This window comes from Streptomyces sp. UNOC14_S4 (genome assembly GCF_020740835.1).
Lineage (GTDB): Bacteria > Actinomycetota > Actinomycetes > Streptomycetales > Streptomycetaceae > Streptomyces.
The window spans coordinates 1-57,507 of record NZ_JAINFC010000002.1 but is presented as its reverse complement, the minus strand read 5'-3'; the positions used below and the strand labels follow the sequence as shown (position 1 = coordinate 57,507).

The 57,507-nt window shown below is 67.2% G+C and carries 44 protein-coding genes and 1 pseudogene; 28 read left to right on the top strand and 17 right to left on the bottom strand.

Annotation, left to right across the window (positions count from 1 at the left end):
• Positions 1-517 (bottom strand): annotated as a pseudogene (locus K6I34_RS00620) (hypothetical protein); the annotation flags it as partial.
• Between the two features lie 511 nt (positions 518-1,028).
• Here K6I34_RS00620 and K6I34_RS00615 point away from each other — a divergent pair.
• A complete protein-coding gene (locus K6I34_RS00615) occupies positions 1,029-1,484 on the top strand; it encodes a helix-turn-helix domain-containing protein (RefSeq protein WP_229321985.1) in 456 nt (151 codons plus the stop codon).
• A 29-nt stretch (positions 1,485-1,513) separates the two neighbouring features.
• Here K6I34_RS00615 and K6I34_RS00610 read toward each other — a convergent pair whose 3' ends face one another.
• Positions 1,514-2,347 (bottom strand): helix-turn-helix transcriptional regulator, encoded by an 834-nt coding sequence (locus tag K6I34_RS00610; protein WP_229321984.1) that lies wholly within the window; start codon positions 2,345-2,347, stop codon positions 1,514-1,516.
• A 271-nt stretch (positions 2,348-2,618) separates the two neighbouring features.
• On the opposite strand from K6I34_RS00610, the gene fabG reads away from it, so the two are divergent.
• From fabG to K6I34_RS00585, 5 genes are all read left to right on the top strand, one after another.
• Entirely contained in the window at positions 2,619-3,323 is a 705-nt protein-coding gene (gene fabG / locus K6I34_RS00605; RefSeq protein ID WP_229321983.1) for a 3-oxoacyl-ACP reductase FabG, read from the top strand.
• A gap of 159 nt (positions 3,324-3,482) precedes the next feature.
• Positions 3,483-4,007 carry a hypothetical protein gene (locus K6I34_RS00600; protein WP_058043951.1) on the top strand — a complete coding sequence of 175 codons (525 nt, stop codon included), beginning with the start codon at positions 3,483-3,485 and terminating at the stop codon, positions 4,005-4,007.
• The gene (locus K6I34_RS00595) at positions 4,004-5,230 is read left to right on the top strand and encodes an MAB_1171c family putative transporter (RefSeq protein ID WP_229321982.1); all 1,227 of its coding nucleotides are present in this window, start codon (positions 4,004-4,006) and stop codon (positions 5,228-5,230) included. Before K6I34_RS00600 ends, K6I34_RS00595 begins: the two co-directional genes overlap by 4 nt.
• The gene (locus tag K6I34_RS00590; RefSeq protein ID WP_229321981.1) at positions 5,227-6,408 is read left to right on the top strand and encodes a cytochrome P450; all 1,182 of its coding nucleotides are present in this window, start codon (positions 5,227-5,229) and stop codon (positions 6,406-6,408) included. Before K6I34_RS00595 ends, K6I34_RS00590 begins: the two co-directional genes overlap by 4 nt.
• A gap of 599 nt (positions 6,409-7,007) precedes the next feature.
• The gene (locus tag K6I34_RS00585) at positions 7,008-8,351 is read left to right on the top strand and encodes a hypothetical protein (RefSeq protein ID WP_229321980.1); all 1,344 of its coding nucleotides are present in this window, start codon (positions 7,008-7,010) and stop codon (positions 8,349-8,351) included.
• A gap of 53 nt (positions 8,352-8,404) precedes the next feature.
• Here K6I34_RS00585 and K6I34_RS00580 read toward each other — a convergent pair whose 3' ends face one another.
• Positions 8,405-10,159 carry a hypothetical protein gene (locus tag K6I34_RS00580; RefSeq protein ID WP_229321979.1) on the bottom strand — a complete coding sequence of 585 codons (1,755 nt, stop codon included), beginning with the start codon at positions 10,157-10,159 and terminating at the stop codon, positions 8,405-8,407.
• A 327-nt stretch (positions 10,160-10,486) separates the two neighbouring features.
• On the opposite strand from K6I34_RS00580, the gene K6I34_RS00575 reads away from it, so the two are divergent.
• Together K6I34_RS00575 and K6I34_RS00570 are read left to right on the top strand one after the other, a co-directional pair.
• The gene (locus tag K6I34_RS00575; protein WP_229321978.1) at positions 10,487-10,975 is read left to right on the top strand and encodes a hypothetical protein; all 489 of its coding nucleotides are present in this window, start codon (positions 10,487-10,489) and stop codon (positions 10,973-10,975) included.
• 50 nt (positions 10,976-11,025) lie between these two features.
• Positions 11,026-11,562 (top strand): NUDIX domain-containing protein, encoded by a 537-nt coding sequence (locus K6I34_RS00570; protein WP_229321977.1) that lies wholly within the window; start codon positions 11,026-11,028, stop codon positions 11,560-11,562.
• 17 nt (positions 11,563-11,579) lie between these two features.
• On the opposite strand, the gene K6I34_RS00565 is transcribed toward K6I34_RS00570, so the two are convergent.
• The 8 genes from K6I34_RS00565 to K6I34_RS00530 form a co-directional block, all read right to left on the bottom strand.
• The gene (locus K6I34_RS00565; protein WP_229321976.1) at positions 11,580-12,758 is read right to left on the bottom strand and encodes a hypothetical protein; all 1,179 of its coding nucleotides are present in this window, start codon (positions 12,756-12,758) and stop codon (positions 11,580-11,582) included.
• A gap of 181 nt (positions 12,759-12,939) precedes the next feature.
• Positions 12,940-13,584 (bottom strand): 2'-5' RNA ligase family protein, encoded by a 645-nt coding sequence (locus tag K6I34_RS00560; RefSeq protein WP_229321975.1) that lies wholly within the window; start codon positions 13,582-13,584, stop codon positions 12,940-12,942.
• A 2-nt stretch (positions 13,585-13,586) separates the two neighbouring features.
• Positions 13,587-14,237, bottom strand: coding sequence for a 2'-5' RNA ligase family protein (locus K6I34_RS00555; RefSeq protein ID WP_229321974.1), 651 nt, complete (start codon positions 14,235-14,237; stop codon positions 13,587-13,589).
• Positions 14,234-15,148, bottom strand: coding sequence for an endonuclease/exonuclease/phosphatase family protein (locus K6I34_RS00550; RefSeq protein ID WP_229321973.1), 915 nt, complete (start codon positions 15,146-15,148; stop codon positions 14,234-14,236). Before K6I34_RS00550 ends, K6I34_RS00555 begins: the two co-directional genes overlap by 4 nt.
• Positions 15,149-15,246: 98 nt before the next feature.
• Positions 15,247-16,656 (bottom strand): glutamine synthetase family protein, encoded by a 1,410-nt coding sequence (locus tag K6I34_RS00545; protein ID WP_229321972.1) that lies wholly within the window; start codon positions 16,654-16,656, stop codon positions 15,247-15,249.
• Positions 16,656-18,161 carry an amino acid permease gene (locus K6I34_RS00540; RefSeq protein WP_238487818.1) on the bottom strand — a complete coding sequence of 502 codons (1,506 nt, stop codon included), beginning with the start codon at positions 18,159-18,161 and terminating at the stop codon, positions 16,656-16,658. The genes K6I34_RS00545 and K6I34_RS00540 overlap by 1 nt, the downstream gene beginning before the upstream one ends.
• Positions 18,162-18,256: 95 nt before the next feature.
• Positions 18,257-19,288 (bottom strand): hypothetical protein, encoded by a 1,032-nt coding sequence (locus tag K6I34_RS00535; protein WP_229321971.1) that lies wholly within the window; start codon positions 19,286-19,288, stop codon positions 18,257-18,259.
• Positions 19,289-19,384: 96 nt separating this feature from the next.
• Positions 19,385-19,849 carry a hypothetical protein gene (locus K6I34_RS00530; RefSeq protein WP_229321970.1) on the bottom strand — a complete coding sequence of 155 codons (465 nt, stop codon included), beginning with the start codon at positions 19,847-19,849 and terminating at the stop codon, positions 19,385-19,387.
• A 387-nt stretch (positions 19,850-20,236) separates the two neighbouring features.
• On the opposite strand from K6I34_RS00530, the gene K6I34_RS00525 reads away from it, so the two are divergent.
• From K6I34_RS00525 to tyrS, 8 genes are all read left to right on the top strand, one after another.
• On the top strand, positions 20,237-21,613 hold the full coding sequence (locus tag K6I34_RS00525; RefSeq protein ID WP_308293945.1) for a helix-turn-helix transcriptional regulator: 1,377 nt from the start codon (positions 20,237-20,239) through the stop codon (positions 21,611-21,613).
• A gap of 16 nt (positions 21,614-21,629) precedes the next feature.
• Positions 21,630-22,352, top strand: a complete 723-nt coding sequence (locus K6I34_RS00520; protein WP_229321969.1) for a 2'-5' RNA ligase family protein — start codon at positions 21,630-21,632, stop codon at positions 22,350-22,352.
• Between the two features lie 511 nt (positions 22,353-22,863).
• The gene (locus tag K6I34_RS00515) at positions 22,864-23,463 is read left to right on the top strand and encodes a DUF4254 domain-containing protein (RefSeq protein WP_229321968.1); all 600 of its coding nucleotides are present in this window, start codon (positions 22,864-22,866) and stop codon (positions 23,461-23,463) included.
• Positions 23,464-23,503: 40 nt separating this feature from the next.
• Positions 23,504-25,180: a pyridoxal-dependent decarboxylase gene (locus K6I34_RS00510; protein ID WP_229321967.1), complete on the top strand. Its 1,677-nt coding sequence runs from the start codon at positions 23,504-23,506 to the stop codon at positions 25,178-25,180.
• Positions 25,177-26,238 (top strand): glycosyltransferase family 9 protein, encoded by a 1,062-nt coding sequence (locus K6I34_RS00505; RefSeq protein WP_229321966.1) that lies wholly within the window; start codon positions 25,177-25,179, stop codon positions 26,236-26,238. Before K6I34_RS00510 ends, K6I34_RS00505 begins: the two co-directional genes overlap by 4 nt.
• Positions 26,235-27,185 carry a phosphotransferase family protein gene (locus K6I34_RS00500; protein ID WP_229321965.1) on the top strand — a complete coding sequence of 317 codons (951 nt, stop codon included), beginning with the start codon at positions 26,235-26,237 and terminating at the stop codon, positions 27,183-27,185. Before K6I34_RS00505 ends, K6I34_RS00500 begins: the two co-directional genes overlap by 4 nt.
• A 4-nt stretch (positions 27,186-27,189) precedes the next feature.
• The gene (locus K6I34_RS00495) at positions 27,190-28,332 is read left to right on the top strand and encodes a glycosyltransferase family 4 protein (RefSeq protein ID WP_229321964.1); all 1,143 of its coding nucleotides are present in this window, start codon (positions 27,190-27,192) and stop codon (positions 28,330-28,332) included.
• Between the two features lie 141 nt (positions 28,333-28,473).
• On the top strand, positions 28,474-29,742 hold the full coding sequence (gene tyrS / locus K6I34_RS00490) for a tyrosine--tRNA ligase (RefSeq protein ID WP_229321963.1): 1,269 nt from the start codon (positions 28,474-28,476) through the stop codon (positions 29,740-29,742).
• A gap of 212 nt (positions 29,743-29,954) precedes the next feature.
• Here the strand turns inward: tyrS and K6I34_RS00485 are convergent, their stop codons facing one another.
• Both K6I34_RS00485 and K6I34_RS38150 read right to left on the bottom strand, forming a co-directional pair.
• Positions 29,955-30,614 carry an HAD family phosphatase gene (locus K6I34_RS00485; protein ID WP_229321962.1) on the bottom strand — a complete coding sequence of 220 codons (660 nt, stop codon included), beginning with the start codon at positions 30,612-30,614 and terminating at the stop codon, positions 29,955-29,957.
• Positions 30,615-30,694: 80 nt separating this feature from the next.
• Entirely contained in the window at positions 30,695-31,222 is a 528-nt protein-coding gene (locus K6I34_RS38150; RefSeq protein WP_275126938.1) for a helix-turn-helix domain-containing protein, read from the bottom strand.
• Positions 31,223-31,688: 466 nt separating this feature from the next.
• Between K6I34_RS38150 and K6I34_RS00475 the strand changes: the two genes are divergently transcribed.
• Positions 31,689-32,963, top strand: coding sequence for a transcriptional regulator (locus K6I34_RS00475; protein WP_229321960.1), 1,275 nt, complete (start codon positions 31,689-31,691; stop codon positions 32,961-32,963).
• Here the strand turns inward: K6I34_RS00475 and K6I34_RS00470 are convergent.
• Positions 32,944-33,603: an HAD family hydrolase gene (locus tag K6I34_RS00470; RefSeq protein WP_229321959.1), complete on the bottom strand. Its 660-nt coding sequence runs from the start codon at positions 33,601-33,603 to the stop codon at positions 32,944-32,946. The two genes, K6I34_RS00475 and K6I34_RS00470, sit on opposite strands and share 20 nt — an antisense overlap.
• Before the next feature lie 241 nt (positions 33,604-33,844).
• Here K6I34_RS00470 and K6I34_RS00465 point away from each other — a divergent pair, with 241 nt between their 5' ends.
• Positions 33,845-34,879 carry an asparaginase gene (locus K6I34_RS00465; protein ID WP_308293944.1) on the top strand — a complete coding sequence of 345 codons (1,035 nt, stop codon included), beginning with the start codon at positions 33,845-33,847 and terminating at the stop codon, positions 34,877-34,879.
• 214 nt (positions 34,880-35,093) lie between these two features.
• Here the strand turns inward: K6I34_RS00465 and K6I34_RS00460 are convergent, their stop codons facing one another.
• On the bottom strand, positions 35,094-35,651 hold the full coding sequence (locus tag K6I34_RS00460; RefSeq protein WP_229321958.1) for a flavoprotein: 558 nt from the start codon (positions 35,649-35,651) through the stop codon (positions 35,094-35,096).
• Between the two features lie 575 nt (positions 35,652-36,226).
• Between K6I34_RS00460 and drmD the strand changes: the two genes are divergently transcribed.
• The 8 genes from drmD to K6I34_RS00420 all read left to right on the top strand — a co-directional run bounded on the left by drmD (position 36,227) and on the right by K6I34_RS00420 (position 52,625).
• Positions 36,227-39,454 (top strand): DISARM system SNF2-like helicase DrmD, encoded by a 3,228-nt coding sequence (gene drmD, locus K6I34_RS00455; RefSeq protein WP_229321957.1) that lies wholly within the window; start codon positions 36,227-36,229, stop codon positions 39,452-39,454.
• Positions 39,451-43,479: an Eco57I restriction-modification methylase domain-containing protein gene (locus K6I34_RS00450; RefSeq protein WP_229321956.1), complete on the top strand. Its 4,029-nt coding sequence runs from the start codon at positions 39,451-39,453 to the stop codon at positions 43,477-43,479. The genes drmD and K6I34_RS00450 overlap by 4 nt, the downstream gene beginning before the upstream one ends.
• Positions 43,476-47,204, top strand: a complete 3,729-nt coding sequence (gene drmA / locus K6I34_RS00445) for a DISARM system helicase DrmA (RefSeq protein WP_229321955.1) — start codon at positions 43,476-43,478, stop codon at positions 47,202-47,204. Before K6I34_RS00450 ends, drmA begins: the two co-directional genes overlap by 4 nt.
• Complete coding sequence (gene drmB / locus K6I34_RS00440) at positions 47,201-49,228, top strand: DUF1998 domain-containing protein (protein ID WP_229321954.1); 2,028 nt, start codon at positions 47,201-47,203, stop codon at positions 49,226-49,228. The genes drmA and drmB overlap by 4 nt, the downstream gene beginning before the upstream one ends.
• The gene (gene drmC / locus K6I34_RS00435; protein WP_229321953.1) at positions 49,221-49,961 is read left to right on the top strand and encodes a DISARM system phospholipase D-like protein DrmC; all 741 of its coding nucleotides are present in this window, start codon (positions 49,221-49,223) and stop codon (positions 49,959-49,961) included. Before drmB ends, drmC begins: the two co-directional genes overlap by 8 nt.
• A gap of 113 nt (positions 49,962-50,074) precedes the next feature.
• A complete protein-coding gene (locus K6I34_RS00430; protein ID WP_308293943.1) occupies positions 50,075-51,181 on the top strand; it encodes an XRE family transcriptional regulator in 1,107 nt (368 codons plus the stop codon).
• Positions 51,178-51,783 (top strand): hypothetical protein, encoded by a 606-nt coding sequence (locus K6I34_RS00425; RefSeq protein ID WP_198535391.1) that lies wholly within the window; start codon positions 51,178-51,180, stop codon positions 51,781-51,783. The genes K6I34_RS00430 and K6I34_RS00425 overlap by 4 nt, the downstream gene beginning before the upstream one ends.
• 146 nt (positions 51,784-51,929) lie before the next feature.
• Positions 51,930-52,625 (top strand): hypothetical protein, encoded by a 696-nt coding sequence (locus tag K6I34_RS00420; RefSeq protein WP_229321952.1) that lies wholly within the window; start codon positions 51,930-51,932, stop codon positions 52,623-52,625.
• Between the two features lie 808 nt (positions 52,626-53,433).
• Here the strand turns inward: K6I34_RS00420 and K6I34_RS00415 are convergent.
• Positions 53,434-53,793 (bottom strand): hypothetical protein, encoded by a 360-nt coding sequence (locus K6I34_RS00415; RefSeq protein ID WP_229321951.1) that lies wholly within the window; start codon positions 53,791-53,793, stop codon positions 53,434-53,436.
• Positions 53,786-54,142: a hypothetical protein gene (locus K6I34_RS00410; RefSeq protein ID WP_229321950.1), complete on the bottom strand. Its 357-nt coding sequence runs from the start codon at positions 54,140-54,142 to the stop codon at positions 53,786-53,788. The genes K6I34_RS00415 and K6I34_RS00410 overlap by 8 nt, the downstream gene beginning before the upstream one ends.
• Before the next feature lie 797 nt (positions 54,143-54,939).
• On the opposite strand from K6I34_RS00410, the gene K6I34_RS00405 reads away from it, so the two are divergent.
• Complete coding sequence (locus K6I34_RS00405; protein WP_229321949.1) at positions 54,940-56,145, top strand: site-specific integrase; 1,206 nt, start codon at positions 54,940-54,942, stop codon at positions 56,143-56,145.
• Between the two features lie 92 nt (positions 56,146-56,237).
• On the top strand, positions 56,238-57,507 hold a 1,270-nt coding region (locus K6I34_RS00400), incomplete at its 3' end, for an alpha/beta fold hydrolase (protein ID WP_229321948.1).

Here is a 57,507-nt window from a genome sequence, read left to right as displayed (position 1 = left end):
GCGAGGGCTGTGCGGGGCTCGCGAAGACTCGTCGAATGTTCGTCGAGGGTTCGACGAGTCCTCGGGGAGGGGGCACCGAGTCCTCGACGACGCGGACCGAGGGCGCCGGCGCGTGGTCAGCTCGCGGCGCCTGGCCGCACTCGCCCTTGCAGGCGCCACATCGCTTGTCCTGATCGTGGGCGGAGCACAGGGGCAGGCGCGAAGCGCTGGGCCGGTCGATCTTCTGGTGCTTCGCCCAGGCCACGATGTGCAGGTACCCGCGCCCGTCGCATCCGGTGTACCGGCAGATCAGCCCGGCACTGGCGAGCTGCTGGAGATCGTCTTCGACGTCCAGCGGGGTGTGCTCGGGACGCAGCGGCCACAACGTGCCCGCGATGATCGCGGGATGGTCGCGGTGACGCCCGTGGTCGTCGGACTGGGTGAGCAGCCCGAAGAACGTCCGCTCGGCGGTGACCGTGCAGGCGGCAAGGGACTCGGAGACGAACGCCTCCGGCTTGATCGTGCGGATGCGCGCCATGATCAGCAGCCCCCGTCAGCCGCGCGGCGCCCGGCGTGCAGGCCAAGGCCGACGGCTTGGTCCGCCGAGGTTTCCTGCTGGTGAGCAGGCATGTAACAATCGCCCCTTCGAGTGGGGCCGTCCGGGATGCCTCGTCCAAAGGGTCCGGATCGGCTCTGGTTGTGACCTCCTCGCCTTTGCAGAGGCGGGAGTGTCGTTGTGGTTGGCGCCTGAGAGTTACCGCTCTCGGGCGCCAACTCGTATCTGCGTCTGTCGTGGCGCCGCGCGAATCACCCTTTCTCCCCGGACCTCCCTGGCCGCGGGGACCAGCACCATACGGTCAGCCCTCCACCACAGTCCAGCGGTTGCTACCCGTCTGACCAGCAACGGAACACTTGGGTGTCGCGAGCCGTGAAAAACTTACACCCCAGTTACACCGCTCGGTCAACTGGAGTGTCCGACCTCGGGCTGGCGCTACACTGGAGTGGTGATCGCTAAGTTGACCGGTGACCCGGGTGAGGGGAGGGCGGAGATGGCAGACGGTTCGGAGAAGACGTTCGCTGAGCTTCTGGAGCACCTGTTCCAGGAGATCCACCCACCCGGGCGCGGCTCGTACACCAATGCGGAGGTCGCGGAGGCGATCACCAAGGCTGCCGCGAACGGTGGCAAGGGCATCTCCGCCAGCGCGATCGCGCAGCTGCGCGCCGGGCAGAAGAAGAACCCGATGATGTCGACGATCAAGGCCCTCGCCGACTTCTTCGGCGTCGAGCCCGGGTACTTCTTCGACCAGGCAGCGAAGGAGCGGACGGAAGCCGAGATCGCGCTGGTCGCCGCGATGCGGGACCAGGAGGTGCGGCGCGTCGCACTGCGTGCGAAGGGGCTGTCCGGGAACAGCCTGAGCATGGTCACGGCGCTCATCGAGCAGGCCCGGAGCCTCGAAGGGCTGTCCGACGGTGAGTCGGCGCACGGTCTGGATCTCAGCCAGTAGCCTGCCCGGGGTAAGACGGCTGCGCTGGCTTATGGCCGGCTCGGTGTCCAATCGCGCATGAGCACGATGAAGCGCAGCTGCGTATTGCGCAACGGGGCCAGGGCCATGATTTTCACTGGCACCTCTTCCCTCTGATGGTAAGGAAGGCGCAGGCGCCGGATATCCCCATCAGGATGTACCTGGGTCCGGTTCTCCTTCCAGAGCTCGGCCGCCTCTGCGTTTCCAGCGAGGATGTCGTCTCGGAGCTTCGCCAGCTCCTTACTCTTCGGGTTATGCGCGATGGCCACCCGGATTTGCGCGAGAAAGGGATCCGCCCAGTCGTCCCGCCAGTTGACCAGCTGCTCGCGGGCCTCCGGGTAGAGGAAGGCCCACCGCATACTGTTCCGCTCGTACGGAATCCAGGGGAACCAGTCCGCCTGCTGATCGTTGTGCGCGACGATGTCCCACGAGAGGTTGGTGACGTAGGCCGGATTCGGGAGCTGGGTATCCAGGAGGGCTTGCATGCTCTCGTCGACCGCCGTGTCCACGGCCAGGCGGGTCGGCTCGGGCGTCCGGCCTACGGCCAGCTGGAACAGCACCCCGCGCTCGGTCTCGTCCAAACGCAGCGTCATGGTCAGCCGTTGCAGGAAGGCGTCCGAAAAATCCGCCTGCTCGCCCTTCTCCAGCTTGCGGTACCAGGTGACACTCACCCCCGTCAGGGTGGCCACCTCCTGCTGAGTGAGTCCGGATCTCAGGCGGCGTCGTTGTGTATCAATGCCGGGGATCCTCCGCGGGTCGAGCCTTTCGCGCCAGGAGACGAGCAGCTGCCCAAGCTCGTTCTCTGACGGCCTGACACCTTTGAGATGTCTGTCACCGTTTTCCATGGTGGTCCCGGTCCTCCCTCTGTACGCAAGGGCAGCGGTCATTTCTGATCGTCCCCCCAGAATGGTCGATGCGCGAGCTAACTGGCGAGGTCATGGCGAGGGTAGGGGTTAACAGATCTTGTACGCGAGGAGTCCTCGAATGGTCTAACGCAGGCAGCATCACACCGACTGTCGCCACTCCGAGTGGCGATTGTGGAGGTGCAGAATGCAGGGGCTGGTCATTGAGCGATCGGCTGCCACCGAAGTTCAATTCGAGAAAGTTTAATTTGCAATGTCGCGCTCTGTTCTTGTCACGGGGGGAAACCGGGGGATCGGACTGGCCATTGCCCGCGCGCTCTCGGCCGCGGGGGACCGGGTCGCGGTCACCTATCGCAGCGGCGAGCCGCCGGAGGGACTGTTCGGCGTGCGCTGCGACGTCACAGACTCGGACCAGGTCGCCCAAGCTTTCGCGGCGATCGAACAGGAGCAGGGGCCCGTCGAGGTCCTCGTCGCCAACGCGGGCATCACCAAGGACAACCTGCTCCTGCGCATGGACGAGGCCGACTTCCTCGCCGTCCTGGACGCCAACCTCGTCGGAGCCTTCCGCGTCGCCAAACAAGCGGCCCGAGGCATGCTCCGCGCCCGCAAGGGCCGCATCGTCCTGATCGCTTCCGCAGTCGCCCTCGCCGGCGAGGCAGGGCAGTCGAACTACGCCGCCTCCAAGGCCGGCCTTGTCGGATTCGGCCGCTCCCTGGCCAAGGAACTCGGCTCCCGCGGCATCACCGTCAACATCGTCGCCCCCGGACTGACCGACACCGACATGACCGCCGCCCTGCCGGACGAGCGCAAGCAGCACATCCTCGAGCAGATCCCCCTGCGCCGCGCAGCCGCACCCGAAGAGATCGCCCACGCCGTCCAGTTCATCGCCAGCCCCGAGGCCGCCTACATCACCGGAGCGGTGATCCCGGTCGACGGCGGCGTCGCCATGGGCCACTGACCTACCAGCGGCACCAGCGGTAGCGCCACACGGCCGCATTACGCGCCGGTGAGCGCTGGCGACCGCCGCCTTCGAGGCGTGCAATACCCACGCGTCGTGCCCGGACCGGGAAGCCCGGAACGACGCCGATGGGCCCTGCAGAGGGGCTTGGAGGAGAACATGGACGACCGGCTCCGCATGGACTGCTCGGAGCGGCTCGAACGCTTGAACCTTCCCCACCGCTTCGGCACCCAGCAGCTATGCGACGCCGTCGCCGAACTCAGGGGCAAGCCGATCGTGCTCCGTCCGATGGAGACTACGGTCACCGGCGACCTGCCGTGCGGCCTCCGCGTGGAGACTGCCACCGCCGACGTCTTGTACTTCGAACGGGGAACTTCTGCTCTCCACCAGATGCACATCCTCGCCCACGAAATCGGCCACGTCCTGTGTGACCACCCGGGCACCCTGTCGCTGGGTGACGGCGCGGACCAGGTCCTCGGCCTCAACCCCACGCTCGTACAGCGGATGTCCGGCCGCACCAGCTATCGCAACGACGACGAGCGCGAAGCGGAAATGATGGCCACCGTCATTCGTCAGCGGATCTACCGCGGCAGGGAACTACCACCCAGCCGACCCCACGACCGAACTGAACGCTGGGAAGCCCTGTTCGCCAGCTCCTCCCAGAAGAAGCGCAAAAGCCTGTGACTCCTCGCCTCATCTTCACCACTGCAGACATCCTCATGCTGGCGGCCATCTTCTGGTTCGTCCGGGGCCGCCGCTCGAACCGGCGGCCTGTGGGCGCGAACGCCATGGTCGCCATCTTCGCCTCGCTCTGGGTGGCCTTCGCTGCGTACGCTCCGGCCGGCCGGTTCGTCATCGAGTCGATCGTGCCGCATGCCTCCCGGCTTGTCAGCAACTGCGCCAGCCTGGCCGCCGCCACCGCGGTGCTGGCGTTCATGTTCCAGCTCAGCGACCCTGATACGGCACGCCGACGCATCCGCCTGCGGTTGATCTACCTCACATCCGCGGTCTGTGTGATGAGCGGGCTGTTCATCGCCGGGCAAACGGACCGGTTCTCGCCCCAGCTCTACGCACTCTACGTCTTCGTCTATATCACCTACCTGGGCATCACGGTCGGCGAGTTCCTCGTCCAGACCTGGAAGCAGTCCTGCCGCTCCCGCAGGCCCAGCCAGCGCATCGGACTTCGCATGGCGTCCGCCGGCTGCGCCTCCGCCCTGGTGTATTGCGGCTACAAGATCTTCACCCTGCTGTCCTTCGGGTTCGACCTGGGCCTGATCACGCACAACTACCAGTGCTCCAGCATCGTCACCCCCGTGCGCTGCACGTTCAGTGTCGCCGCGCCGGCCATCGGCGTGCTGCTGGTCGTCTTCGGACTGACTCTGCCGGCACTGGCCTGGCCCATCAGTCAACTGGCCCGCAAGCGCTGGGAGGCACGCTCCTTCAAGGCTCTCGCACCCTTGTGGAGCGAGCTCGTCGAAGTCAGCCCCGACATCGTGCTCACCCCCACCAGCTCCGGCGAAGTAGCCGAAGAGGACGCGGACTTCTTCCTCCACCGCCGTGTCATCGAGATCAACGACGGCATCCTGACCCTGCGGGCCTACCGCTCCGGACGCGTCCAGCAGGCCACCCGACACGCCCTGGCCCAGCTCGGTGAAGCCGACACCCTCCGCGGGTATGCCACGGTGGAAGCGGCTGTGCTCAAGGACGCCGTCAGAGCCAAGCACCGCGGCCTGAAGCCGAACGGCGACATCGCCCGGCCCGCACCCGGCACCGATGAACGCGATGGCAACCTCAAGGCCGAGACCGAGTGGCTGCTGCTCGTCGCCCAGGCATACGCCAACAGCGACGTCGTCCGCGCGACCACCCATGAGACCGCACACGCAAAGGAAGCCGTCCCCACACCATGAGCGACCCGCTGTCCTGCCCCGAGTTCCTCCAGAACCCCTACCCCTTCTACGACGAACTCCGGGCGACAGCCCCCGTGACCCCGGTGACCACCGGCTCCGCAGACAGGCCCAGCTACCTCGTGACCGGCTACGCCGAGGCGAAGGCAGCATTCACCGACCCGCGACTGTCCAAGGACACCGCACGGTTCTTCGCCAGCCGCCGCTCCAACCGCAACCTGCACCCCGCGGTCGCGCACAACATGCTCGCCACCGACCCACCCCAGCACACACGGCTGCGTCGCCTGGTGACCAAGGCATTCACCACCGGCGCCGTCACCCGCCTGCGCCCGTACATCGAGCACACCGTCGACCGTCTCCTCGGCGACCTCCCGACGGACGGCGAAGCCGACCTCGTGGCTGCCCTGGCCATCCCGCTGCCGATCACGGTGATCTGCCAGATGCTCGGCGTGCCCGAGGCCGACCGCGCGCAGGTCCGCACCTGGTCGAACGACCTCTTCGCTGCCGGACAGCCCCAACGGATCGACGCCGCCTCCCACGCCGTGGCCGACTACATGGCCGACCTCATCGAGGCTAAACGTCGCGCCCCGGACGACAGCCTCCTGTGCAACCTCATCACCGTCCGCGACGGAGGAGAACAGCTCAGCGAAGACGAACTCGTCTCCCTCGCTGTCCTCCTGCTCATCGCCGGCCACGAAACCACCACCAACTTCATCGGCAACGCTATCCTCGCGCTCCTCCAGCACCCCGAGCTCCTCGACCGCGTCCGCGCCAACCCCGGTCGGATCAGCAGCATGCTGGGCGAGCTGCTGCGCTACGACTCGCCCGTCGGCATCGCCACCTTCCGGTACAGCACCCAGGCACTCACCCTCGGCGAGACCGAGATCCCCGCCGGAGTCCCGGTGCTCATCTCGCCCGGAGCCGCCAACCGAGACCCCGCCCAATACTCGACCCCCGACCGCCTCGACATCGACCGTGATGCCAGGGGACACCTGGCCTTCGGACACGGCATCCACCGATGCCTCGGCGCGCCGCTCGCCCTGGCCGAGGCGGAGATCGCCTTCCACGCACTCCTGACCCGATTCCCCGGACTACGCCTCGCCGTAGCCGCCGAAGAGCTCCGGTGGCGCCACACACGACTCATGCGGGGACTGGAATCCTTGCCGGTATTCACGCAGTAGAAGGCCCTGTGGCCCGGATACGCCCGAAGGGTGCTGTTCGGTGTGCTCGGCATGCCAAGATCGGCGCATGTTGAATGGGCTGGGGGCTGGATCGCTGCGGGAGCTGCGCTTCAGGGCTGAGCATTTGAGAGCTGAGGCCGAGGCCAGGCGTTGGAGACCGAACGTCTGCGATCTTCATCTGCTCCGGGCGCTTGATCAGAGCGAACCGTTTCGCTTGCCTCTGAGCGCGGACCCGGGGAAGGACACCGCACTCGCGCCGCTCGCTGTTTCGCGTGAGTCCATCGCTGTCATCTCAGGTGGTGCGATCACGGCGGCGTTCGTCGCCTCGGGAGTCCGGCACGTCAACCGGATGGACAGCCGTCTTGTGATGGTGCTGCGCGACGCGGCGGGACTGCAGGAGTTCCCTTCCGCTGCGTACACGCCGGCAGGTAAAGAGGCCCTGACTGCCGTGACGAAACTGGTCCGCTCTGCTGCTGCGTACCAGCCCTGGTGGTCACGGCTCCGACCCACCCGACGTCGGCCCGCGACAGCAGGCAGCCCTACGATCTGCCGATAGCCGACCGGCTGCCCAGAATCCAGCCGGCAGGAGGGGAGGACATGTGATGGAGGAATGGGAGCGGGCGTGCGAGCGCGCTTCGGAGGTGGCCGCCAGTTACCTGGGGGAGCCGGATGATCCTCGTGGCACGTGGGAATGGACGGCGGTCACCGGCATCCTGTCCATGACCTTCGCGGCCTTGGGGAAGAGTATCCAGGGCGGGGCCGGTGCGGTCGGTCTCGGAACGCTGCTGTGGCACCTGCAGCAGGGCCCCGGGCACCTGCGTGCTCTCGTCGTCCCGCTGGTCGGCGACCGCCTCGCCGCGGGCACGGACAGCGCCCCGGACGCAGCCGGGGCCGCGGATGATCCTGTGGTGGCGCGATGGCTGTGGCTGACACGGACCTGGCCCGAGGCGGCGCACGCTCATGAGCATCCTGCGCCGGGCAGTGCGCCGCTCTGGGACGGCCTGCAGCGCGTGTACCGCCGCGAGCATCCGGATCCCGCGGTGGACATCGGGACCGACTGGGCGCTCATGGCGGCCAACACGGCGCTGGCCCTCCAGCGCGGCGGCCTCGCTCCTCAGACCCGGGTGCGGATCGTCGGCGGTGAGGAGGACGGCGGCTCCGCCACGGTGATCCTTCCCGCGTGGGAGCTCGATGACGAAGCCCGCGATGTCAACTCCGGCCCGCCACCCTCGTACTTGGTGCGACTGGGGGCCACGGGTGACCAGGGCGTTCAGTTCGAGCCGCTGCTGGTGTCCGGTGACCGGGTGCGCGTTCTGGAGCTGAAGGATGAGCAGGCGCCGTTCGGCGCGGACCGGACGTTCACCACGGTATGGGGGGCGTGCTCGACGTGGGCCGGCGCCCTGGTGAACTGGCACCGCGTCCGCACGCCCGCCGCATGGAGCGGGGTCGATACCGGGGAAGCCGGGCGGCTGCCGTTGGTGAACGGCCTGGTCACCCTGGCTCTGTTCGTCACGGCGCGCGCCGAGGGCCTGGACGACCCCGCCGACGGGTCCGCTGTCCCCCGTACCCCGCTGATGCCGGCCGCGGACCTCCTGCCCGGCCGGTTCGGCGGCCTCTACCAGGTCGACGAACTCCTCAACCAGGTGATCTCCGACGTCGGGCAGCGGCCGGAGCGCGGGCCCCTGGAAGAGGTCCGCCATCTGTGGAAGTCGTTCGAGCGCACCGGGCGGGAGGTGCGGGAATGGGCGGCGTGGACGGCGCACGAGGTGCTGGTCGCGCACGCCGGCCAGCTGCGGGTCCCGGTGGGCCTGAGCGCCTGGGACGTTCTCGCCCGCATGAGCAGCGGCCAGCTTCAGGTGACCTTGGCCGACCGTGCCGAGGACCTTGTCGCCGATGCCCAGCAACGGTCCCACGACGCGCTCGGGCCATTGTTCGAGAACTGAGCCGCCGCCCGGCTGGCCGGGCGGCCCGTGGTCGGAGGAGCCGGTGCTGGCGCCTACTTGCGCTTGCGCTTGGACGTCCTCTTCGGCTGGGTACGGACCACACCGGTGCGGTCCGGGGGCGGTGGCGTGCGCCGAGGAGTGCCCTCCGCCGCACGCAGGATGGCACTCACACGTTCATGCAGGGCGGTCTTCTGCTCGGGCGTGGTGGCGTCGGCGGGGGTTTCCAGCAGGTGCTGCTTGACGACGGCGATGATGTCCGCTTCCCACACGGCCCGTTCGCCGGCATCGCGGGGCAGGGGGTAGTCCCCGTCGTAGAGCTGGTTGAGGAAGGCGAGGGCGTCCTGGTCGCTGATCTCGGTGATCATTTCGCGGTCGGGCGTCTTGAGGGCTTTGGCCTCGCTCTCGCGGATCTCCTGGATTAGGGCCAGGCGGGCGGATTCCCGGGAGCGGTGGACCTTGGGGTGGACGCACAGCCAGGCGGCGGTCGCGGCGAACGCCAGCAGCCCGGGAGCCTCGTCCCCGGCCGTCGGGCTGAACTCGGCGTCGTGGCCATCTTCGTTCATGGCGGTCAGCAGATGCTGCGCGGCCGCCCGGTGTTCCGCCGGTGCGTGTCGTGCGAGCAGATCACTGGCGCCCCCGGCGGCGGCCCGGTTGGAGATGTGGGCGCCGTGCGTCTCCGCCAGGTAGAAGAGGTCGTTGGCCAGCGCGAGGGCCTGCCGGGCGGCGAACTGGAAGCGCGGCTGCGGATACGGCAGCCGGCCGGGATCGTCGTCCCACGAGGCGATCCGCTGCACGACCGCGGCCAGGGTCTGGGCGTCCTCGTCGATGAACGCCAGGACCGCGCGACGCGACAGAGCGTGCATCCGGCCCGTCCGCTCGACGATTCCATCCGGCAGCTCGTCCATGAGGGACCCGACGACGCTGCGCATCGCCTCCTGCTCCGTGCTCAATGGAGCATGGCCGACCACGCGCTCGGCCTGGCGCGCCGCCTTCCGGGCGGGCTGCGCACGGACGGCGGCGATCATCATGGCCAGTTCGAAGGCCAGCATGACCTGATCGTCCTGGGACTGGGCGGCGAACTCCGCCTGAGCGCGCTTGATCATCCTGGTCGTGCCGTGGACGGCCTCGACCGCGCGCTGGGGCAGTCCGACGGGATAGGTGGCCGAGTCCTGCGGGAACGGGGTCAGGCGTTTGAGGTACTCCGGCGACATGATCGAAGCAGCCACCTGTGCCCACGTCCGCCACAGGTCGGCGCCGTGTCCTTCGTCGGCGACGAGACGGGTGATGGCCCGGTCGGCTTCGGCATGGTGCATTTCGGTCAGGGCGCAGATCGTCCAGGCCGCGGCGCTCACCCACCCCGCGTTCGGTGCGGCGGCGAACTCCTCGTGCGCCTTGTCCTGTTCCAGCAGCTCTTCCAGCCCGCCGGTCAGGCGGAGCGTATCGGAGATGTGCTGGCCCAGGTGCTCGACCAGCAGCGCGCGCTCGTCCGGCGCCAGCTCGGCAGCGCACCGTCCCGCGGCGCTCGTGATGTCGGCCGGCTCGCCTTGGCAGGCGGCGTCGCACAGGTCGCGCCCGAGGTGCACCCAGCGGGCTTCCGGGTCGGTGACCCCGGCGAACAGTGGGCCGGAGGCGCCCGTGGCCGCTATGGCGATCTGTGACCACGTGGCCAGCAACGGCGAGAGGCGGTCGGCGTCGCGAGCCAGGCCGTCCTCGACGAGCAAGGCGGTGGCGGACCACAGGTTCGGATCGTTGACCAGCGTGCCGGTCAGTTTTCGAGCGTCGTTGAACTCGGCTTGTCGGATCAGCATGCGAGCGCCGTGCCCCCCCAGGGTGCGGATCGCGGAGCCCCTCTTCCCGGGGGCTGCCGCGGTGTGATGACGGATGCCGTGCGGGGCCAGCGTTTCAGCAGGCCGACGCCAGCAGCAAGGCGGGGCCGCTGATGACGCTGAGGGCACCGTCGGACAGGCGACTTTGCGCGCATTGTTCCGTGATGGGCTGCTCGCGGTACGTGTGGCTGGATCCGGTGGGCGCAATGCCCGGATCACCGTTCCGGTTCCGTGGTCTCATGGGACTTCACCGAACGCGCTGGCGGCCACGCCGGGCAGTACGCTCAACGTCGAGGGGGACACACCGTCATGCCGTTGATTCTGGACCAGCTGCGTGAGTGGCAGGGCGAAGGAGGCCCTGCAGCCTGGCAGGCTTCCTGGGAACGAACCATCGAGCTGGTGGGACCCCTGTGGGAGGGGCGAGGAACGAACATCGACGGCGTACTCCTCGCCGACGGCGCAGCGGCCCTGACGATCGCTCTGTACGTGATCGCGAAGACCGAGGGAATCAGCCCGGCGCAGGTGACGCGGGTCCAGGTCGAGGAACTGCGCGGAGACCCCGGCAGCCGGTTCAGCAAGGGGGGAGAGGAATGGGAGCGGCGGCTGCGAGCGGCGGGGCACGACCCCGACGACCCGGATGACCCGGTCGCCCTCCAGTGGCAGCGACTGCGCGTGGACCACCGGCCGCCGGACGGCGCGCCGGACGAGGTCTGGGAGGACACGTTCACGCGATGGGGCCCCGGCTTCATCCAGGGCCTCGACCGCGCGCTGGCACCCATGTGGTCCCTGTCCTTCTAACACGTCCCCGTCACCGCGCTGGTGAGCGACGAACGAGGGAGCCTGGCAGCATGGGATGGACACGCATGGGGACGCAGGTCCTGCACCGGGGAGCGTTCGTCACCCTGCACCGCGACGACGTGCTCCGGCCCGACGGCAGCCCGGGCGTGTACGACCACATTGCGGTCGCCGACGGCGTCCGGATCGTCGCGCTCGACGACAACAGTGACGTGGTGCTCGTGGAGGACGACTTCTATCTCCCACAGCGGCGCATGATCCACCTGCCCGGCGGTGGAACGGACGGCCAGGACCCCCGTACCGCGGCCCTGCGGGAACTGGAAGAAGAGACCGGGCTCATTGCGGACAACCTGCGCCCCCTGGGCATCGTCGACCCGCTACCCTCCACCACCAGGGCACGCACACACCTCTTCCTTGCCACCGGGCTGCGTCCCGGGCGGCAGGCCAGGGAGGACACGGAGATCGGGATGACCGTCCTCCGGTGGCCGCTGCACGAGGCCGTCGACGCGGTACGCGCCGGCCGGATCACCGATGCCCCCAGCGCCACCGCCCTCCTGCTCGCCCACCTCGTCGCAGCCCCTGGTCCCTGACCTGGGACCGTGTGCCGTCACGACGCTCGCAACAGGCGCTCGGCAAGCGCCTCCGCCTCCTTGCGGTCCAGCGCCAGCGAGCAAACGGGTTCCTCGTCGTGCAGATGCCGGGTGACCCTCACCTCCCACACCTCGGCACGGTCCTCCGCGCCACCGGGATAGTGCTCGGCCAGCTGGTACCAGTGCAGGACCGTCTGCACCGTCGCCCGGTGCGGCCGGGGGATGGCCTGCCGCCGGACGTCGAGATGGTGGTGCTGATGCGCGGCCCGGATCACCTGCCGCAGCTCCTCCGGAACGCTGTGCGGGTTGCTCGCCTGCTCGAGAAGGACGTCCAGGTCCTCGGCACACGTAGGGTGCGGGATCTGGGCCAGCCGGTCGTCCAGTCCGGTCGGCGGTCCGTTCTTCAGCGATCCCGGACTCCGCCGCGGCCACCGGTAATCGGTCGCCGGCGCCAGGTGCTCCGCGTCGACGCGTACGGTGCCCTGGACATCATCGAAGTCGACCACGTAGCCCGCGGGCCCGATCACCTGCTGCGCCGTGTCGTCGAACTCCCAGCCGACGTCGGACACATAGCCGGCCTGGCCCTCGAAGGGGCCGGCCGTTGCGCGGACGCGCTGGTGGATGTCGTATCCGCCGTTCGCGGCGCTGAGGGCGGCGGCGACGGCACTGGCGGCCCAGTGGGTGCAGATTTCGATGGCCGGGTCCGGAAGAGCAGTGGCGATGCCCCGGCTCATGCCCTCCCACCGCGCCTCCACCGCGGGCAGAAGCTCCTGGCCGAGGCCCCGCGATTGCTGGGGCATGCCGTCCGGCCGGGAGGTGCGACTACGGCGATGCAGGGGTGCGTCGGGATCCCAGGTCCTGTTCAACCAGCACCACCGCGCGACCACCGGATCCGCCGAGGCGCCCGGACCACCGGCAGAGCCCATGGCGGCGCCGGTGCCAGGAATGGTCTCCTCGACCAGCGTGATGACGCGCTCGTCGTCCCACAGCCACCACAGCACCGACGCCCACGGCACGTCGTCGACGTCGCGGCCGTCGCGCACATGGAGGGCGTAGAGGGTCACGGCGATGATGTCGCGGATCGCGACGTCGTCCCAGCAGTCCTCATCCACGCTGCCCAGGCGTGAGGCTGCCGTGTCCGTGGCCCGGCGAAGAGCCGCTTGCCACGGCCCGTCACCGGCCGTCGACTTCCTCATGCCCATCTCCTCTCGGCAGATGCACGACCCGGGAACGGAACTCCCGGATCACGGACGGGGACCCGAGCGGTACTGGCGCCCGGGCCTGGAACGCATCAGATCACGTGGGGTCGCCCGCAGTCTCGCGGATACGGCGAAGCACCTCCACCGCCGTTCCGCCCCTACGGCGGACGATGGCGGGTCATGCCGTCAGCGGGATCGCGGCGACCGGCGTCCAGGAGATCTCCCAGGCCGTGTTCCCGTCCTCGCGGGCGCGTTCACGGAACTGGACGTCCAGCAGGTGCACGCGGTTGACGTGGAAGACGGCGTGGCTGGGCGCGATACGCCGCAGGGCACTCTGGAGGGGATCGCTGTCGGCCGTACCCCAGCTATACCCGAGAGAGAGGTGATGTCGGCCTCCATCATGCTGGACCACCTCGGGGCCGCGGGCCTCGCGGAAGGCATCTCGGACCCGTCCTCGCAGGTCCTCCAAGGGGCCGTCGGGGGAGAGATCCAGCAGAGCGCCGGCCTTGTTGGCCACTGGGGAGCCGGCCGTCGCCCGGAACGGCGCCGCCCCGGTGAGATGCCGCTCCAGGACGTCGACCAGCACGGCGCGTTCGTCCGGGCCAATGTTGCCGGAGCTGGTGTCGGCGACCATCTCGACGGTGACGTGGAGCCGTGAATTGCCGAGCAGCGTGATCGGGAACGGCCGCATCGCCTCGCGGCAGGCCGATACGAGCTGCGCGAGATGCCGGTCGACCGTCAGGTCCGGGAGGAGGTAGGCGTGCAGGACGCGCATACCGTCGGCCCACGCGGCCCCCTGGAATTGCGGGATGAACTTCCTCATGGTCAGTGTCCTTCCCTTCGGGCGGCGGCCGGTACAGCGTCCGGCCGAGGGCCTTGGCCAAGTCGAGCTTCGGCGATCGGGGTCCAGGTGTACCGGTCGCGCCAGAGCTGCTGCTGGTCCACCAGGACCGCCCGGGTCACGGTCATCCGGGCCCGGGGCGGGCGGAGCTTGACCAGCGCCTCGGCGAGAGCGTCGGCATCCCAGTGGGCGCCGCTGTACGCCAGGCTCATGTGAGGCCAGAACCTCGAGTCCCGCGGAGACGGCAGCACACCGGTGCCCAGGACGCTTTCCGTGACCTGCCGCAGGGTCCGGTAGAGGGCGGAGATCTGCTCCTCAGGGTAGAGCGCGGCGATGACGCCGTTGTGGATGGCCTGGGCGGGGCCGACCTCGAGCTCGAACGGCGCAATGTCCCGCGCTGCCAACTGGGCGGCTGCAGCGACGGCGTCGGCCTGGCCGGGGGAGAGGGGGCCGATGGACTGGATCGTGGCATGCAGCCACTCGACGGGGACCGGGGCGAGCTCGCGATGGCGGCCGAGCAGCTCGGCATGGTCGCGGACGAAGGCGTGCACGGCCGGCTGGTCGTCGAAGAGCACGTGCCAGTGGGCGCGCCGTTCCCCTTCGGGCCAGTGGTGGGTCTCCCAGAAGTCCTTCACCCGGCCACCTCCGCGAGGGCTAGGTCCACGACGACGGGCAGGTGGTCGGATGCGGCGAGGGTGTCGGGCGTGCGGACGGTGCGGTGCGCCCGCAGGGCCGGGACGAGGTGGTCGGTGATGCGGATGGTGTCGATGCGCCGTGGCCCCCACCGGTCCGGGTCGCCCTGGCCGTCCGTCCAGTGCCCGGTGGTCGGCTCCCAGGGCACGTCGAGGACGGCGGCGGTATCGAGGAGGCCGCCCCGGCGCAGGACTTCGCTGGCCCGACGGTCGGCCTTCGGCGGCGCGGTGGGATCCTCCCGCCATTCGACTTGGTACTCGAGGTCGATGTGGTCCTGGGCGGTGTACGGATCGTCGTCGAAGAGGGTGCCGTCGGTGCGGTGGTCGGCACTGATCGCGTTCCAGTCGGCCCCGATGGCGCCCGGGACACCGGCGCGGAACGCGCTGGTGACGCGGCGGGCTTCGTTGTAGCGCCAGTCGGGGCGGAAGGGATCGGCGTGGAAGGACGCGAACTTCACCGGGGGGCCGCCGGCGTCGAGGACGAGCGTTGCCAGGCTGTGCCAGAAGTCGGGCGCCCCGTTATAGGCCCGCCACCCGCCGGGCACGGCGGTGAGGTCGGGGTGCCAGAGCAGGCCGGTGTGGAAGTGGTGCTGGCTGGAGGCCAGCGCGGGGCCGGCGGAGGTACCGGTGGTCGGGTCGGGCGCCGTGGTGCAGGTCAGACCGGTGTCGTCGGCCAGCTGCCACAGGACCTTGGCGCCGTCGTCGGGCTCGGCCCCGATGATCTCCTGGACGGCGAGAACGTGGACGCCCATGGTGCGGATGCTGCGCACCACCTGTTCGTAGCGGTTCCGCTCTTCCTGAGCCCTCGGTATGGCGAGCTTGTAAAGGTTGTAGGTACCGAAACGTACGTTCATGAAAGGCAGGTCCACCTTCGGTAGGTCAGAACTGCGGGATCTTAGGTGGGGCTGCCAGAATCTCGGTCCCGGCAGCCCGAACCACCGGGAAGTCGAGTTCAGGCTTTGTCGAACCACCTTCGAAGTTCGGCATCGGTGACGATGGTGCGGTGGGCATCGAGTTCGATCTGAGCAAGACGTGCGTAGTGCTCGACCACACCGGCGCCGAATGCTTTCTGCGCTACCGGGCTTTCGCGGAAGCCGTCGAGTGCTTCTTGGAGCGAGAGGGGGACGCTCCGTGCGTTGTCCGCCTGGTAGGCGTTGTCGGTGAACGGCGGCGGGGGCTGCATGTCGTGGTCGATGGCGTCCGTGATGGTAGCGATGGCGGCGGCGAGGGCAAGGTAGGGGTTGGCGTCCGCTCCCGGGAGGCGGATCTCGAGGTGTAGGCCGTCGCCCTGGCCGACGATCCGTACTGCGCAGGTGCGGTTGTCGAATCCCCATGTCAAGTGGGTCGGTGCGAACGACTCGTTGGTGAACCGTTTGTAGGAGTTGATGGTGGGCGCGTAGAGCGGAGCGAGGTCAGCCAGGGAGTCGACCAGCCCAGCAATGGCCTGGAGCGCGAGCGGGGAGAGAGTGTCGTCGACCGCGAGCGCTGAGCGGCTACCGCGCCACAAAGACAGGTGGAGGTGGAGGCCGTTGGCCAGGCCCGTCGCGGGAGCGGCCATGAAGGTCGGGGCCATTCTCGACCGTTGGGCGATGGAGCGTACAGCGTGCTTGAGGACCGTGTGTCCGTCGCAGGCGGCCAGAGCGTCCCCGTACGGGAAGGTGACTTCCACTTGACCGGGGGCGGACTCGGTCTTGATGGCTTCGACTGGCAGCCCGGCACCCTCTAACGCAGCTTGGAGTTGGCGCAGGAATCGGTCGAGGGCCGGGTTGTGGTCGAGGGCGTAGTCGAGGTTGTCGGTCGCCACGGGTTGGAGGTCCCGATAGCCGGTTTCGGCGGCTTGGGTGTAGCTGCCTTGGTAGAGGATGAACTCGGTCTCCAGACCGGCCTTGACGGTGAGCCCGCGGTCGGTCAGCCGTGCAAGCTGGTGGCGCAGCATCTGCCGTGGCGCCGCCTCGAGCGGCTGTCCTTGATGGTCCTGGGCATCGGCGTGCACCAGCACCGTGCGGGGCATCCACGGAAGCGCGCGGATGGTGGATAGGTCGGGCACGGCGCGCAGGTCCTGGTAGCCGCTGTCCCAGGAGGTCAGCGCGAAGCCGTCCGCCGGGGTCATGTCGACGTCAGTGGCCAGGATGTACGCGCACATGTCCGCATCCCCGGTGGCGATGCGCTCGACGAAGTGCCGTGCGCCGTAGCGTTTGCCCTTCAGACGGCCCTGAAGATCGGGGAGAGCGAGCAGCACGGTGTCCACCTGCCCAGACCGGACGTGCTTTCGGAGTCCGTCGATGGTGAGGCGCCCCGCGAGGCGGCTTGCCGCGGTCCGCTCGCGGGCGGCGGTGAAGCGGTTCGGCGTGGTGGTCTCCATCAGACGATCTCTTCCTCGAGTTCGGCGGTCTCGCGGGCGTTGCCGTAGGTGGGGGTCTCGTAGGAGCGGCGGCCGGCTACGTGCCACCAGATCGTGGCCAAGAGCAGGACGGCGGCTAGGGCGACGGGGGCGTAGTTGAAGGTGTCGGCTGTCACCGGGTAGCTCTGGGGGAGCAGGAAGAGCACGGTCACGAACGCTACCCAGAGCACGGCGATCCAGCCGACGAACGGGCCCCAGCTGCCCAGGGTCCAGGGGCCGGGGCGGAAGGTGCGGCGGTTGCGCAGGCGCAGGAAGATCGGGATGGCGTAGGCGGGGGTGATGCCGATAACGTTGATGGCCGTGACCGCGCCGTAGGCGGTGGAGCTGTACAGGGACGGGGCTGCGAGGACACCGGCGACGACGACGGACAGCCACACGGCGTGGACGGGTGTGCGGGTGCGGTCGGAGACCCGCCGCCACCACTGTGACCCCGGCAGGGCGCCGTCCCGGGAGAAGGCGAAGACCATCCGGGAACAGGCGGCGACCTCGGCGTTGCCGCAGAACAACTGCGCCACGATCACGATCAGCAGCAGCGCCTTCGCGCCGCCGGTGCCGAGTGCGTCCAGGAAGATCTGCGCCGGCGGCACGCCCGTGTCGGTGGACTGGGTGCCGCTGTAGTCCTGGATGGCGAAGGTGAGGCCCGCGAGGAGGACGCCGCCGGCGATCCAGGACCAGGTGATGGCACGGACGATGCCGCGGGCGGCGTTGATCTGGGCGCCGGTGGTCTCCTCCGACAGGTGGGCGGAGGCGTCGTAGCCGGAGAACGTGTACTGGGCGAGCAGTAGGCCGATGAGGACGACGTACCAGTGCGAGTTCCAGCCGGTGTCGTTGACGAACTTCCCGAACACGAACGATGCCGACTGGTGGTGGGAGGGCACGGCCCACAGCACGCCGACGATGACGGCGACGCCGGTGATGTGCCACCAGACGCTGATGGAGTTGAGGACGCTGACCAGGCGGACGCCGAAGAGGTTGAGCAGGCCGTGCAGGAGCAGGATGCACAGGTAGATGACCATGGTCTTGCCGGGCGTCGGCTCGAAGCCCCATTGCAGGTTGGCGAAGGCGCCGGTGAACAGCGCGGCTCCGTAGTCGATGCCGGCGATGGCCCCGAGCAGGCCGAGCAGGTTGAGCCAGCCGGTGTACCAGCCCCACCGCTTCGAGCCGAGCTGATCCGCCATGTAGTACAAGGCGCCCGAGGTCGGGTACGCGCTGGTGACCTCGGCCAGGCCCGCGCCGACGAACATGACCATGATGCCGACCGCGATCCAGCCCCACATCATCACCGCGGGACCGCCCGTGTTCAGCCCGAAGCCGTACAGCGTCATGCAGCCGGACAGGACGGAGATGACCGAGAAGCTGATGGCGAAGTTGCCGAACGGACCCATGCGCCGCGTGAGCACCGGCTTGTACCCCAGCGTGCGCAGCAATTCGTCGTCGTGCAGGCCCTGCGACTGCCGGTCGACCAAGCGGAGCCGGCGGTTGCGGATGGACACGAAAATCCTCCCCAAGATGAGCGAAACGGCGCAACACGCACAGGGCTGGCTGCGCCCATGACAACTGATCAGCTCGACGCTTCCGCCGCGTGCAAGCACTGACTCCGAGCACGCACGAACGCGGCCTCGGCCAACTCCGGACGACGGGGATCGTCGGCGACGTAGACCCACGGTTGCAAGGACCCGTAGGGTCCCAGAGCTTCGAATACCGGCGCCGCCTCGACGTACTGGTGGGCAGCCCACAATGCGAAAGCCAAGTGAGAAAGGTCGGCCACCGACCGCCTCAGCGGATCTGAGTGTGGGACTACGGCGAACCAGTGATGGAACGCCTTGAGAGCATCGCCGCGAGCAGGGTCTTCGGCCCACTGCCGGCGAAGGAGCGGATCCTCTCGTCCTTTGCGGCGCGCCTGGTCCAGCTGCTGGCGGTAGGACTCGGCATAGGCGTACAGAGGAAGCGCGAGCAGCGCCGACCCGAAGGGGGCCCAGGAGGCGACCCACCGTCCGTAGTCGACCGCCGAAGCCGAGGCCGCGGCGCCGGTGATGCAGCCGTTGAAGAATTCGAACATGCGGTGGAACGCTTCACGGGGCTGCTGGTCACGGTCCCAGACCCGTCGGAGGAGGCCCCAGGGGCCGGGTGGAAGCATGTACTCCCACGGCTGGACGCGGTGCTCGGCTCGCTGCTGGTGTTCATCAAGAGGGGCCAGGGCGAGCAGGCACACCCATGGCACCGGGTCGGCCGGCACAGCCTCGGCTGCGACTAAACATGCCTGGCGTGCCACGGTCTCAAGATCGTGGGCGCCGTAGTAGCGCTTTCGGTGCGCGCGGCGCGCTCGCTGGACCAGCACGCGCGCCCACATCACACGCGCATCGAGGTTGTTCCGCTCCTCCTCCGACCACGCTTCCACCGTCGTCGTCCCGGCCGCCACCACGCCCAGCACCTGCGTGCGCGTGGTCCGCAGTGCCCAGTCAGTGTCCGTCTGGGCGAGCAGGTTCCGCATCGCAACCCACCGCCCGGCTCGCACCTCCTCCACCGCCACGCGCAGGGCATCGTCAAACCCGGCCGGGTGGTAAACCGGGCGGAACTCGTACGAGCCGGTCATTGCGTGCTCACCTCTCATGGGACACCTCTGCGTCAGGGGTTCGGCGAAGTCCGTTGTCGCTGTCGGCCGCGCAGTGGTGAGCAACGGCAGGCTCCATCAATCCCGGTACGCCTCATCGTGGTTGCCCGATAGGTCCAGTTGGAGTAGATCCATGGCGGCGATCGCTGCGGCCGTTGCCTGAAGGAGGCCCTCAACGCCCCAGTGGAGCACTGCGGGAACGTTGCTGATCGGGCTGAGCAATCTCCGGTACCGAGGGCTCGTGCTCGCATCGGCGTCGAGCGGGTGAAAGGCGGTCACATGTGCCGCCATCCTGAGTTCGGCATACGGCGGTGTGCCGTTGCGCTCGTCAACCCTCTGGTAGCCCAGGTAGATCGGTTCAGTGATCGAGATCCGCCATTGTTCCCGGCAGCCACGCATGAGGGCCTTGTCTGCATCGCCCACAGCCGGGTCGGGCGCGCACCCAGGAAGTTCGCAGCGGTCCGTCATCTCTCGTAGCAGGACCCGGCCGGAATCATCGAAGCAAAAGCCGCTTACACGGCGAATCGGAATGCTATCGGGCATAAGGCCGGGTATCCATGTATATCTCGGTGGGACCACCTACTTCTCCTTCTTGACGCGCTGGTGGCCGCGGCTGTCGCCAGTTCGTGTTCGTCGAGACGTCAGGCATCACCTCACCGGGCGGGCGGTGTCGTCTCTCGTGCGGGAACCGGGGCCGCAGTCTGGCCGTGGCCGTGACCGAGCCCAAGACTCTTCGCAAGAGCGTTCATGCGCACATCTCTTCGGTGATATCACTGGTGTAATTCAGGTTCCATCAAGGGCCGTTGAGGCTGCGCATCCTCTGGGGAGGCCACCAAGGTGTCGGTGCATGCGAAACGCCGTTGCGACGACTGTGGTTGCCCGTTGAGCCAGTACAACCCTGAGCGTCTGTGCGCGGCGTGTACTCGGACTGTGTGCCCTCCACAGCACGTGCCTGCTGCCGTGCCCGATAGGGTTTGGCGCGACGAAGAGGTCCGTGAAGCGTTGACTGCTTGGGACTTTGGCCGAGTAAGCCGCCTTGTCAGACGGCGGGGATCCCTTCGACAGGAGGACCTCGCGCACCTCACCGGTCTTAGCCAGGCGTACCTCTCGATGCTGGAGTCCGGTACCCGCACGCTGACGCACATTGACAAGATCGTCCAGTTCCTCTCAGGGCTGGGCGCGCCGGCTGAGCTCGTTCCGCTGCCGCTCCCACGGCAGTCGGCGCAGTCGGCAGATCGAGGGCGGCACACCTCGTCCGACTACCAGCTCGCCCCGGGCCAGCGGACACCTGCATGGGAGAGTCCGCTCGATATCGCTAAAAGGCTGAATGCCACCACGTCCACCAACGTCGATCCGGCTACGGTCTCGGTGCTGGAACAGGGCGTGGTCGACCTGGTCGATCGGTATGAGGCTGAAGGTCCCCACCGGCTCGCCCCCGAAGCGGTCGATCTGCGCAACTTCGTTCAGGGGCGGCTGGACGGGCACCAGCCGCCGCGCCAGCGCGCTGCCCTGTTTCGAGTGGCAGCTCAAGCCTCCGCTCTCCTCGGCTACATGGCCGTCAACGCTGGTCGCGAATCGGTAGCGGAGGCGTACTGCAAGGAAGCAGAGGGGCTGGCGAAGGAGATCACCGACCTTGAGCTGCTCATGTGGATCCATGGCACGCGATCACTCAATGCCTACTACGCTGGCCGCTACGACCACGCTGTGCAGTGGGCGGAGGCGGGCCTGGCAATCGCACCGGAGAACCCGCAGGCCATTCGGCTCCAGTCGAATGGGCGCGCGCGAGCGCTCGGCAAGCTCGGCGATCGGTCTGGAGCGATCCATGCGATTGCCGTCGCCGAGGAACTCAGTGCTCGTCATTCGGCCCCAGCGGGGCTGACGTCGTGCATCTCTTTCGAACCGTATGGCAGTGCCCGCACGCTGGCGAACGCCGCGACTGTCCATGTCGCCCTTGCTGATGCGCCCCGGGTCCTCGCCTACGCGGAGCAGATCGACGAGCTGGTGGAGCAGTCCGACTCCGCGTGGAGTCAAGCCCTGGTCCGTCTGGACGTCGCGACCGCGCTGCTGACCGGCCCCGAAGCGGACGTCGAGCAGGCGATGGCCCTTGGCCGCCAGGTCCTTGAAGCTGGTGGTGGCCCACCGATCCGATCTGTGATTCAGCGAGCCGGTGACCTGTTTGCTGGGGCTACGGTTTGGCAGAATGTGCCGGCCGTGCGGGAGTACGAAGAAGCACTCCGGGCATGGCAGTCTGCTCCGCAGGCGAAGGAGCTTGCGAGGTCTGGCAGGATGGCTCGACCAACCGTGTAGACGAGAGGTGCGCTGGATGCAGCTCGTGGCCGATCCTGGTGTCTTTCCTCCCATCCCTCCGAGCAACCTGGATGACGCGTCGGCCATCGTCGCGCACGAGTGGGCGGCTTTCGGCCAGGTTGAAGAGATGAAGAACCACTGGGACCGTCCCGGATGGACTCCTGACACCCGCGCCTATTACTGGATGCTCACTTTCCCCGACGCTCCAGCACTCATCGATCATGCTCGTCATTGTCAAAGCGCGCTGCGTCACCTGGGTTTGGATGACATCAAAGAAGACGGACTGCATTTGACACTCGGGCGCATCGGTCGTGTTGGCGAGATCTCCCAAGAGCAACTGGACGCCCTGGCCGCCGCTGTTTCGATTCGTACACCCGAAGCGTTTACCCTCCATGCGATTCCACTCACTGCCTCGCGCGGCGCGGTTCGCTACAGTGTGGCGCCCTGGACTCCCATTCTCCATCTCCACGCAGTCCTCGCTGCCGCTGGCACAAGTTTGGGGCTGCCACTGCGTCAGCCGACGTCGGTACTCCGCCCGCATCTCGGCATTGCCTACTGCAACCGCCGCTTGTCCGCGCGAACAGTCCGTGACGCTGTCCGCCCACTGCGAGATCTTGCCGTGGCGGAGGTTCCTGTCCAACATGTGCGGCTCGTTGAACTTCGCCGCGAGGGTCATAGTTATCAGTGGGAGACTATCCACGCGCTCGCACTTCGGTGGACTGAGGCTTCGGTCGGCTGAATTACCTGCCATCGATGCCAATGGCAGGCCCGGTGCGGGACGAGTCCCTGCTGTGGGTCACCTGGGCGACTTCAGCTCTCGCCATGGCAGCGAGGCGGGAGCGCCCCAACATCGGACGGCGGAATCATCGGTGGGCTGACACCTTCGATGGGGTGCCGTATTGCGTGAGTGATATTACCGATGTGATGTGCCAACTCCAGGCGAGGGCAGCATAGTTGGAGACGCAAAATCAGCCTCGTCGCGGGAGCGGCGAGGCTCCTTGCAGCTCGTGTCGGGCTGAGCGCCAGCGTCTGGCCGAGATGACATCGGGGGTGCTAGTGAGGGCTGGCCGGCGATCACCTGCGGAGGTCAAACGGCCGCTCTGGTTGCCTTGCCCTGCGCTTCATGGACCAGGAGGCCGTGGAGTAGCGCGTGCGTCTCTCTCTGCCACCCTCCGATCGCGCTCGAGGACGTTTTCAGTGACGGTCAGCAGAAGCCTTCCTAACAGGATTCCGAAAGGGGATCACCGCTGATGACCAAGATGTCCGCTCAGTTGGGGTTATACAAAAGTGAATTCGGTGGCGATTCGCGCGCTGCAATGATTGCGGGCGCATCCTGCTTGGACACCGCAGACGGGCAACGTGGATGGCACGAGGGTGCTCTCGTCGGCATGCCGCCTTCTTGCTCGCCGGAGTTGTTGCGGCCTCTGAACCGGCTGCACGCGGTCAACAGTCGGCAGTGGGACGACGAGGATCGGGTGCGGCAGGCTGGGGACGGTGAGATTCCGGCCATTAAGCGCGAGATCGACGAACTCAACAGTCTTCGCCATGCGCTCATCGAGCGGGTTGATCGAATCTTGGATGAGGTGTGGAGCGCGAACGAGGACGTTCCTCCCCTTACGGAGTCGATCGGCTCGGCGCTAGACCGACTCTCGGTGCAAACGCTCCGGATCGCGCATACCAAGCGACGGCTTGGGGATGACGCCTGCGCTGCGGAGCGCGTCGCGATTTTGTGTCGTCAGCGCGACGATCTGGTGTGGTCAATCGTAGTCGCCTGCGAGGATCTCGCGTCCGGTCGACGACGCACACCCCGACCTGAGCGCATGAAGCTCTACGGGAAGTCCGGTCGTTGAGCGCTTGTCGCATTGCCCCTTCGAGGCGCTGGGATCCGCGATGACAACTGATGGAAATGAAGATGCGTTCAGTCGCTGGCGCGATGGCCTGTTCCTGCGTCCCGACGGGGGAAATGCCGATGTGCTTGTTGAACTCATCCGTTGTGCCCTCGATGAGGCGTTGAGCCACCAGGGCGAAGGGCCCGTGTATCCACGACTCGGACAGGAGGATGGGGCCTCACCAATAGGTGATGGACGACTGTCCGAGAGTCCTGTCGCTGCGGAGGAAGTTCTCAGCCAATTGCGGTGGTGGCTCGCTGGATCGGTCAAGGTGCATCACCAGATGTTCGCCAAGAACATCGTTCCGCCGCCGTCATTCGTCAATTTGGCGGCGCTGTCCGCGGTGTCGTTGTTCATGCCGAACGGCGTCACCGGGGAGGACGCTGCGGAGACCCTTTCCGCTGAGCTGTCCTGTTCTCGGGCGCTGGCGCGGATGGCGGGGTACGACCCGGATCAGGCAGGCGGCCTGTTCACCTTCGGAGGCACGGCGACCAACTTGTACGCGATCAACGTCGGTATCTCCAAAGCTCAGCCCGACCATGCCGAGCGTGGGATCGAGCCAGGGATGGCCGTCGTCGGTTCCTGGCCGGCGCACTACTCGCAGAAGTCCGCGTGCGCGTGGCTTGGGATCGGTACCCGAAACTACATATCCGCTTCATCGCTGCCCGACCAGACTACGGATTTGGAGTCGATGGAAGCGGCCTGTCGGGACGTGCTGGCACGCGGCCACCGACTCGCATGCATCATGGGCGCAGGCGGGACGACCTCCAATATGGCTGTTGATGACTTCTCCGAGATCGCTGTGATGCGTGATCGACTGGTCGCCGACTATGGGTTGGATTACACGCCCCATGTGCACGCAGACACGGTTATCGGATGGGCCTACCTGTGCTTCATCGATTACGACCTGCAGCGCAATCCCCTCGGCTTCAGTCCACCTGTGGTGGCCAAGCTGTCACGGCTTGTGGAGCGCCTGAGAACGGTGCGGCACGCCGACTCGTTCGGAACGGATTTCCACAAGACCGGCTTCGCACCGTATACGTCCAGCATGATCGTCATGCGAGACGGGCGAGACTTCTCGCGGTTACGCCGCGACGGCGGAATAATGACTCCGTTGTTCCATGACAAGGACGCCTACAACCCGGGGACCTTCACGCTGGAGACGTCCAGGTCGGCGGCGAACATGGTGGCGACCTGGGTTGGCCTGCAGGCATTGGGCAAGCAGGGGATGCGGCAATTGCTTGGTCACGCGCTCGAGACAGCTGAAGCCCTCCGGCGCCACATCGATTCCTTGGCAGGTCGCGACGCGATAGCCGTCAACCGACACTCGTACGGCCCGGACGTGTTCGTGCGCTGTTACCCGCCGGATGAGCCGACCGCTGTTGATGAGGACTTCGGCGACACTAGCTCGGTGCGCCGGATAAACCAGTACACATCCGACCTGTTCGCATGGCTATCACGTCAACGTCTCCCGGACGCTGAACAGATCGCGGTGAGCAAGACCTCGGCGGCGTTCTACACGGTGGCCGGCGAGCCAGTCGTGGCTCTGCGGGTGTACTCCCTCAATCCGTACTTCTCCGATGCTCGCGCCAGAGAGCTGGTCGTGCGCCTTCTCAGGGGCAAGCGGCGGTTCGACGCGACGTACATGGATGCAGACCTGAATGAGGGGGGCCGATGATCCGATCGTCGCTGAGCGGCGGAGAAGAGCTGCCGACGCGCTTCGCCGCCGCTGATCTTCCCGTCCGTGACTGTGTCGAGTTGGCGGCTGGTCTGGCCTCATACGCCCGAAGACACGGGATAGCTCGAGTCGAGGTGAGCGGACCGCCGGCGATCGGTGACCTTATTGAGGAGTTCGGCTTCGACGAGGTGCGCTTTGTCGATGCCCACCAAGGACCCGCAGTGGACATTGCGGCGGTTCCCCGGACTTGGCGCTGTGGGCAACGTGGGCTGCGTTGCCTGAGCGACCAGCTCGTCGGCGCGGCAAAAGTTCCGCCAGCGGCGGACGCGACGCTATCAACGCTCGCCGAAGGATCCGTGATGCAGTTTGCCCGGCACAACCGTCTCGGCGATGCGCTGGGCATCGTAACTGGCCTGGAGCACTACTGTCGCGACAACTCCGTGGCGTCAGCTGCCGTCACCGGTTCGCCCATACTCGCCGAAGTCGTCGAGGTGCTCGCCTGCGAGCGGGTGAGCTATGTCCCCTCACCCAGCGAGGCGATAGCCGGCGACGCGCTCTTCGCTCGATCTTCATGGAGCGTCCCCTGGCTTGACCGGTTCAACCACGCCGTCACCGACGCCTTTGGGGGGCGAGCCCGCCACCGAGTGCCGCCCCTGCCTCTCCGCCAGGTGCCGACGCCGAGCGGCCAAGAGGATGTGGTGTATTGCCAACTCGATGCGCGTTCGAGCACCGCGCCACCGCGTGACTTCGCCCGGCGACTTCTGAGCCAGGTGGCGGCAAACAGCGAAGTGCGAGTTCTCGGCGGTCCCGATACCCAGGCGTACCTCGGTCAAGACCTGACCTACGTCCGGGCTGAGCTTCACGAGATGGTCGCCCGCCTACTGTCGTGCCGCTTCTTTGTGGGGTGTGACAGCGGCCTGGGCCACCTCGCGGGTTGCCTCGGCGTGCCTGGCCTGATCGTCAGCACCGACGACTTCGAGACGACCTGGGCATTCTTTCGAGGCTACGCCAGCCTCAGCGTCATCCCGCTCTCGGCAGCGGAGGTGCTCCTGCCATGAAGCCTCCGACAGAGCAGGCAGTCCTGCAGGCGACCAGCCGTTGCTTGCGCGAAGAGGCCGTGACCGCGCACCGAATCCCGACGGGCCGCAGTCACTTCGTGTTCACGGTGGAGCTGGCGTCCGGTGAGTGCCTCATTGCGCGGATCACGCGGCATGACCGCGCCGAGTGCTTCGCGGGATTCGCCTACTGGCGGCGCCAGCTGGCTGGGGTAGGAGTGCCCGTTCCCCGCGTACTGTCGATGGACCTGAGCGGGACGGTACTGCCCTGGCCGATCATGTTTCTTGAGAAAGCCCCAGGGAACGATCTCTGCAACGTCTACGCCGACCTTACGGCCGCTGAGAAGCGCAGTGTTGCCGACGATCTGCTCGGTATCCAACACCGCGTGCGGGGCCTTCCGCGCGGCCCCGGGTACGGCGGTGTCGCCAGTTACGGAGATCTTCGTTGCCACCCGTGCTGGTCGGACGTGCTGTGGGAGTACTTCACCGGCGCGATCGATCAACTCACGCCCCTGCAGCGGCAGGCACCAGCCATCGGGCAAATCCGCAGAACCATCCGTGAGCTACGTCCCGAACTCGATAGCATCAGCCCGCTGCCCTATCTGATCGACGCGACCCACCAGAACGTGTTGGTGGACGGCGGGAGAGTCACGGCGATCGTCGACCTGGACGAGCTCGGTTTCGGTGACGCTCTGTACCCGCTCGGTGTTGCTCGCGCTGGCCTTCTGGCCCGTGGACCGGAGGCCGACTGCATAGAGCAGGTCGCGGCGCCGTTGTGCGTTGGTCCAAATCGGCAGCGCATATTCGACCTGTACTCAGCGATCGCGTGCCTCAAAATGCTCGCTTCCAGTCCCCTCAGCGTCGCTGGCCCGCCCGCGGCGTACAGCCAGATCGGCGCCCGACTCCAGACTCTGCTCGATGTCTTCGCCGCCGCGGCCTACAAGGAGTGAAGCCATGCCCGGAATCGTCTTTGTGAGTATCGACGACTTCACCCGCGAGGGCTTCACCAACGGCCTGTTCCTGCAGGTTCGCGAGCTACTGCAACGTGTAGTCGCCCGAGGGCTCCCGGCCAGCCTTGCTTGTATCGCCCAACGCAGGAACCCCGGAACCGAGCGCAGGACTCGAATAGTCCAGGGTTGCACTGTCAACGAAGCTTTCATACGTGCCCCGGGGGAGGCGAGCGCGTACCGGCAGGCTCTTCGAGATCTCCTGAGGGACCTGGACCCCGACGTGATCCTGCTCAATTCGTGCGCAGTCCGCCTCAACGACGCACACCATGCTGTGTTGGATGAAAGCCTTGCCAGCGGACGGCATGTAGCCGTGCTCGTGACCGACCAGCTGTTCCCCACGAGCAGCGATCATCCCGCTGACGAGGCCCGGTGTTACTACAACCTGATGCAGCAGGCCAGCGTGCACGCGGTCAGCCAGACCATCGCCGACGCCTTCCACAGTCAGGTCGGTGTGCCGGCGCGGGTTCTCCCTAATCTTCTACCCGAGCGACGAGTGAGTCCGGCACCTGCGGGCACGGAGGGTCGGTGCCTGACATTGATCAACCACCACCCCATCAAGGGCCGGCGCGTCTGGGACGCGCTCATTCGTCAGCGCCCCAGCGACGCTTACCTTGTCAAGGAGACCTGGCGCGATGTTCCGCTGTACGTGCCGCCCTCACCGAACGTCCAGGTGATCCCCTTCACGCCGGCGCCCACCACGATCTACAACTGCACCAGGATTCTGCTGGTGCCATCGCTGGGCCCGGAAGGTCTCGCACGAGTCACGCTTGAGGCAATGGAGTCTGGAGTGCCCGTCATAGCTCATCGGATAGGCAGCCTGCCCGAACTCGGAAACGCCGCGATGTTCGTCACCCCGCCGCCGATCGTCAGGTATGAGCTCGAGGGCAACGTGCTCTACCCCGTGGTTTCTCCGAACGACGTCGAGCGGGCCGCGCGGGATTTTGGTCAGGCGATCGATGCGATCGATCATGACCCGACGCTCAGAGCTCGATTCGTGGCCAGTGGCAGAGCGCTCGTGCGCGACTACCGCAGTCACAGCGAAGCTATCGTCGACCAGCTGCTCGACACATGGTTCGGGACGATGTGATCCAGCGCACTCGGGTGCGGAGTGATCTTGCCTGCTCCCTGCCGCGTGCAGGCCGCTGACCAGCACAAACACAGAAGTCCGGCTGAGGGGACTACACTGGCCGCCGCACTTATAACACACGACGCAAGGAGACACAGGACTGTGACGGCCATCGTCGATGAGCTCCGGTGGCGTGGGCTGATCGCCCATGTGACGGACGAGGACGCACTGCGCAAGGCTCTCGCGGATGGCCCGGTCACGTACTATTGCGGCTTTGACCCGACCGCGGCCAGTCTGCACGTCGGCCACCTGGTCCAGGTTCTCACTCTCCGCCGGCTGCAGCAGGCCGGGCACCGGCCGCTGGCACTCGTGGGCGGCGCGACCGGCCACATTGGCGACCCGCGGCCGACCGCCGAGCGCACCCTGAACGACCCGGAGATCATCGCCCAGTGGGTGACCCGGCTGCGTGCGCAGATCGAGCCGTACCTCTCCTTCGAGGGCGACAACGCGGCGACCATGGTCAACAACCTGGACTGGACCGGGGGCATGACCGTGATCGAGTTCCTGCGGGACATCGGCAAGCACTTCCGGGTGAACAAGATGCTCACCAAGGACTCGGTCGCCCAGCGCCTGGCGTCCGATCAGGGCATCAGCTTCACGGAGTTCAGCTACCAGTTGCTTCAGGGCATGGACTTCCTGGAGCTTTACCGGCGGTACGGCTGCACCCTCCAGACGGGCGGCAGCGACCAGTGGGGCAACCTCACGGCCGGCCTGGATCTGATCCACCGCCGGGAGCCGCACGCCGAGGTGCACGCGCTCGCGACGCCACTGCTGACGAAGGCGGACGGCACCAAGTTCGGCAAGACGGAGACTGGCACGCTCTGGCTCGACCCGGAGATGACCACGCCGTACGCGTTCTACCAGTTCTGGCTGAACACGGACGACCAGGACATCTCGCGGTACATGCGCATCCTCTCCTTCAAGTCCCGAGCGGAGCTCGAGGAGTTGGAGAAGGTGACTGAGGAGCGGCCGCAAGCTCGTACCGCGCAGCGTGCGCTTGCCGAGGAACTGACCACGCTGGTGCACGGCGCCGACCAGTGCGCCGCCGTGATCGCCGCGTCGAAGGCGCTGTTCGGGCAGGGGGAGCTCGTCGAACTCGACGAGTCGACACTGGCCGCCGCGCTCTCCGAGCTCCCGAACGCCAAAGTGAGCGAGCTCGGCCAGGTCACGGATCTGTTCGCGGAGGTTGGGCTGGTGGCGAGCAAGTCGGCTGCCCGCCGCACTGTGAAGGAGGGCGGCGCCTACGTGAACAATGTAAAGGTGACGGCCGAGGACGCGGTGGCCACGACCGACCAGCTGCTGCACGGACGCTGGCTGGTGCTGCGCAGGGGCAAGAAGAACCTGGCGGCGATCGAGGTCACCGGAGCCTGAAGCAGCCCCGAGGGTGGAAGCCCAGCCGTAAGCGGGAGGAGTACTTCCGGCTTACGGCTGGGCTATGCCGTCGTCACAGCAAGATCATAGGAAGCCACAATCCACGCTGCTGCCAGCGAGCTGATGGTCTCCGCCGACATCGTTGGCTCGGACCTGCTGGTCTGCGTGGTGCGCATGCCTTCCGAGGCGACGGGCGGGAAAGCCGCGGAGGTTCAGTGGGATGCGGTGGCCAGTAGCCTGGGCAAGTCGCGCATGTCGTCGAACAGCGTGGTGCCTGGCCCTTCCAGCCGCGAAGCTGGAGTGAGACCGCCGCAGTAGCCGAAGGCCCTCATGCCGGCGGAGCGGGCTGCCTGAACTCCGTATGCGCTGTCCTCGATCACCGCGCACCGCCCGGGCTCCACGCCCATGGAGCGAGCGGCGTGCAGGAAGAGGTCGGGGGCTGGCTTGCCTCGGGAGACGTCGGCTGCGCTGAAGATGCGCCCTTCGAAGTGGTCGCTCAGCGCGACGATCTCCAGGTTTCTCCTGAGATCGGCATGGTCGGTGTTCGACGCGACACAGACGGGTATGGCGAGGCCGTTCAGGGCTTCTGCGACGCCATCGACAGCAGTCAGTTCCGCATCGAGGGCCGCCCGGTATAGATGCTCGTATTGCCGCAGCCAGTCCTTCTCCAAGCGCCGCCCCAGCTGTTCCTCCACGGCAGCCGTGTAGACCTCGGTGGACGAGCCGACGAACTTCTCGATGATCTCCTCCTCGGTGAACGTGCACCCCAGGTCAGCTGTGATCACCACGTCCACTTTGACGCATATCCGCTCGCTGTCCACCAGCACGCCGTCACAGTCGAAGATCGCTAGCTCAACAGGGTTCCGCGCCATGATCGGGAGTGTAGAACTCTGGTGACAGCCTCGTTGCGCGCACCGCGGCTTTGCGTGGCCGATGATGTTGCTCACCGTGTTCAGCCCACCCCGGGTAGGGAACCTTCGGTCAGCAGCCCCGTGGGTGGCAGCGACTGTCGCGACGTCGTCGGCCTGCTGTGTGCGTTTTGATGCACGACCTCGTCTTCTGCCGACGTGCGAAGCATGGGGCCGGTGAGTTCCATCGGCGCTTGCAGTCCGTCGAGTAGCTGGACGATCTTGTCGATGTTCGTGAGCCGACGCGCGCCTGCCTCGAGCATCGACAGGAACGCCTGGCTCAGCCCGGTCAGTGCGGCCACGTCTTCCTGTCGAAGCGCGCCGTGCTCGCGAACGAGCAGACAGAGGTGCCCGAAGTTCCGCTTTATAAGGGCGTGTTGGACGTCCGGTAACTGCCAGACGTGCGTGAGAACGAGAGGTCGGGCGAACTGCGCGTCGTGCAGGTGAGGGAGGCATCCGTTGCAGTAGTTCTCCCGGTTATACCTGCTCAAGCGGCACTCACATCGACGGCAGAGCCGCACTCTTTCTGCCACTGGAAACACCTTGGTGGCTGGTAGCGTCCGCACAGTCATCTGCTCCTTCGAGAAGCGATCATGGGGCGAGCCGGCGCGTGCTCCGGCTCGGCAGCGCTGGACACCACGGCGCTTCCGCCCCGTCGTGCTGACCAGATGGACTTCGGTGTGGTCGCCGGACCTCTCGTGCAGCTGGTGGGCGAGCCGCGCAGCGGCGTTTCCGGTCTGACAACGCCCGTTTCAATGACGAGGTAGCTGCTACCGGACGTCGTAGTCGTGCGCGACATACCGAACTCCGATTTCTCCGGCTGGGAGTTGAGGTGCGCGGGCGTCAGCAAATGCGGCGCCACTGGGTGGATCAGCGGATGCCGTGCCATGGTGAACGTCAGGAAGGGCCGTTTCGAGGACTTTAAGGGGACGTCAAGAGGACTTTTACAGGTCCTGGTTGCTGTTGTAGGGGCTATTTCTTGCTTGATCAAGGACTTACAGTGGAAATCTCAGGCAAGCGCCAAGCCCGGAGGTACCCGTGTCCCGCCCCGCAGGTAACACTCGGCTCAAAGCAGCTCGCGTCGCTGCCGGGTACAACTCGCAACAGGCTCTCGCCGACGCCATCACCAAGACCGCACCACGCCTCGGGATACGTGGCCTCACCGTCGGCGTCCGGCAGGTACGGCGCTGGGAGTCGCGTACACCGCCTTGGCCGCACCCTGACATCCGACGGGTTCTGACTCATCTCCTGGGTCAGAGCATGGAAGAACTCGGCTTCGCCCCGCCGTGGGGAGCCGACGGTACCCGGGCAGCGCCTGCTGGCCAGATGGCCATCAGTGGGAGCAGGGTTGGCACCAGGCTCGCCACCGTCCCGTCACAGGCCCCCCTCGTGTCGCAACCTGCCAGCATTGGCAGGGACTTTGAGGTGGTATCCCGCTCTCACCGCCACATGTACTGGTCGGTCGCACCGGCGACTCTCCACCCGGCGATACTGGAGCACACGAGGCTTGGCTGCTCACTGCTGCCCGAAACAGCGGACCCTGGCCGCCGCATTCTCGCCGCCGCGCTCGCCGAGTCCTACCTCCTCGCAGGGCGCATCGAGTTCTTTGATCTCCAACAGCCGGAACGGGCGAGCGAAACGCTCCTTCGTGCCCTGCAAGCCGCGGGGGAGGCGGACGACTCGCTGCTTGGCTCAGCCATCCTCGCGCACACGGCCTTCATCCCGGGCTGGGCGGGAAACCGCAACGGAGCCGTCGAGCGGATGGCTGCCGCACGGACCTATGCCCGACGCGGAACCGCTTCCGCTGAGTTCTGGGCATGGCTGGACGCGGTCGAGGCAGAATGCGAAACCCGATGCGGGGACACCCGTGCGGCCCTCAACCTGATCCTCCACGCCGAGGACACCCTCGCCGCCGGCTCGGAGCACACGACGCCCGAATGGATGGACTGGTTCAGTGCGGTGCGCTTGGCCGCCTTCAAGGGCAATACACAGCTCAAGGCCGGACACATCCCCCAAGCCCGGACCACTCTGCTTCACGTCCTGGATGGTCTGCCCCCGGAGTCGGACAAGCAGCGGTCGGTCGTCCTCGGCGACCTCGCCGCGGTCGAAGCTGCCGACGGGAATCCGCAGCAGGCATGCCACTACGCGCTGCGAGCTCTCGACCAGCTGGCGATCACCCCGTACGCGACCGGCATGGACCGCGTACGGGATGTGCGCCGCTCGCTCGCACCGTGGCAGAACGAGCAGTGCGTTCGTGACCTCGACGACCGCCTCTATGACTGGGGAACGACGGTCAACGCACTCCAGCGTTGAACTTGGCAACTCTTTCAGGCAGTTCGGACAGTGAGTCGATCCGCATGGTGGTGATGCGGTCGGCGTCCGGGTCGTGCTGCTGGATCGTGCCCCACGGTCCGCGTCGGATCAAAGCTGTGCGGAGGCCGGCTGCAACCGCGGGCCGGATGTCGTTGTCCAAGCGGTCGCCGACGTACAAGATTTCCTCGGGCTCTGCGGGCGTCGCTTCAATGACGTGCTCGAAGAACTTCACGTCCGGCTTGGAGGCTCCCCAGTCATCGCTGGTGGCGATCAGGTCCGCGGGCAGATCCAGGCCCCGCAGCAGCCCCCCGGCCCTGACCGTCTGGTTACCCGCGATACCCACCCAGAGCCCGGCCTCGCGAAGAGCCGAGAGTGCCGGCCGCACATCGGGGTAGAGGTCCCCCTCACCAAACCACTCGGGCTTCCCCGCGGCGGCCCGCTTTTCCCGCTCCTCAGTCAGATCGAAGCCTGGCCGGAACACCTGGAAGGTCTCGCGATAGTCCCGCCCCTGTGCGATCACGGCACCGAACATCGCAGCGAATGTATGGCGAGGCACCTCGAGCCAGTCCGCCCAGGTCCCGTACTCCCGGGTCTCGTCAACGAGGCACTCACCGACGTCGAACACAACAGCGCGAATCATGCACCGCAGCGTAGAGCACCGCTTGGATCGCCACAGGCTGTGGGCCTCGGTCACGTGGCCCGCCCGCCGCTGTCGACAGCTCGCTGCTGGCGGAACCGACGGTTAACAAGACCGCGCAGCTGCCACCTCAGCCACGCCGCTCTCAAAGTCGCCTGTTCCTTCGTCGCGGCCGAATTTCGCTCAACTGGTCGTGTCATCAAGGGTAGGACTCGATAGCCTGCATGGAACGATCTCCCGACGCGTGATCGCTCGGATGATGGGGAATGGGGCCAGCGAGGTGGCAGAGACAGCGAGAACCGTCGCGATCTACTCCCTCGGGGGAACGATCGCGATGACGACCGATCCCACCACCGGCGGCGTGGTGCCAGCCCTGTCTGCCCACGACCTCCTCGCTACCGTCCCCGGCCTCGACGTACTGGGCATCGATCTGCGGGTGCACGACTTCTGCCGGGTACCGGGGGCCTCGCTTACCCTCGGCGACCTCGCCGCGCTCAGCGAAGCGGTCAACGCGATGCTCGAGGGGGGCGAGGTCGACGGCGTTGTGGTGACACAAGGGACCGACACGATCGAGGAGACTGCCTTCTTTCTCGACCTCTGCCACGCGCACGAAGCCCCGGTCATCGTCACCGGCGCCATGCGCAACCCGACCATGGCAGGACCGGACGGTCCCGGGAACCTGTACGCCGCGGTGGTCGCCGCCGCCGATCCGAAACTGCGCGGAACCGGCTGTCTCGTCGTCATGGGCGACGAGATCCACGCAGCACGGCACGTACGCAAATCCCACACCACCAGTCCTGCCGCGTTCACGTCACCCGGCGCTGGCCCGCTCGGCCGCATCGCCGAAGACCGCGTCCACCTCGTCGGCAGACTGCCCGACCGCCCCGCTGCCATGAAGCCTTTGGTGCAAGGTGCCAGGGTCGGCTTCTACACCGTCAGCCTGGGCGACGACGGAGCCCTGCTCGGACTATGGGCCGACGCCTGCGACGGCCTGGTCGTCGCCGCCTTCGGGGCGGGACATGTACCGCAGCAGCTCGTGGACCCGCTGGAGCGGCTCGTCGTCCGCATCCCCGTGGTCCTGGCCTCACGGATCGGCAACGGCCCGGTGCTGACCCACACGTATGGCTTCGCGGGATCGGAAACGGACCTCATCAAGCGCGGCCTCATCCCGGCCGGCGCCCTCGGCCCCTACCAGGCCAGGCTTCTTCTCCACCAACTGATCGCCCAGGGGACGGACCGCAGCGCGATCGAAGCGGTATTCGCGACTTTTGCCAGGTGACCTCTCCAGGACAGCTCAGAAGGGACGGCGCGTTCGCGCCCACGAACTGGCCATTGGACGGACCTTCCGTGTCACCTTTGATCACGGCGAAGACTTCTTCGACGTCCTCTCTGCTTCTGCCGCGAGCGCGGCGTACGGCAGGAGCACATCCCTTCGTGCTTCGGAGCTTTCGCGGAGGCCGAGATCGTGGGAGCTTGCGGTCGCGGCGATCGGTTTATGGCAAGGCGGATTCCGAGGCGTGGACGAGTTCAGTGCGAACGTGGTCGAGGTGCTCGCGTAGCAACGTCCACGGGAAGGGCCGTGATTGATCGGCGGGCAGGAACTGCACGCCCCACGCGCGGAGAGTGCGCACGGCACGGTCGTACTGAGGGTGATTCGTGAGGCTCGAGTTCATCCACGGCACCACAACGACTGGCAACCCTGCTCCGACCGCTTCAGCAGTGACAGCAAGCGCCAGCGTGTCTGCGATGCCGGCGGCGAGCTTTGTGATCGTGTTGAACGTTGCTGGTGCCACGGCCACGGCCTGCGCCTCGGGCAGGCTCACAGGATCGTCGGGATCGAGGTCCCAGCGTACTGGCTGACCGGAACATCCTGCGGCGTGGTCGGTGTCCATAAAGCGTTGTCCCATCGGGCTGGCGATAATGTGCGGCTCCCAGCCGGCTATGCGCAGTGCAGCCGCGAAATCTGGAAGATCCTCGGTGGGACGTGTTCCACAACCTACGAGGTGAACTACTGGACGCATGATCGACCTCCCTCTGGTGAGGCTGATCATGCCACTGAGCGCGCTCGACGAGACGGGTTTGGCGAGGATCCGGTGGCCCAGACGATGGGCGAACCTTTGGTGAGTCCGCCTGCGGCCAGAGGCTTCCCACGCCGCGCTGTGGGATCTGGCGGCGTGGCAAAGCACAGTCGGCCGACGGGCGTGTGAGCCACCTCCTCAGCGAGCTGCTGGTAGTCGAAGTCGTGGTTTCCGACATGACCCGGCCACGCACCCTGGACATGTACGACGTCCCGATGCTCACCTTCGGCTGAGCGGCGACTGCCCGGCTGACGAAAGGTAGGGAACGCCTTGTGCGGCTTCCTGCCCACTGTGTTCAGCGAGTGGACGGCGGTGTTGCCTGCGTCACTCGGGCCGGCCGCGTCCCCCATAGGGCAGTGACCTCGAGAAGGTCAAGCAGGCCGCCTTCGGCTTGGTCGACCGCTTCGGGAAGCGGATTGGCTTGATCGTGGAGACTTCGAGCGGGTTGTGCCCGCCATCGGGGATACTGGTGCGTCGGCTGTCCCCTGTGACCTCACGGTTGCGCAGTGTACCGGTGGGATGGCCCTGGGGCTGGGTGTGACGCGTCGATGAAGGAGTCTCGTCAGGTGGCGACCGCTACGGAGTATCCGCAGGGGGTGGGGAGCGGCGCCAGGCGGACGGTGGCGCTGCCGCCGGTTCCGGATCCTGGGCAGGTGGTGAAGGTCCGGGGCTCTACCTGGGCTGTGTCGGATGTCCGTCGGCAGGGTCTGCCGCGGAGCCCCGCCGACGAGGGGAAGCCTGGCCTGGCACACGTGGTGAGCCTGCAGTCGCTGGACGAGGACCGGCTCGGCCAGGAGCTGACAGTGGTCTGGGAGCTGGAGGTCGGGCACACCGTTGCCCCGGACCAGGGGCTGCCGGAGACCGTGCGGCCGGAGGCGTTCGACGATCCGAACACGCTGGCTGCGTTCGTGGACGCGGTGCGGTGGGGCGCGGTGACGTCGGCGGACGCGAACTCGTACCAGGCCCCTTTCCGGAGTGGCGCGAACGTCGAGGCGTATCAGCTGGAGCCGTTGCGTCGCGCACTGCAGTCCTCCCGTACGAACCTGCTGCTCGCCGACGACGTCGGCCTGGGCAAGACCATCGAGGCCGGCCTGGTCATACAGGAGCTGCTGCTGCGCCACCGGGCGCGGACCGCCGTGATCGTCTGCCCGCCGAGCCTGTCGCTGAAGTGGCAGGACGAGATGCGGGAAAAATTCGGCCTCGACTTCGTCATCGTCAACAGCGAGCTGATGGCAAAGGTGCGGCGCAGCCACGGGCTGAGCGCGAACCCGTTCCGGCTGTTCCCGCGGGTGATCGTGAGTATGGCCTGGCTGCCGTCGCTGCGGGCGCAGCGTCTGCTGCGTGATGTCCTGGCCGATGTGCGTCACGCCTCCACCGCTCGGCGTTTCGCTTTCGATGTACTGGTGGTCGACGAGGCGCACCATGTGGCTCCGGCCAGCCCGACGACGGCCCCAGGACAGCGTGGGTACGCGGTGGACAGCAACCGTACGACGGCCACGAAGAGGTTGGCGGAGGCGTGCGAGCACCGGCTGTTCTTGAGCGCGACGCCGCACAACGGCTACTCGGAGTCGTTCACTGCCCTTCTGGAGATGATCGACAGCCGCCGGTTCACCCGTGGCGCCAGCATCGACAGGAAGGCGCTTGACGAGGTGCGGGTTCGGCGGCTGAAGAGCGAGCTGCCGGACAAGGGCTTCAAACCGCGCAAGCTGCTGACGATTTCCTTCACGCCCTCCGCGGACGAGCAGGAGCAGTTCGAGCGGCTGGTGGGGCTGCTCACGGAGAGCGCCCGCGCGAACGGCAAGGGCAAGGGCGGCGACATCGTCTCGATGCTCCTGAAGAAGCGTTTTTTGTCCAGCCCGTGGTCGTTTGCCCGGACCCTGGAGCTGTACGACGGGGTGGCGGCTGGTGATCGTCAGCTGGAGATGGAGGACGAGGCCGAATACTTCACGGAGGTCATGGGCAGCGGACAGTCCGACGAGGAGGAGGGCGAGGCCGAGCACCCCGAGTTCACTGCGCTGCGGCATTCCAAGGGCTCGGATCCGCTGGTAGCGGCCACCGACAGTGAGATCGCCGCGCTGGTCGGGTGGGGTCTGGGCTACGAGCACAAGCCGGACTCTCGGCTGGAGGCGTTGATCTCCTTCCTCAACACGCACTGCCGGACGTCGGATGGCCTGCGCTGGACGAATGAGCGGGTCGTGGTGTTCACCGAGTACGCGGCCACGCTCGACTGGATCGCCGGTGTTCTGCGGCAGCGCGGCTATGGAGACGTGCTGGAGACGATCCAGGGCTCGACCCCGGTGGAGCAGCGCGAGAGGATCCGCGCCCGGTTCACCGAGAGCCCCGACAAGCACCCGGTGCGGGTACTGCTTGCCACGGACTCCGCGGGGGAGGGCATCGACCTGCAGGCGCATTGCCATCGCCTGGTGAACTTCGACATCCCGTTCAATCCCTCCCGCCTGGAGCAGCGCATCGGCCGGATTGACCGGTATGGGCAGACGAAGAACCCCGAGATCTACCACTTCATGCCCGAAGCCACCTCCTCGACCTACGCGGCGGACCTGGAGTTCATGGGGATCATCGCCAAGAAGGTCGGCACTGCCACCCAGGACCTGGGCAAGATCAACCCGATCATCGATGCCGATGTACAGGAGCACTTCAGCCCGGCCGGGACGGCACGCAAACCGCGGCCGACCGCGCCGGACGATGGCGACGAGATCATGAACGGGGCGCTGGCCGGCAGCATCGAGCTGAATCGCCAGCTCACCGAGCTGACCCAGACCTATGACGCGCACAAGGCGGCGATGCACCTCACACCCGCCAACGCCCGCCGGGCCGTGGACACCGCCCTCGCCTTGGACGCCCAGCCACCGCTGACCATGCTCGGTGACGACCGGACCGACGCCCAGGTCTTCGAAGTTCCGAACCTGGGCCGCTCCTGGCAGATGGCCCTGCGCGGTCTGGACACACGCCTGGAACCGGGCGTCCTGCGGCCGATCACCTTCGACGACAAGGCAGCGCAAGGACGCACCGACCTCGTGCACATCCACCTCGGCCACGCCCTCATGCAGCGCGCCACCCGCACCCTGCGCAGCGCCCTGTTCAGTGTGGACGCACCCGTCAACCGCGTCACCGCCGTCGTCACTCCCGGCCTTCAGGAGTCCTGCGTCGCCGCCGTCTCCCGGCTCGTCCTGGTCGGCCGCGGCGGTCTGCGGCTGCACGAAGAGGTCTTCCTCACCGGCGTCCGGCTGCGGGGCCAGGCTCTCGCCGAGTCCAAGGTCGAGCAGGTCCTGGACGAGACCCTGGACTCCGAGAACCTGATCCTCGCCGATGAGCAAGTACGCACCCACCTCGCTGCTCTGTGGAACGACGACGGCGGCAGGCTGCGCACCCGGCTGCTCAAGGCAATGGAACGCAAGAGCGAAAGCCGCCAGGAGAAGGTCACCGAAGCACTCCAACGGCGCCAGGAGACCGACATCACCCGTGCCCGCGAGATCTTCGGCGCCTTCCGGGTCAACCTCGGTGAGTCCCGCGACCGGCTGGAGCAGGAAATCCGGGACCAGGAGGAGAACTTTCTGTTCACGGACGAGCAGCAAAAGCAGCGCCGCCGGGACCTGCAGCACATGAACGACCGTCTGGAGAGCCTGGACGACGAGGAGCAGCGCGAGATCGCCTCTATCCGGGAACGCTACAGCGACATCCGGCCCTACGTGTCGGCCGCCGCCGTCGTGTTCGCCCTGACCCCGGAAGACGCGAAGAACGGAGAGGTTGAGGCATGAGCCGCAAGTACGCCCCGACGGCTGCCGGCCTGCACCGCGCCTGGCTCGAGCTGGTAGACGCCGACGGCCCGTTCCTCGCAGTCCCCGCCCTCGAACGGGTCTGGCCCCAGGGCATCCCCCAGCCCGACGCCCGCGCGCTCGCCACCATCAAGGACGCCAAACCCGCCTTCGAGAAGGCATGGGAGCACTGGGACACCCACCGGGACGACGAGGCCGCCCTCGACCTCTATCGTGAGGCCCGCGACAGCTGGGTGGACCTCGTCCTGCGACAGGGCCTGCGCTGGGGCACCGACTACACCGTCCCCACCCCTGTCGTGGCCGAGGTGCACTCACCTGACTACACCGTCACCGTCCGCGCCGACGGCGCTCTCGTCCACGGCGAGAAGCTGGGCGCGCTCGTCCTCGTCGCCGACCCGGCCGACTCCCTGCGCGACCCGCTCACCGACGGCTGGTCCGCCAGTCCCATCGACCGCATGGAGGAATTGCTGCGCGCCTCCGGCGTCCCCATCGGCGTCGTCACCGACGGCCGCTGGTGGGCGATCGTCAGCGCCCGCCCGCAGACGATGGTCGCCTCCGGCATCGTGGACGCCCAGACCTGGATCGAAGAACCCGCCACCCGCAACGCCTTCATCGAACTCCTCCAGCGCCGCCGGCTGATCGGCGGCAAGGCCGCGGATCGGCTCACCGAACTGTTCGGCGAGTCCGTCACCGCCGCCGAGAAGATCACCGACGCGCTCGGCACCCAGGTCCGCCGCGCAGTCGAACTCATCGTCCAAGCCCTGTCAGAGGGCGGCCTGGACGCAGTACGACGCGGCGAACCTGACCCCCTCCCGGCCCGGCGCGGCGAGGTCTACGAGGCCGCTGTCACCGTCATGATGCGCGTAGTCTTCCTCCTCTTCGCCGAGGAACGCGGCCTGCTCCCCGAAAACCAGCTCTTCGCTATGGGCTACGGCGTCAGCGACGAACTCGACCAGCTCGACGCCCGGCAGAACGAAGAAGGCGACCAGGCACTCGACGCCACCTCTCTCACCTGGCACCGCCTCCTGGCCACCTCCCAGGCTCTCTACCAGGGCGCCACCTTCGAGGACTTGCGCCTGCCCGAGTACGGTGGATCCCTCTTCGACCCCGCTCGTTTCCCCTTCCTCACCGCTTGCGACTCCCAGGGCATCCTGGCCATCACGGTCAGCGATCGCGTCATGCTCGAAGTCCTGCGCGCCGTCCAGATCGCCCAGCTGACCGGCGGCGCACGCCGAATCTCCTTCCGCGACATCGACGTCGAACAGATCGGCTACATCTACGAGGGCCTGCTCGGCTACTCCTGCGAGAACGTGGACGAGGTCACCGTCGGCCTCACCGGCAGCGCCGGCTCCGAACCCGAGATCCCCCTGGCCACGCTCGAAAACCTCGCCGAGTCCAAGCGCACCGAGACCGCGCTGGCCGACGCGATCCTCGCCTGGGTCAAGCAGCACCAGCCGGCTGCCAAGCCGCCCACCAAAGCCGCCCTCGCCAAGGCCCTCAAAGTAGGCGACACCCTCGACGACACCGAGATCGTCCTGCGCGACCTCACCGACGACGCAGACCTGCGCGAGAGACTGCGCCCCTTCATCGGCATCATTCGCCGCGACCTGCGCAACCGGCCCCTCGTCGTCGAACCCGGCGGCGTCCTCCTGGTGGAAACCCCCTCACGAGCCTCGGCAGGCGCCCACTACACGCCGCGCGACCTTGCCGAAGAAGTCGTCCGCTACGCCCTCGAACCGCTCGTCTACTCACCCGGTCCCCACCAGACGGCCGATCAGGACGCCTGGCGACTGGTCTCCTCCGACGAGATCCTCGACCTGAAGATCGCCGACATCGCATGCGGGTCGGGCGCCTTCCTCGTCGCCGCGGCCCGATACCTCGCTAACCGGCTGGTTGAGGCATGGCAGCGTGAAGGCGTCGCGCACGGCCAGACTCCGCACGACCTCCACGTCCACGCCATAAGGACGGTCGTAGCCACTTGCCTTTACGGCGCGGACATCAACGGCATGGCCGTGGAGATGTGCAAGTTGTCGCTGTGGCTGGTCTCCCTCGACCCCAAACTGCCGTTCTCGTTCGTTGACGACAAGGTCCTACACGGCAACTCGCTCCTTGGCTTGACCGACGCACGGCAACTGAGTGAGCTCCATATTGACCCAGCGGCAGCAGGTTCTCAGATCAGCATTCTCGACCTCGACATAGACGGCACCCTGAAAAAGGCTGCCCGCCTGCGCCGCCAGCTCGCTACTGAGGTCGACAACAAGGATCCGCAGCGCTCGGCCGCCACCAAGCGCCGCCAGTGGCGTGCCTACCAGGAGCACGTCGCCCAGCTCACCGATATCGCCGACAGTGTGATCGCCGCCGGGCTGAGGCTGGGCGGCAAACCCGGCAAGAAGCTGCGCGAGGCATACGAGAACCTGCGTATTGCTGTCGACCTCGCTCACTCAGCCGGGGAGGGGGAACGGAACCGGGCAATGCTCGACGGCATCCTGGAAGCAGGGCTCACGCCGACAGTGGCGACAGATTACGCGCGGTGGAAGCCGCTGCACTGGATTCTCACCGTGCCGGACGTCATGGAGCGCGGCGGCTTCGACGCGATCATCGGGAACCCGCCATTCCTCGGCGGGCAGAAGCTCACCGGCACGATGGGCACCAACGTCCGCGACTGGTTCGTTCACACCCTCGCCGGCGGCCGGAAGGGTAGCGCCGACCTGGTCGCGTACTTCTTCCTGCAGGCATACGAGCTGCTTTCGCGGCGTGGCGGGTTGGGTTTGATTGCGACGAACTCGGTCGCGCAGGGAGGCACCCGGCAGGTTGGTCTCGATCAGCTGGTCGCGCAGGGCTTTACGATCACCAGGGCCATTCAGAGTCGCTCGTGGCCGGCGGCCAGTGCCAACCTGGAATATGCGGCCGTATGGGGAAGCCGTGAAGCAGTGGCCCCACAGGTACCCCGGATTGCGGACGACATCGCGGTGGAGCGGATTTCAACGCTGCTTGAGCCGGGCGGCCGTGTGGACGGCGATCCAGTACGGCTGGCAGAGAACACCCGGGTCGCCTTCCAGGGCTGCATCGTGCTCGGCATGGGTTTTGTGCTGGAGGCCGAGGAAGCTGCAGAGTGGGTCCAAGCTGACCAGCGTAACGAAGATGTGCTGTTTCCTTATCTGAATGGTGAGGACCTGAACTCCCGCTCGAACAGTACGGCTTCGCGCTGGGTGATTGACTTCAATGACCGGTCGGAGGAGGCAGCCAAGCAGTACAAGTTGCCTTATCAGCGAGTGTTGGAGCAGGTGAAGCCGGAGCGGGCGAAGAACAAGCGGAAGCCGCGGCGGGAGCGATGGTGGCAGTTTGCTGAGCTGGCTCCTGCTATGCGGGAGAAGATTGCCGACCTGAACGAGGTACTGGTCATCGCGCGGGTCAGTAAGACTGTCATGCCTGTCCGTACAGCAACCAACCAGGTCTTCCATGAAAAGCTAGTTGTATTCGCAACGGACTCATTCGCGGATCAAGCAGTCTTGTCATCTAGCCCGCACCAAATGTGGACGATCAAGTACGGCACCACGATGCGTGTTGATCCCACGTATACGCCATCTACTGTTTTTGAAACCTTCCCGCGCCCCGAACCGAACGAGCGACTTACTGAGATCGGCAAAGTCCTTGACACCGAACAGCGCGGCATAATGCTCCGTCGGAACCTTGGCCTGACCAAGCTTTACAATATGGTCAACGATCGGGAACTTACAGATTCTGCTGATGCCGACGTTTCCCGGCTCCGTCAGATCCACGTCGAGCTGGACCAAGCCGTCATGGCGGCCTATGGCTGGGACGACATCCCGCTCGACCACGGCTTCCACACCTACCGCCAGATGGAACGCTGGACGGTCAGCCCCACCGCTCGCGTGGAGATCCTGGATCGGCTGTTGGAGGAGAATCACCGTCGCGCTGCTGCCCAGGGGGATGTTGTACTACCGGACAGCGACAGTGAAGGTGACGAGGAAGAGGGCGACGAGTGACCACCGCACCCAAGCCGCAGCAGCTCGCTGCCCGGCAGGATCAGGCGTACCGCCTCGCCTCTGACCCGGACGAGCGTTCCTGGACGGTGCGCGAGAATCTCGTCGACGTCCTGGAGCGTGAACTCCTCGGGCCGGCGGATGGTCCCGAGGAGATCCTCGAGGGTGCTCCGGACGCGGCGTATCTGGTCGGCCGTGTCGCCCCTGTCCGGCTCATGGACGGCCGGGACGACCCCACGCAAGCGGACTCCGACGATGCTGCGACCGACGTCGGTGACGCCGTGGACGCCGCCGAGAGCCGGGGCGTGCCCGTGACCGCGGTGGACGAGAGCAGCGCGGGAGCGGATGAGGACGAGGTCGAGGATCAGCCGCAGAAACGCGGGCTGGTAATCCCGGCGTCGATGGGGCTGCGGTGCCAGGTACCTGACGACCTCGATGAGTTCACCGTGACTGCCTCGTGGGGCACGTACGAGCCGGTGAAGGAGAAGCAGGGCGAGGGCGGAGAGCCCGTCTCGCGCCTTCGCCGTTACCAGCGCAAGCCTCATGAGTACAGCGTGTCGATCAAGGTCTCCGAGCTGATGTCCTCCCACACGGCGACGCTCGTGCTGGAGGACAAGGTCGTGCTCCGGGTGGACCGCTATGACGACGTCGAGCGCGGCTGCCGCCTGATCGAGATCGCGCTGTGCAACGACAAGGAGACCCCCCGGAAGATCCCGGTTGAGGCGTGGCTGTACCAGACCAAGCTGTCGGTCTCGGCGGCCGACGGTGCGGCCGTGTTCCTGCCGGCGAACGACGCGCTGCTTGACACGCGTGAGGAGCCGGACGACGAGCTGCGTCGCCTGCGGCTGCAGTACCGCAACCGGCTGGAATTCGCGGTCGGGCGGACCTGTTCGGTGGACTGGCGGGTGGCCGAGGGCGCGCGCCGGGCCACCGAGGTGTGGACGACCTGGCTGCCGGTCTGCGAGACGCCGCAGACCGCTGCCGAGGAGATCGGCACGGCCCTGCTCGACATGCGCAAGCTGGAGACGGTCGGCGCCGCCGAGCTGCGCGCCGGCCTTGAGCCCATCGTCGAGGGCTACGCTGCCTGGCTGGATGCGGAGGAGGAGCGGGCCCGTGAGCTGCCTGAGCATCTTCGCTCGGAGGGGCTTGACGCGGTCGCCGATGCGCGACGGGTGCAGCGCCAGCTCGCGGAGGGCCTGGAGTTCCTGCTGGCCGACGAGGAGGCGTTGCGCTGCTTCCGGTTCATGAACCGGGTGATGGCCGACCAGCGTGTCCAGTCCCAGGTCGCGCAGCGGCGTGCCAACCAGGCCGAGGGCAGCCGCGAAAGTCTCGATCAGGCCCGCGACGCGATCCTGGAGGAGAAGGGGGCCGGGGCGCACTCGTGGCGTACGTTCCAGCTTGCCTTCGTGCTGATGCAGCTGCCGTTGCTGTCGGATCCGGTGGCTGAGAAGCGATCGGGCGATCTGGCCAAGGCGCAGCTGCTGTTCTTCCCGACCGGTGGTGGCAAGACGGAGGCGTACCTGGGTCTGGCCGCGTACACATTCGCCATCAGGCGTCGCCAGGGTGTGGTGGAGGCGTTCGACGGACCGCTGGATGGCCGGTCGGGCGTGGCTGTGCTGATGCGGTACACACTGCGGCTGCTGACTGCCCAGCAGTTTCAGCGAGCCACGACCTTGATGTGTGCGGCTGAGCGGGCACGCATGGAAGATCCGGCGACGTGGGGGGATGAGCCGTTCCGGATCGGGTTGTGGGTCGGTACCGATGTGAGCCCGAAGCGGTACGACGAGGCCGAGGCGCAGCTTCAGAAGGCGAACCAGGGGCGCGGGTACCGGCTGACGGTGCTGCAGATCCAGCGCTGTCCGTGGTGTGGTGCCCGTATCGAGGCGCGCGATGTGCGGGCGGACAAGACGCTGCGCCGGGTGTATGTGTATTGCGGTGACGAGCTGGCCGAATGTCCTTTCGCCGACGGGGGCGATGTCGCCGAAGGGCTGCCGGTTCTGACCGTCGATGAGGAGATCTACCGGCTCGCTCCCGCCTTCGTGATCGCGACGGTGGACAAGTTTGCCCGGCTCGCGCGGGAGGGAGAGGCGGCGTCGCTGTTCGGGTATGTCTCGCGGCGCTGTGAGCGGCACGGCTTGGTGCATCGTGATTACGCGTACTGCGACATCAAGGACGGCAGCAAGCACCCGCGCAAGGACGGCCTGCCGGCCGCTGCCGTGCACCCGACGACCCGGCTGCGGCCCCCGGACCTGATAATCCAGGACGAGCTGCACCTGATCACCGGTGCTCTCGGCACAACGGTCGGCCTGTTCGAGGTAGCCGTCGATGTGATGACCGGCTGGCGGACCAAGGACGGACACCCGGTGCGCCCGCTGTTGGTCGCCTCCACGGCGACCGCCCGTAATGCGGCGGACCAGGTGAAGGCCCTGTACGGGCGGGACGTGACGATCTTCCCGCCACAGGTGCTGGATGCCGGCAACACCTTCTTCTCCAAGGAAGTCGAGGTCTCCGAGAAGGCGCCGGGCCGGCGCTACCTCGGGATCAACACGACCGGGGTGCGTCTGACCACGGCGGAGATCCGCGTGGCCGAGGTCCTCATGGCGGGTGGGCAGCTGTTGCTCGACCGCTCGGGGAAGGCGGCCGACCCGTACATGACGCTGGTCGGCTACTTCAGCGCGACCCGCGAACTGGCTGGTATGGCCCGGTACATGGGCGACGACATCCAGACCGCGCTGGCCAAGCGCCGCCCCTGGTCCAAGCTGCCCAGCCGCAGCGGCACCAACTTCGGCGCCCTGCATGTGGCCGAGCTCACCTCCCGCGTGGCCAGTGCGGACATCACCGCCACTCTTGATCAGATGGCGGTGCCGTTCGACCCCGGCTTCGACTCGACCGCCGGCAAGCGGAACCGGCGTACCTTGCGTGAGGCGAAGACACGCTCCGCGGAGCGGGAGGTGAACCCGTACGACGTGGTACTGGCGACCTCCATGCTTCAGGTGGGTGTCGACGTGACCCGGCTTGGTCTGATGCTGGTGGTCGGTCAGCCGAAGAACACCGCCGAGTACATCCAGGCGTCTTCGCGTGTGGGTCGTGAAGCGGCCCGGCCCGGCCTGGTCGTCGCGCTCGGCAACTGGGCGCGGCCCCGCGACCTGGCCCACTTCGAGCAGTTCCGGCACTATCACGAAACGTTCTACGCACAGGTTGAGGCGCTGTCGGTGACGCCGTTCTCGGTGACCTCGCTGGAGCGAGGTCTCGACGGCGTCCTGGTCAGCACGGCCCGTGTGCTGCAGGCCGTACGCCCCCAGGGCCTGTCGCCGGAGGACGGCGCGGCCCGGATCGAGGCCGAGCGGCACTTCGCCGTGGAGCTCATCGACGCGCTGGTGCGCCGGGTCGCCCAGGCCGGGGACGAGGACGCGGCCGAGCGTGCCCGGAACCGGTTGGAAAACCGGCTGGACCAGTGGGGCAAGCGCCGCAAGCACCTCGAAGAGCTGCGTAAATCGCTGGTGTACGAGAAGATCGTCGACGACAGTCGGCACGATGCGCTCATGATGAGCGCGGAGAACGCCAAGGCCGGCATCGACACCCGGGATGCGCCGCCGTTCATCGTGGCCAATTCGATGCGTGAGGTGCAGCCGGAGATCAACCTCCTGGTGAGCCCGATCAAGGAACGACTCGTATACGTGGCACCCGTCACCGCGCCCCAGTGGGTGATGCCGGAGGAGAACGCATGACCGACCAGACGCGCTTCGTCTACGACGCGACCAAGGCCGTCGACCCGCTCGGCGACTTGCAGGAGGAGGCGGAGAAGGCGGTCAAGCACAACCGTGCCAGGGTTGGTTCGGCCCGTCCCTCTTCCCTGCTCTATACCTACGGCCCTGGCTCGATCATGGACCTGCCGCAGTTCACGATCATGCCCACGGGCCTGGACGACTGGGAACCCATCTGGAGGCGACGCGACTCGCTGCCCCCGACCATCCACGCGCCGCGGCTGCGGAACGTCGTCCGGACGATGCTGTACTCGTCCGACGCGCAACTGCGGCCGCACCCCTGGCAGCCGAAGAAGAACAGCCGCTCCGCCGAAGGCAATGACCTTGGTGTCCCGGCGCGTGTGTTCCCCCAGTGGCTGCGCTGCACCGGCTGCGACATGCTCGGGATGCTCTCGCAGTTCGACTACAAGAACACCCACCCCTTCCGGACGGACCTGGCGACCTTCGAGCATGCCAAATGCACCGGGCGGTCCGGCAATCGCAGTCGCAAGCCGATGCGGCGCCCCGCTGTGCCCGCCCGGTACCTGTTGGCGTGCGTTGACGGGCACCTGGACGAGTTCCCGTACGAGCTGTGGGTCCACCGAGGCCAGCGGTGCAGCAAGGCCGAGGTCCCGCCGCTGAAGATGGTCGACCGCACCGTTGGTAAGGGCGCGTCGGCCATCATCCACTGCGCAGCCTGCGAAATGCAGCGGCCGATGAACGAGGCCCAGGGCGAGGCCGGCAGGGCCAAGCTGCCCAGGTGCCGGGGACGTCACCCCCACCTGGACGCCTTCGAACCGCGGGGCTGCAAGAACGAGACGCGGCTGATGCTGGTCGGCGCCTCCAACCTGTGGTTCCCCGCCACACAGTCGATCATCGTCATGCCGGAGTCCCAGCAGGAGAAGGCCAGCGACCTCGCCGACCGGATCCGCACCACGCTCGGCGACAAGCTGAGCAAGTACCGGCAGCATCTCGACATGATCCGGGACCTGTTGGACGGCCGGGTGGACGTCACCAGCCTGTCCGACCACGAGCTGGAGGCGGCCGTTGAAGCCGCCTGCGTTCCGCCGGCCACGCCGGAGGAGCAGGCGGAGAAGATGCGCGACTGGGACCCCGTCGACCTGCTGGTGCCCGAATGGCGCTATCTGCTGCTCGACATCCTCGGCACACGGGTCGAAGACCCCAAGAGCGGGCTCACCCTGGCCACACGTCAACGCGGCGAGCAGCTCCAGCCCGAGATCACCAGAGTCCTGGCCGTAGAGAAGCTCCGCAAGGTCAACGCGCTCGTCGGCTTCACCCGGATCGATGACATGGACCGCGTCGGAGACCTGCCGCGCCGCCTGGTCCCCCTCACACGCACCCCTCGACCGGCCTGGACCGTGGCGACCGAGGACCGAGGGGAAGGCATCTTCCTCCAGCTCGACGAGGACTCCGTCGCGGCCTGGGAGAAGCGCATACTGGACACCGACCTGTGGCAGGCCCACCGCGCGGCGCACCGCAGGAACTTCGAGCGGCGGTTCTCCGAGACGGCCGACCGGGTCGACCCCGACAGTCGGCTCAAGCCGCCGCGTTACTGGATGATCCACACCTTCGCCCACATCCTGATTCGTGAGCTCGCTCTCAGCTGCGGATACTCGGCGGCCAGCCTCAGCGAACGCCTCTACGCCTGGCCCGCTGCCGAGGGACGGGAGCCCGCGGCGGGCCTGCTCATCTGCACCACCGCGTCCGACAGCGACGGCACCCTCGGCGGCCTGGTCCAGCTCAGCGAACCCAACCGGCTCCAGCGCGTCGTCGCGAGCGCTCTCCGCAAGGCACGGCGTTGTTCCTCGGACCCCATCTGTTCCATGCGCACCCCCAAGACTCCCGAGGACTTCCTGCACGGCGCTGCCTGTCACTGCTGCGTCATGGCCTCGGAAACCTCCTGTGAGCGGGCCAACCGCTTCCTCGACCGCCGCTTCCTGATCGACCTGCCCGGAAGCGGCCTCGGGTACTTCTCGGCCCATGAGTGACGCCCAGGCTGCCCTGCGCCTGGGCCGACTCCTCACCCGGAGCGAGGCCAAGGGTGTCGCCGACCGGCTCGCGGACGGTGACACTCTCACCGCCGCGCTCAAGGCCGTCGCTCCCGGCCAACGCGAGGAGGCAAGGAGGCTCCTGGAGGCGATCGCCGACGGACCCGGGGCAACGATCCAGCACATAGCCCTCCTGCGCGCCGTGGAAGGGGCGCGGACGCTGCCCACCACCCTCACCCCGCTGTGGACCATGCCCGGGCACTTGGCCCAGAGCGGGCCGCTCACCACATCCGTGCCCTACCTCGTCGACAACGCACGCCATGCGGTGACCTGCTCCACCTTCAACTTCCAGCGCACATCCAGCCTGTGGACTGCCCTGCAGAGAGCGGCCCGGCGCGCCGAGGTCTCCGTACGGGTCTATCTCGACACCAGGGCCGCAGACGACAGCGCGGCGTTCAGGGTGCCCAACACCACAGAGGTGGCTGCGCACCTGAGGCCCGCCGCGGTGTGGCGGACCAAGACCTTCGACGGAACCTATGTGCGAAATCACGCCAAATTTCTCGCCATCGACCATCACCTTCTCCTGGTGACCAGCGCCAACTTCTCGTGGAGTGCGGAGAACAACAACGTCGAATTCGGCGTCCTCATCGATAACCCAGCTCTCACCGAGACCGTCGAGCGCGAGATGAGCGAGACGGAAGGCACCCTGTATGAGCAGGTGATGGCCAGATAGGGTCAGACCGTCGCCTGCTGCACCGAGTCGTAGCCGGGGCCCGATCCGACCTGGGAGATCGTCGTCGGCGGCGCGCCTTGTGAACTGTGCAGACGGCGGACTACTGTCCACGGGTGTCCAGCATCTCCGATCGCGTGAGAAGCCTGATCGATCAGTCGGGCCTCAGCCTCCACGACTTCGCCGACCAGGCCGACCTCGACGCCGAGCAGCTCACTGAGTGCCTCAGCGGCACGAGCCCCTTCTCAACCGTCGACCTCGCGGTCATTGCCGATGAATTCCATGTCTCCATGGACTGGCTGCTCACGGGAGCCGAGCCCCCGCTGGCCGTGGCAGCGAGAACAACTACGGGAAGGGCAGCCGAAGCACTGGCAGCCGCCCGGGACTACATGGCCCGGCGCGCCGACCTGGACAAGCTCGGCTATCCGCAGCCCTGGCAGTCCATCTCCCCGACAGCGCGTTCCGGCAATGGCTACGCCGCCCAGGGAGAGGCGCTGGCGAAATCAGCTCTGAGGGCGGTGGAGAGCCAGGGGTGGTCTGTGACTCAGGACGGCCTGCCGGAACAGATCGAGGCGGTCTTCGGTGCTGACGTGGCTGTCGAGCCGCTGGGCGACGGCTTCGACGGTCTCGCTGCTATGGGCCAAGGTGCCAAGCTCATCCTCCTGGGCACGACATCAAACCCGGCACGTCAGCGCTTCACCCTCGCCCACGAGCTCGGGCACCTCCTCGCCGACGACGACCAGGACGTCCACCTCGATCGCGACATCTTCGACCGGGCCCAGAAGAAAGATCCGAGCGAGCAGCGAGCCAACGCCTTCGCCTCCGTCTTCTTGCTGCCCGAGCAAAGCCTGCGCGAAGCGGTCGGCGCAGCGAGACTGACCAGGGAAAGCTTTGGCACACTGTGCTGCGATTTCATGGTCAGCCCTGAGACCCTGGCCTACAGACTGCTCAAGCTGCGCGTGATCGACGCTGGCGCCTGCGACTACTACAAGCGCATGACCGTCCGCGAGGCAGCCGCCGTCGCCGACCGCGCAGAGGAACTCGACCGGCGAGTCGCGGCCTCGGAGAAGAAGCGGCTCCCCGGACTCCTTGCACGCGATACGCGCGCCGCCTATGAGGCCGGCAAGGCGACCCTGCGTCCGTACGCATCCCTCCTCGGCGTTGATGTCGACGAGCTCAGAGGCCAGCTCGCGACCGAACAGGACAACGGCGGTGCCGCATGAGCGACATCCTGTTTCCGGACAACACCGTCCTGTGCAACTTTGCCGCCGTTGAATGCCTCGACCTGCTCCGCGCGGTCCTGGACGGCCGCGGCAAGTGGACCGCGGCCGTGGCGCGAGAGGCTCGCAAATCGGCTGACAAGCTGCCTGCCCTGCACGACCTGAGACAGCAAGGCTGGCTCGGCGAAGCCATCCGAGTAACGGCTCCGGACGACCGCGAGAGCGTCGGCCACCTCCGCACGGCCGTGTTCGGCGGCCAAGCCGACCGGAACCTGCAGCACCTCGGCGAGGCCGAGACCTGTCACATTATCCAACATTGGCCCCAGTTCGCCGGTGCATGGTGGATATCGGATGATAAATCCGCACTGGAGTATGCGATCGGGCAGGGTATCATGACGGCGGAGACACTCGGCATCATGCAGCTGGCTGTGAAATCGGGATTCGTCACGGCGGAGGACGGTTACGCCCTGATGCAGAAAATGCACCAGCTGGACCGTAATCCGCGGCTTCCCCAGTCCGTCACCGACCTCACCGTTCTCCCCTGGTCGCTTGCCGAACTGCTCCCTGGACAGAGCGACGATGAAACCGCTGGCCATGCCATGTAACCTGCTTCCTCAGTCATCTGCATGGCGGCCCGACTGCGTCAAGGGTGCAGGTCCATGCGAAGCACCCCCGGCAGAAGGAGCCCCGTACGACCGAGTGCATTAGCGCTCGAGGGTGCGGGGGCGCGGTTAGAGCGTGGAGGAGAGCAGTGGATCAGAATGCTCGCCAGGAACTCGTGCGAGCCGAGGCCGAACGCCACGGTGTCTCCCCGTCGGCGGTCGAGTACGCGGTGGACGTGATCGCTGCCGTCCAGCGGCGTGACAGGGCTGATTATCGTGCCAACTTCGGCGGTGAGCTCACCCTGGACGAGTGGTTTGACGGGTATGGTCCCTCGGGATTCGACGAACTGCTCGTCTATGCCGCGCGCAAGGCCGATCTCGGCGACCGGGGACCGGACGCGCTGCGCCGCGTTCTTACGGCTGCCGCGCTCGCTGAGCAGAGCATCGCTGGTTCTGGCTCGAGACGGTTGGCGCGCTTGCTGGATCAGCCGAAGGAGGCCGGCGCAGGGGTTGCACAGGATGCACCAGATGACGGGACGACCAAGACAGAGGCGCCAGGGCCGGCGGCCGAGGAGTGTGTCAATGCCTCCGGTCCCCTCCTTTTCGGGGAGCACCCGGAGCATGGCTGGATCGTTGACGGTCCGTACGACAGCGCCGTGGCTTCCGTTCTTGAGCAGGCGGGTTTCTGCTACGACGCAGCATTGGGTACCCACCGAATCCCGGCAGCTGTCGACCCCTGGGCGGCTCTTCACCGCGCCGGTCCCGCACTTCAGCAACGCGATGTGAGCTTCGTCATCCTCAACGCCCAGGCAGCAGCCGAAGCCGCTGGTCCTCCTCCTGCTTGAGAGGGCTGGCCGCAAGAGGGACTTGTATCGGTGGCGGGGGAGACGGCGCCGGATGTATTGGGGGCCCTGCGTACGAAGCAGCCCGCCCACCGGTCGCGCTGGATGATGATCTGCGACATCTAGTTCAGATGAGGCTGCGGGAAACGCCTCGCCGGGCACCAGCCCGTCGGCGGTCTCCAAGGCCGCGAGGGCGGACTGGACGTGGGCCTCGTCGATGTCGGAGAGCGGTATCTCACTCATCGTCGTCCTTCTGCATAGGAGGGGCTTGGCCCGCGCCCGGGCGCTGGTCCTGGAAGCGCCGCATGGTTTCGGCAAAGGTGGCGGCAGCGCGGCCACCGCCGGCCCAAGCCGCAGCCGTTGTCCCTCGCGGACGATCAGCAACAGCAACTGCAGCTCTCCGTCGAGGGCGGCTTTGGCGAACTTCACGTCCAGCCCGATGTCCCCGGCGGCGTCCAAGATGTCGGCGCGCGCGAACGAGCGGCCAGGGTAGGGGGGCCAGTTCAGGTCGAGCCACGCCCGGGCCAGGCACAGAGCGAAGGTGATCATCTGGGTGGGGGTGAGCCGGGCGACGGGATAGGTGCCCAGTTCCTCGGGCACCGGCGCCTGTGACCAGCCCAGCACGAGCGCACGGCCCAATGGACCCGGGCGGCCGCCCGAACTGGACGGGGTGGGCCGCGGGCAGTCGCATTCGACGAGGCTGCGTCCTGCGATCCGGGCCTTCTCGTCGGCCTCGGCCAGCAGCCCGGGCGGCAGGTTCCCAGGGGCGAGTGCGCCACCGGCTCGGGCGGCGGCCAGGGTCAGGAGCACATCAGGGTTCTTCATCACCGTGCTCGCTTGCCACCAAGTCCTCCGGCGCGGTGGCCGCAGGACGCTCCGTGCGGTGGACCGTGGCCGGATGCAGGTAGGTCACCCGCGCCTCACGGTCGATGATCAGTTCGGAGCCGATCTCCAGGTGGTACGGAGCGTGGGGGCCGGCATCCGGCATGATCAGATCCGTCAGGAGCCGGACGGCCCGAGGCCACCGCGACCTCCGCAACTCCTCAGTGACATCGACGCGGTCGCGCCCCAGGAGCATGCGATCGGCAGCCCGTTCGCGACGTGCCCGCTCCCGCACCCCTCGCTCGACCACCGCGCCGAACGGGTCCCGCTCCGGCGACCCCTTAGGCATCGGCGGTCGGTGGCGCACCCGGCGGCGCGGCGCGTACGCATCCACGGCGTCCCCCAAAGGCCCCCGCATCCACCCACACCTGTGGCGCATCCACGACCAACGTGGTGCCGGCCTCCGCGAGCCGTTCCGGCGGGGCATTGCGGGCTGCCTCCAGATACTCCTCGGCCGACAAGACATCGAAGTCTAGGGCAACCCCGGCATGGTCCAACACCCGCAGCAGTGCCTGCGCGACCCAGTGCCCGTGCCGCTGCTCGGCCTCGACCATAGCCACAGCCTTGTGGGCGAGGTCGATGTCCTTCGGGAAGTGCCGGTTCACGTCGCGGTTCAGGTGACGGACACGCTGGTCCAAGTCCTAATGGGTTGGCGACCTTGAGCACTCGGCCCCGGCAGTGGGCTCAGTTCGCCTACGGCAGACGGTGATCGGCCCGAACGGACTGGAGACCTGCTCGCCACCCATGTCAACGTACGGGTGTCCGGAAAATCGCAGGTCAGCCCTACGAGAGCCCGCACCCCCGCCCTCGACCGCGCCTCCGAGCGCCCGACCCCACGGAGGTCCACCTGTCGAACGCCGCTATCCGATCCGCCCGCTTCGCCGCCCCGTCCTCTTGGTGCTTGGGAGCCATGAACGCGTGGACAGCCCAACGAGCAGAGGACTACGGCTCCTTGTCCACGGCCCTATGTCTGTGCCTCTGCGCGGCCGGGCTATTCGGGGAGGGCCTGCTGCAACGCGGATACCGCCGTGATTGCGTGGTTCTGGCGCACGTCGCGGCGCACCCTGGCGCGGTGACTCGCCATGTGGCCCGAGCCGTCAGAGCCCCCGAGCGTGTCGTCGCGCGAAACCTCGACCGCCTCACCGACGACGGGCTGCTTGTGTTCGTCACTGGCGGCTCGACTCCAGCGCTGCGGTCCTGCTTACTGGCGTCCTGACGGCCGCGAAATCGCTCCCGAAGGCCGGGAGCACGCCCTGCTGGGCGATGCATAGCAGGTGATCCCCGGTTAGCAAAACCGGGGATCGTGCGGACCATCGGTGTTGTTCGTCTTCGGCTGTGCTTGGCGGTGGAGCCCTAGCGGACGGTGTAGCCCATTCGCCTAGCCCCTAATTGACGAAGGCGGCGTAGTGCAGAAAATTCCACGCATTCGAGGAGAGTGAGTATTCTGTCCGATCCGATCAAGAAACTTCCGCCGAACTCGAAGGGGAAGGTCAGGTACCAGTTTGTTGTCGACGTAGGGATCGACCCCGAATCCGGGAAGCGTAAGCAGTTGAGGCGCACCTTCGATTCGTTGAAGGAGGCGAAGGCTGAGTACGCGAACATATCTAACCGGCGGAACGAGGGCTCATTCGTTCCACCCAACAAGATTACCGTGAACGAGTGGCTCGACCGATGGCTGGCCATGAAAGCCGATGATCTCGAAGAAACCACCATCTACAACTACACGGTCACCCTGGATCGAGTTCGGGGGAGACTTGGCAAGATCCCCCTCCAGGATCTTACTGAAGAGCATGTGGTGGAGTGGAGGGACTGGGCCCTGGCGCATGGCCGTATGCGTGGCAAAAGAGCAGGGACGCCGCTTAGTGTCACGAGTGTGGACATGAGCCTCGCTCGGCTGAAGGAAGCTCTGGGGAGGGCCGTTACCCGGCGGTTGGTGTACGTCAATGTCGCTGCCCACGTCGCCATTCCCCGCAGGGCGCGCAAAGCGGAGCGGAAGAACAAAGAAGAGGTGCAGCCATGGAATGTCCAGGAGGTTCAGAAATTCATCCATGGCATTAGGGGGGAGCGCCTCTACGCTGCGCTTCTGCTCTCTCTGATGGGGCTCCGTCCGGCTGAAGTCTGCGGCCTTCGCTGGGAAGACGTTGACTTGGAAAATGCCACAATTGTCATCGCCAATACGCGCACAATGATGGGCAACCGGCATGTGGTGGAGAAGGACACCAAGTCTCTTGCGGGCGAGCGGGACTTGCCGCTGCCGGCTCTGGTGCTGGCCGCCCTCAAGGCGTTCAGGGCTCTCCAAGCCGAGGAGAGGCTCGCTCTGGGGGAGGCATACGTGGCATCCGGCTACGTGCTGGTGCATGAGTCGGGAGATGCTTTCACGATCAAGCAACTTCGTCGGCGCGTGTACCGGCTCATGGAGCTCCTTGGCCTCCGTCGCGTCAGGCTCTACGACGCACGCTCGTCGTGCTTCACCTTCCTGGCCAACAACGGCGTGCCGGACCACATCCTCGCGCGATGGGCCGGGCATACGAACATCAAGACGACCAAGAGGTGGTACGTCAAGCCGGACGTAGAGGACCTCCGCGGAGCCGCCACCACATGGGATGGCCTGCACGGGGTGGCGATGGAGGGGCGAGCGTGAGCCGCGCTCCACAAGCCGGGCGGCTTGCCGAGCCGCATGGCCGGCAGACCCCGGCGATGTGACTTCTCGTGACAGATGAGAGGGTCTGGCGGGTGACTGAGACACCGGTGAACACCCTCCAATACCGCTCTGACGGGCCAGAAGACGCCCCAGTCCTGGTTCTGGGGCCGGCGTTGGGTACCACATGGCACATGTGGGACCGGCAGGTCCCGGAGCTGGCACGCCACTGGCGTGTCCTCCGGTTCGACCTGCCCGGCCACGGCGGTGCCCCTGCCGAGCCCGCGCCGACGGTCGGTGAGCTGAGCGACCGGCTGCTCGCCACCCTCGACGGGCTCGGCGTGGACGGCTTCGGCTACGCGGGCTGCTCCATCGGCGGTGCCGTGGGCGCCGACCTCGCGCTGCGGTACCCGCACCGGCTCTCGGCGCTGGCTCTGATCGCCTCCTCCGCCCGGTTCGGTACGGAGGACTCCTGGCGGCAGCGCGGCAACACCGTCCGTACCAGCGGCATGGACCCGATCGCCATGGGGGCGCCCGAGCGGTGGTTCACCCCCGGCTTCGCGGCCGCCCAGCCCGCTATCGTGGACTGGTCCGTGCAGATGGTCAGCAGCACCGACCCCGGCTGCTACGTCGCCGCCTGCGACGCCCTCGCCGCCTTCGACGTACGGGACGGCCTGGGCCGGATCGGCGTGCCCACCCTCGTGCTCGTCGGGGCCGAGGACCAGGTCGCCCCGCCCGCCGACGCCCGCGTCCTCGTCGCCGGCATCCACGACGCGCGGCTCGCCGTCGTGCCCGGTGCCTCGCACCTGACTCCGGTCGAGCAGCCCGCGGCCGTCACGGACCTGCTCGTCCGCCACTTCACGACGTCCTGGCAGTCCGCGCCGTCCGGGCGGACGCCGGGCCGCTTCCCGGGCTCCCCGGCACCGGGGCCCGCCGCGGACGCGCAGCAGCCCGGCGCGGCGTCCGGCCAGGGCGCCGCGCGGGTCACAGGTGCCGTGTCCGGGAGCCCCTTCGGCCAGGAGCCAGTTGCTCAGGCGCCCGGCACGGCGTTCGGGCAGGGCCCGGGTGCTCAGGACGCCGGGGCCGTGCCGGGGCAGTTGTCCGGCCAGGTGCCGGGTCGGGTTTCCGGATTCGGCCCCGGGCAGCCGTCCGGCGGCTACGCGTCGGCCACCCCCGCTTCCGGCCCTGTGCCCGGTGGGGCGGGTGGGGCGGGTGGGGCCTTCGGGCCGTACGCCCCGGCGCCGCAGCCGTCGGCCGATACGGGCGGTGGCCCGGCGGTCGCGGCACCCCCCGCGCCGGGCCCGCATGGCGCCCCTGCCCCCCAGGGCATGCCGACGCCGTCCGCTACAGGTGTTCCCGCCGGTC

Bases quoted from the DNA above. Each gene is read 5' to 3' on its own strand.
- fabG (WP_229321983.1), top strand. From the start codon at position 2,619: ATGTCGCGCTCTGTTCTTGTCACGGGGGGAAACCGGGGGATCGGACTG.
- K6I34_RS00520 (WP_229321969.1), top strand. From the start codon at position 21,630: ATGCAGCTCGTGGCCGATCCTGGTGTCTTTCCTCCCATCCCTCCGAGC.
- K6I34_RS00545 (WP_229321972.1), bottom strand. From the start codon at position 16,656: ATGGAGACCACCACGCCGAACCGCTTCACCGCCGCCCGCGAGCGGACC.
- K6I34_RS00575 (WP_229321978.1), top strand. From the start codon at position 10,487: ATGCCGTTGATTCTGGACCAGCTGCGTGAGTGGCAGGGCGAAGGAGGC.
- K6I34_RS00535 (WP_229321971.1), bottom strand. From the start codon at position 19,288: ATGACCGGCTCGTACGAGTTCCGCCCGGTTTACCACCCGGCCGGGTTT.
- K6I34_RS00415 (WP_229321951.1), bottom strand. From the start codon at position 53,793: ATGCCTAAGGGGTCGCCGGAGCGGGACCCGTTCGGCGCGGTGGTCGAG.
- K6I34_RS00600 (WP_058043951.1), top strand. From the start codon at position 3,483: ATGGACGACCGGCTCCGCATGGACTGCTCGGAGCGGCTCGAACGCTTG.
- K6I34_RS00450 (WP_229321956.1), top strand. From the start codon at position 39,451: ATGAGCCGCAAGTACGCCCCGACGGCTGCCGGCCTGCACCGCGCCTGG.
- K6I34_RS00610 (WP_229321984.1), bottom strand. From the start codon at position 2,347: ATGGAAAACGGTGACAGACATCTCAAAGGTGTCAGGCCGTCAGAGAAC.
- K6I34_RS00570 (WP_229321977.1), top strand. From the start codon at position 11,026: ATGGGATGGACACGCATGGGGACGCAGGTCCTGCACCGGGGAGCGTTC.
- drmC (WP_229321953.1), top strand. From the start codon at position 49,221: ATGAGTGACGCCCAGGCTGCCCTGCGCCTGGGCCGACTCCTCACCCGG.
- K6I34_RS00495 (WP_229321964.1), top strand. From the start codon at position 27,190: ATGCCCGGAATCGTCTTTGTGAGTATCGACGACTTCACCCGCGAGGGC.
- K6I34_RS00500 (WP_229321965.1), top strand. From the start codon at position 26,235: ATGAAGCCTCCGACAGAGCAGGCAGTCCTGCAGGCGACCAGCCGTTGC.
- K6I34_RS00550 (WP_229321973.1), bottom strand. From the start codon at position 15,148: ATGAACGTACGTTTCGGTACCTACAACCTTTACAAGCTCGCCATACCG.
- K6I34_RS00505 (WP_229321966.1), top strand. From the start codon at position 25,177: ATGATCCGATCGTCGCTGAGCGGCGGAGAAGAGCTGCCGACGCGCTTC.
- K6I34_RS00470 (WP_229321959.1), bottom strand. From the start codon at position 33,603: ATGATTCGCGCTGTTGTGTTCGACGTCGGTGAGTGCCTCGTTGACGAG.
- K6I34_RS00530 (WP_229321970.1), bottom strand. From the start codon at position 19,849: ATGCCCGATAGCATTCCGATTCGCCGTGTAAGCGGCTTTTGCTTCGAT.
- K6I34_RS00565 (WP_229321976.1), bottom strand. From the start codon at position 12,758: ATGAGGAAGTCGACGGCCGGTGACGGGCCGTGGCAAGCGGCTCTTCGC.
- K6I34_RS00560 (WP_229321975.1), bottom strand. From the start codon at position 13,584: ATGAGGAAGTTCATCCCGCAATTCCAGGGGGCCGCGTGGGCCGACGGT.
- K6I34_RS00590 (WP_229321981.1), top strand. From the start codon at position 5,227: ATGAGCGACCCGCTGTCCTGCCCCGAGTTCCTCCAGAACCCCTACCCC.
- K6I34_RS00615 (WP_229321985.1), top strand. From the start codon at position 1,029: ATGGCAGACGGTTCGGAGAAGACGTTCGCTGAGCTTCTGGAGCACCTG.
- K6I34_RS00425 (WP_198535391.1), top strand. From the start codon at position 51,178: ATGAGCGACATCCTGTTTCCGGACAACACCGTCCTGTGCAACTTTGCC.
- K6I34_RS00510 (WP_229321967.1), top strand. From the start codon at position 23,504: ATGACAACTGATGGAAATGAAGATGCGTTCAGTCGCTGGCGCGATGGC.
- K6I34_RS38150 (WP_275126938.1), bottom strand. From the start codon at position 31,222: ATGACTGTGCGGACGCTACCAGCCACCAAGGTGTTTCCAGTGGCAGAA.
- drmD (WP_229321957.1), top strand. From the start codon at position 36,227: ATGAAGGAGTCTCGTCAGGTGGCGACCGCTACGGAGTATCCGCAGGGG.
- K6I34_RS00460 (WP_229321958.1), bottom strand. From the start codon at position 35,651: ATGATCAGCCTCACCAGAGGGAGGTCGATCATGCGTCCAGTAGTTCAC.
- K6I34_RS00485 (WP_229321962.1), bottom strand. From the start codon at position 30,614: ATGGCGCGGAACCCTGTTGAGCTAGCGATCTTCGACTGTGACGGCGTG.
- K6I34_RS00580 (WP_229321979.1), bottom strand. From the start codon at position 10,159: ATGCTGATCCGACAAGCCGAGTTCAACGACGCTCGAAAACTGACCGGC.
- drmB (WP_229321954.1), top strand. From the start codon at position 47,201: ATGACCGACCAGACGCGCTTCGTCTACGACGCGACCAAGGCCGTCGAC.
- K6I34_RS00515 (WP_229321968.1), top strand. From the start codon at position 22,864: ATGACCAAGATGTCCGCTCAGTTGGGGTTATACAAAAGTGAATTCGGT.